Annotated in this window: 47 protein-coding genes and 1 pseudogene (1 of these 48 only partly in view); 21 read left to right on the top strand and 27 right to left on the bottom strand. The window is 58.2% G+C overall.

What is annotated here, in order from left to right; all coding sequences use genetic code 11:
• Positions 1-641: 641 nt before the first annotated feature.
• From NO347_RS09600 to NO347_RS09570, 7 genes are all read right to left on the bottom strand, one after another.
• The gene (locus tag NO347_RS09600; protein ID WP_256289386.1) at positions 642-1,652 is read right to left on the bottom strand and encodes a metal ABC transporter permease; all 1,011 of its coding nucleotides are present in this window, start codon (positions 1,650-1,652) and stop codon (positions 642-644) included.
• The gene (locus NO347_RS09595; RefSeq protein ID WP_256289385.1) at positions 1,649-2,437 is read right to left on the bottom strand and encodes a metal ABC transporter ATP-binding protein; all 789 of its coding nucleotides are present in this window, start codon (positions 2,435-2,437) and stop codon (positions 1,649-1,651) included. The genes NO347_RS09600 and NO347_RS09595 overlap by 4 nt, the downstream gene beginning before the upstream one ends.
• Before the next feature lie 7 nt (positions 2,438-2,444).
• A complete protein-coding gene (locus NO347_RS09590; protein ID WP_256289384.1) occupies positions 2,445-3,539 on the bottom strand; it encodes a metal ABC transporter substrate-binding protein in 1,095 nt (364 codons plus the stop codon).
• 326 nt (positions 3,540-3,865) lie between these two features.
• Positions 3,866-5,113 carry an inorganic phosphate transporter gene (locus NO347_RS09585; protein WP_256289383.1) on the bottom strand — a complete coding sequence of 416 codons (1,248 nt, stop codon included), beginning with the start codon at positions 5,111-5,113 and terminating at the stop codon, positions 3,866-3,868.
• 303 nt (positions 5,114-5,416) lie between these two features.
• Positions 5,417-5,617 (bottom strand): hypothetical protein, encoded by a 201-nt coding sequence (locus NO347_RS09580; protein WP_256289382.1) that lies wholly within the window; start codon positions 5,615-5,617, stop codon positions 5,417-5,419.
• Between the two features lie 443 nt (positions 5,618-6,060).
• Positions 6,061-7,287, bottom strand: coding sequence for a Tm-1-like ATP-binding domain-containing protein (locus NO347_RS09575; RefSeq protein WP_256289381.1), 1,227 nt, complete (start codon positions 7,285-7,287; stop codon positions 6,061-6,063).
• Between the two features lies 1 nt (position 7,288).
• The gene (locus tag NO347_RS09570) at positions 7,289-8,122 is read right to left on the bottom strand and encodes a phosphoenolpyruvate hydrolase family protein (RefSeq protein ID WP_256289380.1); all 834 of its coding nucleotides are present in this window, start codon (positions 8,120-8,122) and stop codon (positions 7,289-7,291) included.
• A 209-nt stretch (positions 8,123-8,331) separates the two neighbouring features.
• Between NO347_RS09570 and NO347_RS09565 the strand changes: the two genes are divergently transcribed.
• Complete coding sequence (locus NO347_RS09565; protein ID WP_256289379.1) at positions 8,332-8,745, top strand: cupin domain-containing protein; 414 nt, start codon at positions 8,332-8,334, stop codon at positions 8,743-8,745.
• 670 nt (positions 8,746-9,415) lie between these two features.
• Here the strand turns inward: NO347_RS09565 and NO347_RS09560 are convergent.
• Positions 9,416-9,643 (bottom strand): hypothetical protein, encoded by a 228-nt coding sequence (locus NO347_RS09560; RefSeq protein ID WP_256289378.1) that lies wholly within the window; start codon positions 9,641-9,643, stop codon positions 9,416-9,418.
• Between the two features lie 622 nt (positions 9,644-10,265).
• Here NO347_RS09560 and NO347_RS09555 point away from each other — a divergent pair.
• Positions 10,266-11,390 carry a PAS domain-containing response regulator gene (locus tag NO347_RS09555; protein ID WP_256289377.1) on the top strand — a complete coding sequence of 375 codons (1,125 nt, stop codon included), beginning with the start codon at positions 10,266-10,268 and terminating at the stop codon, positions 11,388-11,390.
• 120 nt (positions 11,391-11,510) lie between these two features.
• Here the strand turns inward: NO347_RS09555 and NO347_RS09550 are convergent, their stop codons facing one another.
• On the bottom strand, positions 11,511-11,759 hold the full coding sequence (locus tag NO347_RS09550; RefSeq protein ID WP_256289376.1) for a PRC-barrel domain-containing protein: 249 nt from the start codon (positions 11,757-11,759) through the stop codon (positions 11,511-11,513).
• Between the two features lie 293 nt (positions 11,760-12,052).
• On the opposite strand from NO347_RS09550, the gene NO347_RS09545 reads away from it, so the two are divergent.
• The 3 genes from NO347_RS09545 to NO347_RS09535 all read left to right on the top strand — a co-directional run bounded on the left by NO347_RS09545 (position 12,053) and on the right by NO347_RS09535 (position 15,327).
• A complete protein-coding gene (locus NO347_RS09545; protein WP_256289375.1) occupies positions 12,053-13,084 on the top strand; it encodes a methyl-accepting chemotaxis protein in 1,032 nt (343 codons plus the stop codon).
• Between the two features lie 664 nt (positions 13,085-13,748).
• Complete coding sequence (locus NO347_RS09540) at positions 13,749-14,867, top strand: MFS transporter (protein WP_256289504.1); 1,119 nt, start codon at positions 13,749-13,751, stop codon at positions 14,865-14,867.
• A gap of 70 nt (positions 14,868-14,937) precedes the next feature.
• Positions 14,938-15,327, top strand: a complete 390-nt coding sequence (locus NO347_RS09535; RefSeq protein WP_256289374.1) for a CopG family ribbon-helix-helix protein — start codon at positions 14,938-14,940, stop codon at positions 15,325-15,327.
• A 112-nt stretch (positions 15,328-15,439) separates the two neighbouring features.
• On the opposite strand, the gene NO347_RS09530 is transcribed toward NO347_RS09535, so the two are convergent.
• On the bottom strand, positions 15,440-15,826 hold the full coding sequence (locus NO347_RS09530; RefSeq protein ID WP_256289373.1) for a DUF7475 family protein: 387 nt from the start codon (positions 15,824-15,826) through the stop codon (positions 15,440-15,442).
• Positions 15,827-16,001: 175 nt separating this feature from the next.
• On the opposite strand from NO347_RS09530, the gene NO347_RS09525 reads away from it, so the two are divergent.
• The 4 genes from NO347_RS09525 to NO347_RS09510 all read left to right on the top strand — a co-directional run bounded on the left by NO347_RS09525 (position 16,002) and on the right by NO347_RS09510 (position 23,221).
• Complete coding sequence (locus NO347_RS09525) at positions 16,002-18,590, top strand: PD-(D/E)XK nuclease family protein (RefSeq protein WP_256289372.1); 2,589 nt, start codon at positions 16,002-16,004, stop codon at positions 18,588-18,590.
• Positions 18,587-21,445, top strand: a complete 2,859-nt coding sequence (locus NO347_RS09520; protein WP_256289371.1) for a UvrD-helicase domain-containing protein — start codon at positions 18,587-18,589, stop codon at positions 21,443-21,445. The genes NO347_RS09525 and NO347_RS09520 overlap by 4 nt, the downstream gene beginning before the upstream one ends.
• Before the next feature lie 553 nt (positions 21,446-21,998).
• Entirely contained in the window at positions 21,999-22,817 is an 819-nt protein-coding gene (locus NO347_RS09515) for a ParA family protein (protein ID WP_256289370.1), read from the top strand.
• Entirely contained in the window at positions 22,814-23,221 is a 408-nt protein-coding gene (locus NO347_RS09510; protein ID WP_256289369.1) for a DUF8160 family protein, read from the top strand. Before NO347_RS09515 ends, NO347_RS09510 begins: the two co-directional genes overlap by 4 nt.
• A gap of 606 nt (positions 23,222-23,827) precedes the next feature.
• Here NO347_RS09510 and NO347_RS09505 read toward each other — a convergent pair.
• The 4 genes from NO347_RS09505 to NO347_RS09490 all read right to left on the bottom strand — a co-directional run bounded on the left by NO347_RS09505 (position 23,828) and on the right by NO347_RS09490 (position 31,378).
• The gene (locus NO347_RS09505) at positions 23,828-25,603 is read right to left on the bottom strand and encodes a sensor histidine kinase (RefSeq protein WP_256289368.1); all 1,776 of its coding nucleotides are present in this window, start codon (positions 25,601-25,603) and stop codon (positions 23,828-23,830) included.
• Positions 25,604-25,611: 8 nt separating this feature from the next.
• Positions 25,612-27,096 (bottom strand): ATPase domain-containing protein, encoded by a 1,485-nt coding sequence (locus tag NO347_RS09500; protein WP_256289367.1) that lies wholly within the window; start codon positions 27,094-27,096, stop codon positions 25,612-25,614.
• Positions 27,097-27,370: 274 nt separating this feature from the next.
• Positions 27,371-29,548 (bottom strand): hybrid sensor histidine kinase/response regulator, encoded by a 2,178-nt coding sequence (locus NO347_RS09495; protein WP_256289366.1) that lies wholly within the window; start codon positions 29,546-29,548, stop codon positions 27,371-27,373.
• Positions 29,549-30,121: 573 nt separating this feature from the next.
• Entirely contained in the window at positions 30,122-31,378 is a 1,257-nt protein-coding gene (locus tag NO347_RS09490) for an RNA-guided endonuclease InsQ/TnpB family protein (RefSeq protein WP_256289365.1), read from the bottom strand.
• Between the two features lie 253 nt (positions 31,379-31,631).
• On the opposite strand from NO347_RS09490, the gene NO347_RS09485 reads away from it, so the two are divergent.
• Both NO347_RS09485 and NO347_RS09480 read left to right on the top strand, forming a co-directional pair.
• On the top strand, positions 31,632-33,035 hold the full coding sequence (locus NO347_RS09485; RefSeq protein ID WP_256289364.1) for a selenium-binding family protein: 1,404 nt from the start codon (positions 31,632-31,634) through the stop codon (positions 33,033-33,035).
• Positions 33,036-33,353, top strand: a complete 318-nt coding sequence (locus tag NO347_RS09480; RefSeq protein WP_256289363.1) for a 2Fe-2S iron-sulfur cluster-binding protein — start codon at positions 33,036-33,038, stop codon at positions 33,351-33,353.
• Between the two features lie 275 nt (positions 33,354-33,628).
• On the opposite strand, the gene NO347_RS17260 is transcribed toward NO347_RS09480, so the two are convergent.
• Positions 33,629-34,273 carry a helix-turn-helix domain-containing protein gene (locus tag NO347_RS17260; RefSeq protein WP_256289362.1) on the bottom strand — a complete coding sequence of 215 codons (645 nt, stop codon included), beginning with the start codon at positions 34,271-34,273 and terminating at the stop codon, positions 33,629-33,631.
• Between the two features lie 171 nt (positions 34,274-34,444).
• Between NO347_RS17260 and NO347_RS09470 the strand changes: the two genes are divergently transcribed.
• Positions 34,445-34,990 (top strand): DUF4188 domain-containing protein, encoded by a 546-nt coding sequence (locus NO347_RS09470; protein ID WP_256289361.1) that lies wholly within the window; start codon positions 34,445-34,447, stop codon positions 34,988-34,990.
• Positions 34,991-35,119: 129 nt separating this feature from the next.
• On the opposite strand, the gene NO347_RS09465 is transcribed toward NO347_RS09470, so the two are convergent.
• Positions 35,120-35,356, bottom strand: coding sequence for a HalOD1 output domain-containing protein (locus tag NO347_RS09465; RefSeq protein WP_256289360.1), 237 nt, complete (start codon positions 35,354-35,356; stop codon positions 35,120-35,122).
• Between the two features lie 207 nt (positions 35,357-35,563).
• Positions 35,564-35,716: pseudogene (locus tag NO347_RS09460) on the bottom strand (RNA-guided endonuclease InsQ/TnpB family protein); the annotation flags it as partial.
• A 197-nt stretch (positions 35,717-35,913) separates the two neighbouring features.
• Between NO347_RS09460 and NO347_RS09455 the strand changes: the two are divergent.
• Both NO347_RS09455 and NO347_RS09450 read left to right on the top strand, forming a co-directional pair.
• Positions 35,914-37,236, top strand: coding sequence for a methyl-accepting chemotaxis protein (locus tag NO347_RS09455; protein ID WP_256289359.1), 1,323 nt, complete (start codon positions 35,914-35,916; stop codon positions 37,234-37,236).
• Between the two features lie 479 nt (positions 37,237-37,715).
• Positions 37,716-40,358 carry a PKD domain-containing protein gene (locus NO347_RS09450; RefSeq protein ID WP_256289358.1) on the top strand — a complete coding sequence of 881 codons (2,643 nt, stop codon included), beginning with the start codon at positions 37,716-37,718 and terminating at the stop codon, positions 40,356-40,358.
• A 42-nt stretch (positions 40,359-40,400) separates the two neighbouring features.
• Here NO347_RS09450 and NO347_RS09445 read toward each other — a convergent pair whose 3' ends face one another.
• Together NO347_RS09445 and NO347_RS09440 are read right to left on the bottom strand one after the other, a co-directional pair.
• The gene (locus NO347_RS09445; protein ID WP_256289357.1) at positions 40,401-40,763 is read right to left on the bottom strand and encodes a hypothetical protein; all 363 of its coding nucleotides are present in this window, start codon (positions 40,761-40,763) and stop codon (positions 40,401-40,403) included.
• A gap of 364 nt (positions 40,764-41,127) precedes the next feature.
• The gene (locus NO347_RS09440) at positions 41,128-41,880 is read right to left on the bottom strand and encodes a PKD domain-containing protein (RefSeq protein ID WP_256289356.1); all 753 of its coding nucleotides are present in this window, start codon (positions 41,878-41,880) and stop codon (positions 41,128-41,130) included.
• Positions 41,881-42,087: 207 nt separating this feature from the next.
• On the opposite strand from NO347_RS09440, the gene NO347_RS09435 reads away from it, so the two are divergent.
• The 6 genes from NO347_RS09435 (at position 42,088) to NO347_RS09410 (ending at position 47,117) form a co-directional block, all read left to right on the top strand.
• Positions 42,088-42,804: a hypothetical protein gene (locus NO347_RS09435; RefSeq protein ID WP_256289355.1), complete on the top strand. Its 717-nt coding sequence runs from the start codon at positions 42,088-42,090 to the stop codon at positions 42,802-42,804.
• Positions 42,805-42,928: 124 nt separating this feature from the next.
• Positions 42,929-43,771 carry a Mov34/MPN/PAD-1 family protein gene (locus NO347_RS09430; protein WP_256289354.1) on the top strand — a complete coding sequence of 281 codons (843 nt, stop codon included), beginning with the start codon at positions 42,929-42,931 and terminating at the stop codon, positions 43,769-43,771.
• A complete protein-coding gene (locus NO347_RS09425) occupies positions 43,764-44,318 on the top strand; it encodes a hypothetical protein (protein WP_256289353.1) in 555 nt (184 codons plus the stop codon). The genes NO347_RS09430 and NO347_RS09425 overlap by 8 nt, the downstream gene beginning before the upstream one ends.
• 1 nt (position 44,319) lies before the next feature.
• A complete protein-coding gene (locus tag NO347_RS09420; RefSeq protein ID WP_256289352.1) occupies positions 44,320-44,823 on the top strand; it encodes a hypothetical protein in 504 nt (167 codons plus the stop codon).
• 99 nt (positions 44,824-44,922) lie between these two features.
• Positions 44,923-46,626, top strand: a complete 1,704-nt coding sequence (locus NO347_RS09415; RefSeq protein WP_256289351.1) for an outer membrane protein assembly factor BamB family protein — start codon at positions 44,923-44,925, stop codon at positions 46,624-46,626.
• A complete protein-coding gene (locus NO347_RS09410; RefSeq protein WP_256289350.1) occupies positions 46,608-47,117 on the top strand; it encodes a hypothetical protein in 510 nt (169 codons plus the stop codon). The genes NO347_RS09415 and NO347_RS09410 overlap by 19 nt, the downstream gene beginning before the upstream one ends.
• A 428-nt stretch (positions 47,118-47,545) precedes the next feature.
• Here the strand turns inward: NO347_RS09410 and NO347_RS09405 are convergent, their stop codons facing one another.
• The 6 genes from NO347_RS09405 to gcvT all read right to left on the bottom strand — a co-directional run bounded on the left by NO347_RS09405 (position 47,546) and on the right by gcvT (position 55,180).
• A complete protein-coding gene (locus NO347_RS09405; protein WP_256289349.1) occupies positions 47,546-48,805 on the bottom strand; it encodes a tyrosine-type recombinase/integrase in 1,260 nt (419 codons plus the stop codon).
• Positions 48,806-49,430: 625 nt separating this feature from the next.
• Positions 49,431-50,840, bottom strand: coding sequence for a dihydrolipoyl dehydrogenase (gene lpdA, locus NO347_RS09400; protein WP_256289348.1), 1,410 nt, complete (start codon positions 50,838-50,840; stop codon positions 49,431-49,433).
• Complete coding sequence (gene gcvPB, locus NO347_RS09395) at positions 50,833-52,278, bottom strand: aminomethyl-transferring glycine dehydrogenase subunit GcvPB (RefSeq protein ID WP_256289347.1); 1,446 nt, start codon at positions 52,276-52,278, stop codon at positions 50,833-50,835. Before gcvPB ends, lpdA begins: the two co-directional genes overlap by 8 nt.
• Positions 52,275-53,642, bottom strand: a complete 1,368-nt coding sequence (gcvPA, locus tag NO347_RS09390) for an aminomethyl-transferring glycine dehydrogenase subunit GcvPA (RefSeq protein WP_256289346.1) — start codon at positions 53,640-53,642, stop codon at positions 52,275-52,277. Before gcvPA ends, gcvPB begins: the two co-directional genes overlap by 4 nt.
• Before the next feature lie 5 nt (positions 53,643-53,647).
• Positions 53,648-54,022, bottom strand: a complete 375-nt coding sequence (gene gcvH / locus NO347_RS09385) for a glycine cleavage system protein GcvH (protein ID WP_256289345.1) — start codon at positions 54,020-54,022, stop codon at positions 53,648-53,650.
• 63 nt (positions 54,023-54,085) lie between these two features.
• Positions 54,086-55,180 (bottom strand): glycine cleavage system aminomethyltransferase GcvT, encoded by a 1,095-nt coding sequence (gene gcvT, locus NO347_RS09380; protein ID WP_256289344.1) that lies wholly within the window; start codon positions 55,178-55,180, stop codon positions 54,086-54,088.
• Between the two features lie 470 nt (positions 55,181-55,650).
• Between gcvT and NO347_RS09375 the strand changes: the two genes are divergently transcribed.
• A complete protein-coding gene (locus NO347_RS09375; protein WP_256289343.1) occupies positions 55,651-56,397 on the top strand; it encodes an IclR family transcriptional regulator in 747 nt (248 codons plus the stop codon).
• A gap of 405 nt (positions 56,398-56,802) precedes the next feature.
• Here NO347_RS09375 and NO347_RS09370 read toward each other — a convergent pair whose 3' ends face one another.
• Together NO347_RS09370 and NO347_RS09365 are read right to left on the bottom strand one after the other, a co-directional pair.
• Entirely contained in the window at positions 56,803-57,444 is a 642-nt protein-coding gene (locus NO347_RS09370; RefSeq protein ID WP_256289342.1) for a helix-turn-helix domain-containing protein, read from the bottom strand.
• Positions 57,445-57,578: 134 nt separating this feature from the next.
• On the bottom strand, positions 57,579-57,671 hold the end of the coding sequence (locus NO347_RS09365) for a hypothetical protein (RefSeq protein ID WP_256289341.1). The gene runs 261 nt beyond the window's last position; the window shows 93 of its 354 coding nt (coding positions 262-354); the start codon falls outside the window, past its right edge — the gene reads right to left on this strand; its stop codon occupies positions 57,579-57,581.

Here is a 57,671-nt window from a genome sequence, read left to right as displayed (position 1 = left end):
ACAACCAACGGAGCAGCATCCACTTGTGGTCGCCGCAGAAACTATCTCATCTCGGAAGTCTGAAGCGACGTCGTGATTTGCTGTTGTGTGTCGAGTCCGGCTTGGAAACGATTGATGATCTCGGATTGGTGTTCTGGACAGGCGAGGATACTCACAGCGCCAGTGCCGACCGGAATAACGGGGTGGTGTAGATTATAAGGCGCGAGGTGGCAACTCGGGCAGCTGACACCCCCTGCAGGTCGATGAGCGATGAGCTCTGCAGTGTCGTCCGTCGTATACCCACACGTGCTCGCGAACTGTTCTAGGTGCTCCTCGCATCCGGCGACAGGAATCGTGAACTGATCGAGCAACAAAAACGAGAGGTACTGCTGTGCCGGCGACTGCAGTGCCGCCTCGCAAGCAGCACAGGGTACTGGCGGCGTGCCAGGAGGCTCCTCTCCTCGAGGAGGGCCAGGTTCTCTAGAGTCCATACTGAACTTCTGAATACGGCTTCGTTCTCAAGGCTGGTAAGTCGTCGGGACTCCAGATGCAGAGTACTACACGGAGGAAACCACCTGTGTTGTGTGTTCTCTTGGATGCCGCGGCCGTGTTTCGAGCGGTTTAGTTCGCGAGTCACCGCACAGGTTCGTTGTGGAAGGTCGTCAGTCGTCACTTGGTTTGGCGTCGCTTACGTCGATGCTGCCCATCTCAGGGGTGTCTTCCTCACCGGAGGCCGCCTGTAGTTTTCCGAGCACGACGGCGGCCACGTAGATCGCGACTGCGAGCAGGACGATCACGCCCCCAGCAGTCGCCTCGGCATAGTAGGAGACACCGATGCCGAGGATAACGGCCAGTTCGGCGAGGACGACCGACACGAGTATCGATTCGTTGAAGCTCCGAGAGACCTGTGACGCGCCAGCGACGGGCACGACGAGCATCGCGGCCACGAGGATGACTCCCATAATCTGCATTGCGCCGACCACGACCATCGCTGTCAACAACACCATAATGCGGTTGTACCAACTGACCGAGAGGCCAGACACAGCTGCTGCCGTCTCGTCGAAGGTGACGTACAGTAATTGGTTGCGCGTCAGCCCGACTACGCCGATGACGATGACGAATAACAGCAGGAGTATCGCTGCACTGTCCTGCGAGACCGTCGCGAGGTTCCCGAAGAGGAACTGATTCACGCCGACGGCGAGCCCACCGGCGTTGATGCTGATCAGGACCGTCCCCAACGCGAAGCCCGTCGAGAGCACAATTGCCATCGAAACGTCATTGTAAGCGTCTGTCGCCTCCGAAATGAGTTCGATGAACAGGGCCGCGATCATCGAAACGACGACTGCAGTCAGATATGGCGAGACACCGAGCTCGAGGACCGCGTTGAGGAATAATCCCACAGCGACACCAGCAAAGCCAGTGTGGGCGAGTGCGTCACCGATCAGCGCCAGCTGCCGGTGAACGAGGAACGTCCCGATCAGGGGTGCCATCACCCCGATACAGAGACCGACCAAGATTGCCCGGTGCATAAAGCCGTACTGGAGTATTTCGAGGCCTGTCTGGCCGGCAACCCACGACATAACCTCCGACCAGTAATTCAGGAACCAGTAAAATGGACCGAACACACCGTCCAACAGCCCCGCTTGAAGCGGAACAGCAGATAGGTAAGTCATCGAGAGCCACCCAGCAGATCCGCTGTGGTGCCAAATGCGCGAGCCAGGGCGTCACTCTCGACGAACTCGTTGGCTGATCCGTCGAAGTAGATCTCCCGGTTGAGACAGATGACGCGGTCGGTGTGTTCGGTAACTGCGCCCAAGTCGTGTTCGATGAGCAGGACCGTGATACCGTCGCTGTTCAGTGAACCCAAGAGATTGTAGAACGCCTCAACTGATTCCATATCGACCCCGACAGTCGGCTCGTCGAGGACGAGCAGGTCGGCCTCGCTGGCGAGCGCACGGGCGATGAATGCCCGCTGGCGCTGACCGCCCGACAACTGTGTCACACGACGATTGGAAAACGCCGCCATACCGACCGTATCAAGCGCCCGGTCTACGATATCCCAGTCCTCACTGGAGAGGCGACCAAAGCCGACATGCGGAAACCGACCCATCTTTACGACTTCGCGGACGGTGATCGGCATCTCTTTCGAGGCGCTGGCATGCTGGGCGACGTAGCCGATCCGCTCGCCGTCGTCGAACTGATGCGCGGATTCGCCAAAGAGCCGAGCAACTCCCTCGTCCGGTCGGAGCAACCCTAACATCAACTGCATCAGCGTCGATTTCCCCGACCCGTTCGGACCGACGACCGCAACGTACTCGCCGGGGTCGATCCGAAGCGAGATCTCCTCGACGACCGGGGAAGATGTGTATCCGAAGTCGACATCGGATAGTTCGATGGCCGACTCGGTGCTGCTTGCCGTTCCCGAACTCGTGGGACTCGCAGAGGTTTGTGTGCGCATTAGAGGTTCACTCGAAGTTCATCCACTCGTCTGCCCAGCCATCGGGACCGGCTTCCTCGGGCTGTTTGTTGCCGAGCACAACCTCGAACGTGGGCATATTGATGTTGTAGGCGATTTCCTTGTACCCCCAGTTGTTCTCGACCCAGTCCTCTCGGACCCCCGCGTACGGGGTAACAGGAAGGTACCCCTCAACCTGTGTTTCATCGAGTAGTTGCTTCGCTGGCTTCCGCGACTCGAAGACACCGTTGGCGATGTACTGGATATCGTTCTCCTTGATGACTTCCTTCGCACCGGCGATGTCCGAGGGCTTGACGTCGCCACTGGCTGCGAGGTTCGTCACAAGTGGAACCATCTGTACGTCGTACGTGACGCCGATGTACTGGAAGGCGTTGTGCGCCGCCAGTTGCACCACATCTCGGTCTGCCGCGTCGAAGATGGACTGGTAGTCCTGATCAATTTGTTCGAGGACGTCGGATTTGTACGTCTCGGCGTTCGCTTGGAGCGACCGTTCATGGTCGGGAGCGAGTCTGGCGAATCCATCGGCGATGTTGTCGACCGATTCCGTCGCCCGGTCGGGATCAAGCCAGAAGTGCGGATCTTTACCCTGTTGCTTCCCGACGCCTTCCTCCTCGGGGTCCAGAGTCGCCGCGAGATCGACCAGTTCGACGCCCTCGCGGACGTTGATCAATTGCGTGTCGACGTCGTCGTCTTTGAGCGTCTGAATCGCACGGTCGGCCCACGGCTGGAATCCCGGACCCACGTGGAGGAACGCATCCGCTTCGATGATGTCTTTCGTGACGCTCGCGTTCGGCTCCCACCCGTGACCGTGCAGTCCGGTCGGAACGAGATTGTTCACTTGGATGGGCGTCCCGTCGACGATATTCCGAGCAAAGTCGTAGAAACTGAAAAAGGACGCAACTGCGACGGCAGGGCCGTCGCCATTCGCGCCATCGTTTCCTGAGCCGTTCGTAGGTTCGGTATCGTTGCTGCTGGACCTACCAGTACATCCGGCGAGGCTAGCGGCGAGAAGTCCTGTACCCCCAGTAATGGCTCTTCTGCGTGAGACGCTGTACTTCGGTTGCGACTGTCCCGTGTCATTCATTGTCGGCTAGTCGGTGTGCGGCAAAATATATAGTAGTTTGCATCAAAAATAGAGATTAGATGAATCTAATTTTGTGGTCGTCGGATCTCGCGTCGAAACCCTGCTGCTAGCAATATTGTTGGTGTCGTAAGAGAAACAGAGCTCACAACGATAGCCACGGATCTATTCTCGAAGGGACCTCGACTGCTGGACCTCGTTGAATGGAAGTGCTGCGTTCCCGTGCGAGCCTTCGGAATGAAGACGTGCAAGTAGTACTATCGTCTCAACTACTAGCAATATGGGTTCTGAGCGGTAACTGCTTCACGAAGAGATCCTAGCGAGTCACACTACAAGAGCAGAAACACGGGATAGGAGGCGCCCACCGCCAGCGAGGGCGTCAAGACCCACATCGAAACGATGCGTTTGGCCGCCGCCGGGTCGAAGAGGCTCTTTTGATCGAGGTCGACCGACCCCTTTTCGCCAACCTCTGGCACCTCCGGTATCTCCGCTGGCTTCTCCGCCGGCGCTTCGTGTCGAGCGATATCCCCGATCGTTGGACTAGCGGGTACCTCCTCGTCCCGTGACGTGGCCAACGCCCCCGTGGCGATCTCGACGTCCTCCGCCGCAGGCCTGGGTTTCGGCGTCGCTAGCTCCGCCAGTGTCGCCGCCCGACTCGCTCGCCCCCAGCCGAGTCCGATGATCGTCGAGGTCGTACTCACTGCGAGACTCGCAGGGATGCCGAGGTAGGACAGCATCGTGATGACCGTCGCGCCCACCACGGAGACAATGAGTGATGCGAGGATCGGGAGTTCGGTAATGTCGTCGCCCACCGTCTCCAGCGTGCGGCGAGCGATGGTGAAACTGCCCACCCCGAAAGCCGCCACCGCGAGTAGGATTCCCTGATCAACCGTGAGCGACCCGCCCGAGCCAACAAGCGGGGCGACAGCGTTCGCCGCATTCGAGGCGCCCGCAGAAAAGGCCATATAGCAGGCAATGAGAATTACCGAGAGCGACCCGACGATGTCCTGCAGGGTGGCATTGTTGTTCAAGTACGGGCGTGGAATCATCCCCGAGCGATCGAGTTGGATGAAGTGAAGATCGAACTCCGTGAATGCGACGTAGCGATCGAGATACGGATAGATGTACCGTCCGGTCACGAGTCCTACAACGAAACTCAACAGCGGTGCGACAATCCACGCCGAGACGATGACGAACATCAGCGCCTGGTTGAGCGTCCCCGATGCAAGGCCCAGTCCGACGATAGCTCCGACGGCCGTCATCGACGTCGAGGCCGGAACACCGTACAGATTCGACACGAGCAACGAAAGTCCAGTGAAGAACAGGACGACGACGCTCGCGACGGGCGTGAACTGGACCGCTGGAACGATACTGCTGCTCATAGTCGTGATGACATTTCGACCGACGGTCCACGCACCGAGGAATGAGAACCCGACGAACAGCGCCGCGGCAGTCGCTTTCCGAGTGAGACGCGAACCGACCGCGGGCCCGAATGCTACGCCTGTCGATGAACCGCCGATATTGAACCCCACGAACACTGCTACGGCGATTCCAGCGATCAGCAACAGTGAGACCATTCAGCCTATCGAACGACGCCGTTCGGATATAATGTGCGGTATCATACTCAAGTTATCCCAACCGAACTATGTTACAGCCAGGTCATCTCTCCGCCCAGAGCCTTCCGACCGTTTCTCGTGGTACAGCGGTTCTGATTGCTGCACGTACCCGCAATGTCTTGCAGGCGGACCCCGATCTGATTCGGATAGATTTGACCTGTACTGGGTGAGATCCTGCTGTGGACCAGAATCAGGTCAGAAGCGCCACTCGGGAAGATCGTCGACGAGTCCACCTCAACAGAAAGCGCTCACCAGTATATTATTTTACACGTCGAATCCGTTCCGCCTGAGTGCCTCTGCCAGTTCACTGTCAGGGTCGACGGTAAACTCAACTAACGATGACTCTGGTCTGGTCGTCGTATATAGTTCAGAGTCAATATTGTCCGGGATCTCGTTCGCGTGTGTCTTATCAACGACTGCAACTGATATTTTTGGCCCCGCGTCCGTGTCTTTTGACTCGCTCATAACTGTTTGTAGGGGGGAGCGACGTTTGTCCTTTGGGATTCGAGTATACAATTAGGGCTTTCGAGAAGGGCTCTTGACGAAGGTGAGAGACTCCATATCTGGCATATACACGAGGTCAAGGAGAAAGTCACCGACTTTACTCGTGGGAGAAGTCACAAGGGCCCGAGCCAACGAGATGGCCACCTCGGTGCGTCGCAACCTGTTGCACAACGCTGTCCGACACAGCGACAAGAAGACGACAGACGGTCCGTCTCAGCTGATACTGTCGGACAGAAGTTCGTGAATCATTTTGGCACCCACGGGGTGCTGATAATTTTCACATCGTTCTGTCCGACAGTATGAAGAACGAGACGATGACGACAACAGGTCCGAATGCGCAGTCTTCGTCGTGGAGCTATCGATAGTGACCGAGTCGGACGTGATCGCGGCCATTCAGGCCGATTTCACGCCTCGGGACCGAGACCCGCCGCGCGCATATACCCATCCAGTGTCTCCACGAGCATCTCCGCGAATGCCTCGTCGTTGATGTCGGTGTCCATCTCGACGAGTTCGACGTCCGAGTCGAGGTTCGCGCGCAGGGCGTCGAACAGCGCTGCGTCGGCTTCGGGATCGTAGAAGTCCTCGCCCTCGACGTCGATCATCGAAATGCCCGCCATCGGCAGGACGAGCGCGGTCGGACCGGTCGCAGCGTTGAGTTTCTCGGCGATGATCTCGCCGAGTTCGGCGTTTTCCTCGGGCGTCGTCCGCATAAGTGTCACCTGCGGGTTGTGGACGTGGAACTGCCGCCCCTCGAACTCCTCGGGTACGGACTCACGCGGCCCGAAGTTCACCATATCGAGTGCCCCGGTCGAGACCACCTGCGGGATACCCGCCTTGCCCGCGGCATCAAGTCGCTCAGGGCCGGCACTGAGAACACCGCCGACAAGTTCGTCGGCCCACTCCGTGGTGGTGACGTCCAGCACGCCGTCGATGATGCCCTCCTCAATCAGCGACTCCATCGCCTTGCCACCGGTTCCAGTTGCGTGGAAGACGATGGTCTCGTAGCCCTTCGCTTCGAGGATCTCGCGGGCCGCCTGGACGCAGGGCGTCGTGACGCCGAACATCGTCATTCCGATGGTCGGCCGGTCCTCGACCTCGACGTCCGGTTCGTTGGCAACCATCCCGACTACCCCCAGTGCGGCGTTGGCGATGACCTGTCGGGATAGTTGGTTCAGTCCCTCGATGTCGGCGACCGAGTACATCATCGCGATGTCGCGGGACCCGACGTAGGGTTCGGTGTCGCCCGAAGCCATCGTCGAGACCATCAGTTTGGGCACGCCGACGGGTAGCGCCCGCATAGCTGTCGTCGCGATGGAGGTGTTACCCGACCCGCCGAGGCCGAGGACGCCGTCGAGGACGCCCTCATCGTGGAGTCGTTCGGCGACAGCAGCTGCACCGTCGCCCATCGCTTCCATCGCTTCGCCGCGGTCTGCATTGTCCCGGAGGTGATCCAGCGTCGTGCCGGCGGCTTCAGCCACCTCGCTCGCTGACGTGTCCGGCTCGAATGCGGGATCTCCCATCACGCCGACGTCGACGATGTGAACGTCGACGCCTTGCGCTTTGATCACGTCGCGGGCGAAGCCGAGCTCCCCGCTCTTTGTGTCCAGCGTGCCGATGATAACGACGGCCATACTAGAACTCGATCTCCTTGAACTCGCGGGCCTGGTTCTGGATGGCCTCTTCGGTGGGGAGGCGTTCGAGACTGGACGCGCCGAAGAAACCGACCACACCCTCGGTGTTGTTGAGGACGTACTCGGCGTCCTCGGGCCAGGCGATCGGGCCGCCGTGGCAGATGACCATCACGTCGTCGTTTACGTCTTTGGCGGCATCGTGGTGGGCCTGCACGCGCTCGGCCGCCGTTTCGAGATCGAGCGCTGTCTCCGCGCCGATGTCGCCGGAAGTGGTCAGACCCATATGCGAGACGATGACGTCCGCGCCAGCCTCGGCCATCTCGCGGGCCTGCGCCTCGCTGAAGACGTACGGACAGGTCAGCATATCCTGCTCGGCGGCCTCCTGGATCATATCGACCTCCTTGTCGTAGCCCATACCCGTCTCCTCGATGTTCTGGCGGAACTGGCTGTCTTCGTCGATGAGGCCGACTGTCGGGAAGTTCTGGACGCCCGAGAAGCCCCGCCGCTTGAGGTCCTCGATGAACACGTCCATCTCGCGGAACGGATCTGTCCCGTTGACGCCCGCCAGAACAGGTGTATCCTCGACGACCGGGATGACCTCGTGGCCCATATCGACGACGATCTCGTTGGCGTCACCGTAGGGTAGGAGACCGGCCAGCGATCCGCGACCGTTCATCCGGTAACGGCCGCTGTTGTAGATGATGAGCAAGTCGACACCGCCGCGCTCGGCAAACTTCGCAGAGATGCCCGTCCCCGCCCCCGCACCGATGATCGGTTCGCCACTCGATACCGTTGCTTCGAGTCGTGTGAGCGACTCCTCACGTGTGAACTTCATAGCCAATTGATACCAACCGACGGGCAGATATTGAATATTGTGGTGAAAAAGCAAGATTGAGTTATCTCGATGGAATGAGTTATGACTTTGACTAATATATCTCGTTACCTATCGCTCGTAACTAGACTCACACTGGTCAAAAATCCGGAGCAGGCCCGTAACCGTCGGTACAATTATACTTCACTGGCAACACATAGCATTTCGTAGTAATGCCAGAAGAGAACTTCATCAGTAGCGGAGACGTCTCGACACAGTTGTTCGACTGGGGGACCCTGAAGTGGATGGCGACCCCGGACGTGAACGGATCGGAACGACTCAGTGCCGGCGTGGTAAACCTCGAACCCGGCAAGGGTCACGATATCCACACTCACCCCGACAGCGACGAGATCCTCTACTTCATCAGCGGCGAAGGCGAGCAGACCGTCGCCGGTGAAACGAAGGAGGTTGGGCCCGGCGAGATGATCTACATTCCGGCGGGCGTCGAGCACGGAACCACAAACACCGGCTGGGAGACGCTGCAACTGCTTGCGGTGTACGCCCCGCCAGGCCCCGAAGACGTGCTGGCCGACCTACCCGAATGTGAAGTCGTGCCGGCCGGTGAGATTCCCACCCGAAACCACTGAGCCGTCGCCGAACTAGTTTTTCTGTCGGCTTATCAGCTATATGTCAGTCGTGTAGATTAACTCATAACTTTGGATGCTCCGGAATAGTGATTGGAAGAAACCCTCGCTCAACCTAGGTGCCTTCAGATCGATCGAACAAGACCTCTCTGGAGAAAGCTCAATTATTTCGCATCTGTGAGCGGCGCCGTGAGCACGGCATCCGGGTGAGCAGCCTCAACGAGGCACTCCGCACGGTCGGGTACGCCCCTATCAACGGCCTCCACCTGCCTTGAGCAAGATACCTACAAGCACCTCCACGGAGCGGTCACTCACACCAACTCCGGAACCGCGTGACACGGCTACCTCACCACGGGCTGCAGACAAAGAGTGCTGTACGCTGGTTGTTCAACTACCAACAGTTGACGAGAACTCACACTAGAGGGGTAACAGTCACGGAAAGACGGGTGGGTGGTGAATGAGGCGGGTGACGGGATACCTCAGGCACTCCGCATCAATCTAGAGGTAGTGAGGATTGAAAACGAAACGGGCACCAGCAGTATCCGTGCGAATTCACCGGCTAGCGTGCGATAGGCTGCAAACGCTGCTATAATTCACTTGAGAGGCGCTGTCGGCCCCTATTAACCGATACTTCTCCTATTGAGTGGCCCGTTAGGTAGCTCCTGTCTCTGTATCACTCACGCTGCCAGACGTACACTGCAAACGCGAGTAACCCGCCGAAGAACGTCGTTAGCGTGAGTCCACCGACGGCGAGTGCCCATAGTGCAGCGTTCTTAATACCACGTCTCTCCGCATCGTTGTATACCCAGTAGGCTAAGGCAAATCCGAGTACAATTGGGATGAGGAACAGTATGAGGACAAACCCAATACCTAGTGGGATTGCGAATTGGAGGGGCACCATAGACGATTGTCAATGCAAAATCGTATTAAAATATTTGGAACGCCTGATAGTAGTGTAACTACAGGATAACTTTCGGTCTACCTGTAGAAGACGAACGATGATTATATATCAAAATGTTGGCGAACGCTGGTTATAGAGATTCGAGGAAAATGCTGGTGGCTTGAGTGATCACTGAAACAACTGAATATGCAGCGACGTGTGGTGCAGACCCCTCGCTCCGAGTGAAACACCTCTATTCGTTCACTGGGTCTCTCACTCGTTTCAGTGCTATATTCAACTCTTACGCATATCACTCCAGCCACCAGATGAATCCGACGATTTAAGTCACAAACCACGTACTACGCACTGTGCGTGGAGAACTGGCAGTTGACTCGGTGTTTGCCACGGTTCGTAGCCGAAATCAAAAGGTAAGCCGCCCACGCCGACAGTCGTTACACAATCAGGTAGCTCGAAGCCCTTTACAGGGTACGAGTAACGGCTTCGTGGCAAAGCCACTGCTGACTGTCCAGCAAACCTTAGACTCCCAACCTTCAGGATTGACCTGCCCGGCCAACACCGGGTGGGAGGCCCGCGTCTTTAGGCGCGGGAGGATGTCACGGATGCTCAGATTCACGTGTTACACGTGGATGACAACCTAGATCTGGCGACCCTCGCAGCCGATTTTCTTGAACGAGAACGCGAGCGTCTCAGTGTCGACGCCGTCGCGAAACCAACAGCGGGACTGCAAAAACTTGGAGAGACGGCATACGACTGCATCATCTCCGACTATGAGATGCCGGGACAGAATGGCATTGAATTCCTCAAAGCCGTCCGTGAAGAGTATCCTGCCCTCCCATTTATTCTGTTCACTGGCAAGGGGTCTGAGGAAATTGCCAGCGAGGCCATCTCCGCTGGCGTCTCGGATTACCTCCAGAAAGAGACCGGTACGGAGCAGTACGAGATCCTAGCCAATCGGATCGTGAACAACGTCGAACGGACCCGTGCCCAACGGCAGCTCGAAGAACAGAATTCTCACTTCCGGCAGGCACAATCGATGGCGCATCTCGGGAGTTGGGAGAAAGACATCCACGCCGACGAAATATACTGGTCGGACGCCGTCTTCGATATATTCGGCCTTGATGCGGATGTCACCTCCATCGATCACAACCAGTTTATGGAGTTTGTCCATCCAGCAGACAAGGCGCACGTTGAGGAGGAATGGCGTGCAGCCCTCACCGGGGATGAGTACGATGTCGAACACCGTATTGTGACAACGGATGGTGAGACGCGGTGGGTGCGTGAACGGGCAGAGATCACCTTCGACAAGACCGGCGCACCAGCGAAAGCACTGGGCGTCGTCCAGGACATTACCGAACGGAAAGAGCAGGCAGACCGACTGCAGAAAACATCAGCTCGCCTCAGGGCACTCTTTGAGCGCTCGCCAGATATGATCAACCTCCACGACATCGAGGGACAGATTATCAAGCCTAACCCGCAGCTCTGCGAGCGGACCGGCTACAGTGAAGCAGAACTGACTGATATGTCCGTGTGGGATCTTGACACGGAACTTGAACCGGACGAAGCGACATTACTCTGGAAGCAAATGCGGCCCGGAGAAAGCAAACGAGTGGACAGCACCTACCGATGTCGTGATGGATCGACGTTCCCCGTAGAGATCAATATCAGGCGTCTCGGTCAGGGGCACACTGACCACTTCGTTGTCATCAGTCGTGACGTGGAACAGTTAGGTGCTGATCATCCTGAATAGGCTCGCTAACTGGCGATCGACGATCAGAACACCGCCCACTTTCCAGCGATAGCGACATCTAGAACCCACTCTCGCGCCTGACTGCGATCTCCTGAGAAGGCAAATTTGGACTGACTGCTTCTACTCTGATCGTGGTGGAGCAATGAGCAGGTAATCTTGTTTTGCTTCGATTCGATCAGCCGGAATGAGGAGCTGTCCCTCGTCGTTTCGCTTGAAGCCGCGAGTCTGCTGACCGTCCGGATCAAGACGGAGGTGCTCAAGATCTCCTGTCTTGACGTTGACTGTGATGTTCTCTACGGTACCGAGTTCGACACCGTCAGTCGTCATCACACTACAACCAGCTACGGAGGAGGCGAGCGCTGAATCCATATTGGACAGTGCTCATATCAATATCTTAATTGTGAACAAAACTGAAATGACCACTTCAGTCACCTTTCCTCGGCCGACCCCCATCGGATTATAACCTCCAGGCTGGGCGCATCCCTGACCCGGACTAGATAAGTTACTCCGCGGGTTGCGCGAGGCCGACTTTGAGACAGCTACAGCCAAACGGCAGATTTGAGAGATAGCAGCTTAATTTGAGATCACTGGTAGATAGAATTTTCAGATCTGATTCTCGCAGGGGTAGGATTATCAGTGAGACATCCTTTACACCTATGATTATGTCGAATGACGGGAGCCCTTCGGCAGCACTCGACCAGCAGATTTCCGACGACATCGGGGACGATCTCGATACAGAGATCGACGACATTGAGGAAGGCATCGACGCAGAAGAAGGATACGATCACGAGGGTGCGAGCGAAGTCCAAACCTCTCTGGCAGAATTACACGAGTCATCTGTCGAAATTGCTAGGCGTATCGGTGAAATTCGGGAGGGGACCGCCGAGCAGTACGAAGGAATGGAAGAGGTTGCCGAGGAGGTCTCCAACCTCTCGGCTGCCGTCGAAGAAATCGCCTCCTCTTCGGAAGAGGTTTCAGCAGCCAGTCAACAGGCGAAAGAGCTCGCTGACGACGGGCAGGACGCCGCCTCGGAAGTCAAAACATCGATGGCCGAAATACAGCAAGCCGCCACTGACGTCTCTGACGACGTTGGACAGATCCAGAATAGTGTTGTCGAAATTGACGAGATTGTAGAGGTAATCAACGATATCGCAGACCAAACGAATATATTGGCATTGAACGCCTCCATTGAGGCCGCGCGAGCCGGCGACGCAGGCGAGGGGTTCGCAGTCGTCGCGAACGAGGTCAAAGAACTCGCTGAAGAATCACAGGAGCACGCCAGCGAGATCGAAGAAATGGTTTACGACGTGCAGGAGAACACCCAGAGCGCAGTGAAGTCACTCGAAGAAAACAACGCCCGCATTGAGGATGGAATCGCAACGGTTGACGAAGCCGTCGAAATTCTTGACGAAATCCACGGGGCCGTGTCGGAGGTCAGCGAGGGCATCACTGAAGTTGCCAATGCAACTGATCAGCAAGCGGCATCGACGGAGGAAGTTGCCAGTATGGTCGACCAGACGACGGCCGCAGCCGATCAAATCGCATCATCCACTGCAGAAATCGCAGACACTATCGACGACCAAACCGACCAAATTGCAGATATCGACGACGCTGTCGATGCACTAGTCGAGGACCTCGCTCGAAATACCGACGCCGAGACCACAGAGACTGCCGAGTCCGCAGCTGACGATTGATACTGTCGGACAGAAGTTCGTGAATCATATTGGCACCCACGGGGTGGCGATACTTTTCACATCGTTCTGTCCGACAGTATGAGCGATCGTGGGCCCGTCTTCATATATTTTTGAGTACTCATCCAGCTGAAGATCGTGATAAGGTGGTGGTTCATATCGCCCACTGTTTTGCTGTCACTGATCCTCGCTCAGGTGGTTCGTCGAGTCGTAGTGAGTGCAGAAGTATTCAGACTATCGGTGATGTCACTGCTCCGACCCTCCGGGGTCTGGCAAGGTGATAACAGGACGAGTGGCCTCGCTAATCAGTTTGAGCGAACGGTCGCCAGCGAGTGACCGATCGCAGCGTCTTCGAACTCCACTGCTGCCCCGATGTCGGCCTCATTGCATACACGGTCCAACACGCCCCCACTATGCTGTGTAGGAAGCATCGGTATCGCGGAGTGTGTCAGACCAGGAATAGCGGATAATGAATCCCGACTCTACTCACTCGATGGAGCCGTATTACGAAATTTCAGATCAATCATAACACAACACCCATTTCTTCAGAATATCCATCACCAGTATGGCTGTTCTATTCTGGGGTGCATCTGATCTTCCTCCGGCGAGCGTTCTGAAGTACTATCTCTACAAATCGACGAAGGCCGTCGAGTTTTATCGGCCAATTATGTATCTCTTCTTTCTCGCTCAGGGGCTCAATTTTACGCAGATCGCCATCCTCGAAGCGATATACAATCTGACGACGCTGCTAGGTGAAATTCCGACTGGCTACATCGGTGACCGGGTCGGTCGGCGCAACAGCCTCCTGACCGGAACCGCGCTCATCTCGGTCACATTGCTCGGAATCGGACTGTCCAGTTCGTTCTGGGCGCTCGCGGCTCTGTACGTCTGTTGGTCGATGGGCTACAACTTCCGCTCGGGAAGTGAAGACGCGTGGCTGTACGATACGCTCACCGACGACCTCTCCGAGGACGAGTTCGCGCACGTCCGTGGCCGCGGCGAATCCGTCGCCCTAGCGATCGGCGCTGGAGCGGCGATCGTCGGGGGCTACCTGGGCAGTATCGACCTGTCGTATCCATGGTTCGTCGCTGCCGGGGTCACGGCAACTGGCGTGGGTGTCCTCCTGACGATAGACGAGCCCGCGACCTACGAACGAACGGACTCCACGAAACTGAGCTTTCGTCGTACGCTCTCGATCATCCGACGGACCATCTCACAACGGAATATACGGGCGTTCGTGCTGTATTATTACGTCCTCTACGCGGCAGTGACGTATCTGGTGTTCGTGTTTCTTCAACCGATCTTCGAGACGATTGTCCTCGACTTCGGCGTCTCGCAGTCGCGAGTGAGGTCACTGCTCGGGTGGTTCTACGCGGCGTACAGTCTCTTCGGCGCAGGGCTGAGCTACTACACTGGTGCGATTCGTGCGCGCCTCGGGCTCCGAACGTGGTTTCTGTGGCTGCCCTTCGTCGTCGGCGGCGCACTGGTGGGGATGTACTTCGTGCCGGTACTCGCGCTGCCGACGTTCCTGCTGATCCGCGGGCTTTCGGACGTGACGCGGTCGTTCGCTGGCCAGTACATCAACGACCGCATCGAGACGATGGGCCGGGCGACCGTGCTCAGTGCGATGGCGATGGTCAGTGGCCTCGCCGTCGTCCCGTTCCAACTCGGGAGTGGCGTCATCTCCGACGTTGTCTCGCCTCTGTTCGCACTCGCTGTGGCCGGTATCGTGCTGATCGTCGGCTCGGTTGGAATCTTGCTCTGGGAGGCACCCATCGAGAGATAGCGGCTATGACTGTCGACTCACAGAGAGAGCATACTCGGGACTCTTGTACGGGTAGTCCGAAAAGCACCCGATGCGAACGAGTTTCAATATCCCGGATGCGATCCTCGAGGAGTTCGATCGGGTCTGGCAAGACGAGGGACTGGATAATCGGTCCCGAGCAGTTCGCGAGGCGATGCAGGAGTACATCGAATCGCATTCTCGACTCGAAGACCTCAGCGGAGACGTTATCGCGCTCGTCGCCTTCGACTACCGCCATCACGAGGTGATCGGAGAACTCCACGCGGTCCAACACGAGTATCAAGATGAGATTCTCAACACGAGTCACACACACCAGGGCGAGTGGTGTCTCGAATCCTTATTCTGCCAGGGGGCCGGCGACCGCGTTCGGGAGTTGACCTACCGCCTCCGTGACTTCGACGGCGTGAACCGAGTGAAGATAATGGTGATTCGAGATAACTGAGCGCGGCAGACGCCCCGGAAATTCGCTCGCTCATACTGTCGGACAGAACGATGTGAAAAGTATCGGCACCCCGTGGGTGCCAATATGATTCACGAATTGCTGTCCGACAGTATCAGTCCACCGTCGTTGCCGTGTTCCCGGTCGACTCGGACCGCGTGGTCAGATAGAGGTAGATCAACACGAGGATCAAGACGACCTGGACCGCCTTGTCAACGTAGTCGATCATCCCGTACTCTGACTTGGCCACGATCCAGAGGGGGAACTGCACGGCCGTATACGGAATCCCGATCAGGTAGAGCATTCGCCGGCGGTAGTCGAGGAAAAAGAGCACAAGTGCACCAGCGTAGCCGACGCCTGCGAGTGCAACAGGAGCCCGGCCCTCGACGATACCAGCATACACGTGGAGGACGCCAGTAATGACGACTAACACAACTGCTAGCCACTGGATCTGGGTAAGAGGTCCGATCCGACCTGTCGATTGATTTTGTTTATTTCTCACAATACTACAGAGTGATTAGCGAGGGATAAAGACTGTTATTATCCGACTCCAGATTGCGTAATACGGTTCTACTCGAGACCTCTACGTCGTGGCCAACGTGTTGATGAGCGCGTGATGCACCCATCCGAGCAGTCTTGACGACACATTTTTGAAACCCACCTGAGTCCGATAGTCCGTGTCAATTACGCGAGCGAAGTCTATCGATTCGCTCTACGAGGAGTGCAAGGAGTTCGACCTCGTGCTCGTGCCGGATGCGCCGATGGCAAGCGCCCTGAACCGGCGTCTCGACCACCCCCACTTCGGAGCTTTCGCGATCACACCACGTCGACTCGCTGCCAGACGGCGAGAAGAGGCCGAGGACCGGCTCGCGTTTCTCGAAGTCATCAAGGCGACCGATCTCGACTGGAAGGAGGCGTCCTACGCGGTCGGGAACATCCTCCAGTGCTGGGAGTACCAGGGGACGGCCGAAGCCGTTCTCGACTACGAGCAGTTCGCGACGGACCCGACGCACACTGCGGTCGACTGCATCGCGGAGATGGATACGACGTCCAAACGGCTTACCGAGTACACGATAGACGCCGACACGTCGGTCGCTGTCGTCGGATTAAAGCAACTCACCGAACTCGAACGCTCGATTCTTCCCCCAACCTACGAGACGATCGACCCGTTCTCTGAGGACCCGTTCGATCAGCCACCGTTCCGAATCCTCGATTCGCCGGCCGCAATTGTCGATACTGTCCTCGATACCGTAACGCAGGAGAACGCCGACGACGTGGCCGTCGTCCTCGATGCTGCCAGTCAGTATTCCCCGCTCATCGAGTCGGCGCTGGACGCAGCCGACATCCCCTACTACGGCGGCCCGGGGTTCAGCGACGATACTCGCCACCGCGCATTTCTGCAACTCCTCCGAAGTGCACGCGCTGGCCGAGATACGCGAGTTGGCGACGTTCGACCACTCCTCACCCAACTCGGGATGCCAATCGACATCGAGCACGACGAGAAGCGGCTCGTCGACCTCGACCACTCGGGAATCGAGTGGTTCCACGAGTTCCGTGAGGAGGTCCGTTCCTGCACCTTCGCGGACGCCACCGACGCATTCGAGGCCGTCATCGATGCCGATGTCGACGCCTTCAGAGACGAACTTTCGACGCTCGGCCTCCTCGACGATCCCGTCACCGAACCGGCGGTTGACCGACTCGAATTCTATCTACAGTCCTACGACGTCCCGGTCGATCGCGAAAACGAGGGCGTTCTGCTGGCCGATGCGAAATCAGCCGGGCACGTCGACCGCACCGTCGTGTTCTATCTCGGGCTCGACGAGGGATGGACGCATTCGTCCCCCCGCCGCCCGTGGGTCGATAACGATCAAGAGTTCGAGCGGAACATCCGGCAGTTCCAACGACTCCTACAGAACGGTGTCGAGCAGTACTACCTCGTGCAGGACACCGCCGGTGGAACGCCCGTCACTCCGTGTCTGTACTTCGAGGAACTGTTCGATGCTGAGTTCGACCGATTCAGTGACCTGGACTCACTGCGACATTCACGAACATCGCGACCGACGCAAGATGGGTTCGAGAAAGAACCGCTCGATGTCTCTCCCGAAGACGTCACCGCACTCAGCCAGTCCAGTCTGAATACGTACGTCAACTCCCCCCGCGATTACTTCTTCAGTCGACTCCTCGACAACCCGGACAAAGACCACTTCAGGGAGGGCAATCTGTTCCACGACTTCGCAGAGTTCTACGTCTCGCATCCAGGCGTCGTCACACCCGAGACACTTGAGGAGGTCGCGACACTCATTCTCGACGAAGTCGACCCGTTCCTCCGCGGCGTCGACCGAGAGGTCCGACGCACCAAATACCGCGTCGGGCTCCAGACGATCGCCGAATACCTCGATACGAACCCGCCGCAGGGCGATGGGTTGGCGACGCCCGACAGTGGCCGGAGCGAGAACTTCTTCGCCGAATACTACGACCGCCCCATCGAGTCCTCCCACACCGAACGCTGGTTCGAGAACACCGACCTCGGACTGAAGGGAAAAATCGACCTCGTTCACAGTCCCACCAGACTCCTCGATTACAAGAGCGGCTCGAAGAAGTCGACATACTCTGTCGTCAAGCATTCGGCGGTCGATCCCCCGAGCGACAAACCGAACTTTCAAGCACTCCTCTATCTCGCCCACCAGCGGACTGAGCACCCAGATGAGGAACTGCAGTTCACGTTCTTCCACTTCCTGGAGACGCTCGACGACGTCGTGACAGGGGAGAACGCTCTGGAGGACTGCCTCACGACGGTGACCTACTATCCCGTCACCTACGAGGTGTACATCGCGAGCCCCGCTGTCTTCACCGAGCTGCAGGAAGACGCCGCGAACGACTGTAACAAGACCTTCTCGAAATCGAGGTACGAGGTGTATCGGTCTGTGTTGGACGGCCAGGAGTTCCCAGACACCCGCGACAGCGACGAACTCATCGAATCGGAGTTCGCCGACGCACTCACTGCGCGATTGATTGCTGACGTTGGAGACTACAAGTACGTGAAAAACGGCTGTAAGCAGGCACTGAGACACTTGCTTCGAATTCGCAACCAGAACTACTTCACCGGCGACGTGGACGCGTTCGAACAGTTCGTCCAAGAACGCCTTGCAGAATTGAATACCCGCCGTGCCGGCGAGGAGCGCTTCCCGGTACAGGGGCTCTCCGGCGACCCGAACTACCGGTACGTGGACAACCGGGACTGTATCCTGGAGGATGGATCGCGATGACCTCGCCGAACGATCGTCAGCAAGACCTCATCGACAGCAAACAGGGAATCCACGTCGTCGACGCCGGTGCCGGGACCGGAAAGACGTTCACGGTCACCCGCCGCTACGCCGAAATCGTCGACCAAGACGACGTCGAGCCCGAGGACGTCCTCCTCGTGACGTTCACCAACAACGCGGCCGCGGAGATGAAAGACCGAATCGTCGCCCACTGTGACTACGGGATGCGTGAACTCTCTGACGCGCCGATACAGACGTTCCACAGCCTCTGTCACGACATCCTGATGGAGCACGGCTTCGAGGCACCGGCGCTTCTCGGCATCGACGACCGCATCACCGGATCGACGCGAGTCCTCGAAGACGAGAACGTCGAGAAGGCGCAGTTCCGCGAGTTCGTCCGGCGCTTCAGCGACGATCACCCCGAGTACGACGACTTCTTCCGCGCTATCGAGGAACCAGTCGAACTCCTCGGGTTAATCAATCAGCTTGCGGCGAAAGGTGTCTTCCCGACGGCCGAGGGCTGGTATCGCAACGGCGAGCGATATCTGGATGGTAACTTCGAGTCGTTCCGAGAGGTCTTCGACGAGCAGAACCAACCTAGAAACGACGGGAGCAAGCAGTCCAAGCTGCGCTCGAAGCTCGGCGACTACGGGAAGGGTAAGTGTTATCTCCCGGACGCACCCGAGAAAGAGGCGATCCGCGGCGGATGGGGAGAAAAGCAGGTGCCTGCTGCCGTCGCTCAGCTCGCGTTCGAGGAACAGCGAGAGGATCTCAAGAACTTTGTCCACGACGTCTACCACGAGTACGTAGAGTTCGCGCTCAGCCGCAATTACCTCAATTTCGGCTTCCTCCAACTGTTCGCGTTCGTCGTACTCTGTGAGGATCACCGACTCCACGACGACGTCGCCTTCGAGTACGTGATGATCGACGAGTTCCAGGACTCTAGTGAGATCCAGTTCAAACTCGCACTCTTGCTCGCGGATACGAACAACGTCTGTGTCGTCGGCGACTGGAAACAGAGCATCTACTCGTTCCAGTATGCTGCCGTCGAGAACATCACTGAGTTCGAATCCCGGCTGGATCGGTTCGTCGACGAACTCAATGAGGACCACGAGCGAGTGTCGTGGGCGACCCGCCCGATCACCGATATCGAACTCGTCGAGAACTATCGGTCGACGCAGGACATCCTCGACTTCTCCGAACACAGTCTGGTGACACCCGCGGGGAGCACGGACGACGTCGACGAGGCCGCCGTCCGAGACCGCATCGTGTCGCTCTCTTCGAATACTGCGCACGAGAACTCCCACATAGAGGCGGTCCAACACGAAGACGAACACGAGACCGTCCTGACCAAGATTCAGGAGATCGTCGGGAACGACGCGTATCAGATCGAGGAGGACGGCGACCTTCGCTGCCCGGAGTACGGTGACATCGCGGTCCTCACCCGGACTCGTGACTTCGGCCGAGAACTCCTCTCTGTTGCCGAGGAGTATGGGTTGCCGATGGCGTACGAGGGTGGCATCGAGTTGTTCCGTTCCGATCCGGCAAAGATCCTCTTGGCGTGGCTGCGGATCCTCGAATCCGATTTCGAGCGAGGCTGGGCGGTCGTACTCGAGGAAGCCGGGTACACGCTCGACGAGGTCAAACACGTCCTCCAGAGCGAGAAGTACCCCGACAATATGCAGGCGTTCGAGTCGGAGCTCGCGTCACTGGAGACCGTCGGTGGCGTTGCCCAGCGCGTGTTCTCTCAGTACGACTACGACGGGGCCTACGCCGACGTGTTGCTGACGACGATACAGTCTGTCCACAACGCGACGACGTTGACCCGAGGAGACCTCATTCGGTTCATCGAACGCGGCATCGATGATGGAAGCACCCACGAGGTCCACGCGAGCGCTGGTCTGAACTCGGTGACCGTCCAGACCATCCACGCGGCGAAGGGGCTCGAACACCCCATCGTCATGCTCGCGAATATGAACGCTCGTCGCTTCCCACCGTCGGGTGGGAACAGTAACGCGATCACGTTCGACGATCCGATCGGGTTACGCCAGCGGAAGCTCTACGCCGACGACCACGGGTATCCCCACATTCACGACAACTGGCGGGCCGACGTCTTGCAGAAGTGCCTGCCGCGTGGGTACGACGAGGAACGCCGCTTGCTCTACGTCGCGATGACCCGGGCAGAGAGCCATCTCGTGTTTGCAGCAGGTGAGTCTCCGAACACGTTCATCGAGGAACTCCCGGTCGACCTCGAGGAACTGGAACCCGACGTTCGGGCAGACGACGTCAGCGAGACGACGCAGTCACACTTACAGATTTCCGTGCCGACGCCAGAAGGTCCAGTCGGACACTCGCCACACACGCTGATGCGCGACGACGTGTTCGAGGACGTCGACGACGGGAGAGGGACCGCGTTCGGGACGGAGACCCACGAGTTCGCTGAACGCTACGTGTTGGAAGAAGGCGTCGAGCCCTCGAACGAGGACGAGCGTCATATCAAATCGTTCCTGGACTCGCTTGGCGGAGAACTACGGGTCGAGGAGGACGCGTATCTCCCACTCACCATCGATGGGGAGCAGGTCACCATCTCAGGAGTCGTCGACCTCGTGCACATTCGTCCCGATACCGTGGAGATCATCGACTTCAAGACCGACCTCGGACGGCACGCCGCGGATGAGTACCGGAAGCAACTCAGCGTGTACTACCACGTCCTGAAAGAGTGGTTCCCTGACCAGGACGTGACTGCAGGGGTCTTCTATACTGCTGACGGGTCCCGCGTCGATGTCGATCCGATGTCGGAAGCGGAGATCGCGGATCTTGTTCGGAGTGTTCTCGACCGCTCTGAAAGAACGGCATAAGTGGTCTGCACACGTTCTAATTCTCATCGAACTGGGCAGCCTTACTCTTCGATGGGCTTCATCGCGGAGGAATCAACTCAGGGGGGCTGCATCAGCGGTGCTGCACGGCGCAGCGCAATCGACTTCGAGAAAGAGTCGGACAATCCCCACCGCTATCAGCCGAGATGCCCGAGAATGTAGAAACGAACGTAACGAATAGAATGAGGAGAACGAATGAAACTAAAACACCGAATAAAACGAGAACAGTGACCGGAACGAATGTATTTACGGCAATGAACTCCCGTCGACGTATCGAATAGGAAAGAGTCGTTGAGAAAAACGAAGGTAACGAAGGGGACGAGAAAGGTGAACGAAGGGGGGGGTCGATTAAAAACGAATGAAATGAGAGTAACGAACTCAACGAATAAGTTCGATTCAACGAGTACAACGAACGGATGGTTTTAACATCGTCGTCATCATCTCACCAAGTGAAAATCCCTCACTGAATGCACCGAACTAAACGAGCATAATGAAAGAAACGAATCAAACGAACTGATTGAGAGGAACAAGAAGAATGAGCGAAACTAACACGGCACGAATCACGGTGGCGAATCAGAAAGGTGGTGCGGGAAAGACAACCGACGTCATTCACACTGGTGGTGCACTCGCAGCACGCGGCTACGACGTCCTCCTCGTCGACATCGACTATCACGGCGGTCTCACGTGCTCTCTCGGCTACAGTGGTCTGTACTACGACACCGATCGGACCACGCTCTTCGACGTCCTCGACTTCGATCAGATGGAGTCGGTGAACGACATCATCGTCGAACACGAGGAGTTCGACATCCTACCAGCCAGTGAGAAGCTCGCGAACAACAAAAACATCCAGACGCTACTCGAAGCTCCGAAGAGTCGTGAGCGGCTGGGAATGGCACTCGACGAACTCGACAAGAACTACGACTACATCATCGTCGATACGCCACCCTCGCTGAACGTCCTCACCGATAACGCCCTCGTCGCGACCAGCAACGTCGTCATCCCCGTCATCCCCGAGAAACTCAACGCCAACAGTCTTCAGATATTCGCGAAGCAGTTGGGTTCGCTTGAACCAGCGTACGGTGACATCAACCGACTTGCAATCGTGTGTAACCGTGTTGAGCAAAACTCCGAACACCGGAACACAATCGAGGAGATCAAATCGGCGTACTCGCTCCCAGTCTTCGAGATCCCAAAGCGCACCGACCTCTCGCAATCGATCGGTGACGGCGTGTCCGTCTTCGGCTTCGGGAAAGAGAACAAGCGGGTCGAAGACGCGCGGGACCTGTTCAACGAGATCGCCGACCTGTTCGACGAGACGTTCGAGAAGACGGCACCTGCGGAGGTAGACGTATGACTGACGGCTGGGGTGATGCCTCCGGTATCGAGGGCAACTACGACGACGAGGACGGCGAAGCCGATGCAAGCGAAACGAGTGAAGTGAACGAAACGAGTGAAACGAGTTCCTCGGCTGGATCATCGGACTCGAACGAAACGAACGAAACGAGTGAAACGAGTGAGACGAAAACGAACATCAAGGACGAGTGGAACGGGCGAACCATCTACATTCCGGACAACATTCTTGATGAGATGGAGGACACCTATCTCGAATCACAGCTGACGCTTCGAAAAGCGGGTCAAGACGAGTTCAAAAAGAACCGGCACTTCTACCCGCTCCTCGTGCAGTTCGGCGTAGAAGCCCTTTCGAAGGCGGATGCTGATGAAATCCAGGCTCGACTTTCGACTCTGGAAGACGATTGAGGTAGATCAACTCATCGATCCGGAGTTACACGTCGAGATCGAGACAGTTGCAATTATCCCGGGGTGACGTCCGCAACCGCCACTTATCGGGGTCCTTCGGGTGTTGGAGCTCTCCTGCGTCCCCCACCAGAAACAGTTACTCGCCTGTCTCCGCGCGTGGAGTTGCTTTTCGACTTCGTCACTGCCGGTCGCATCCACGGCTACCGCAACGAGGTCGTCGTGATGCTGTTCGATAACATCCGTTAGCTGGCGTGCGGTTCTGAGTTTGTATCGGACTTCTGGATCGTCGACTTCCGCTGTCGCGTCCGCCAGGAGAGTGTCGATTGCACCGACGGGTGTGTCCGCCATATCAGGGCCTAGGATTCTCCGTAAAATAGTATTGGGAAACCGCGCTCGTTCGTGGGTGGGCACGCACAGTGCTGCAGTCCAGTTCGACGTCAGTTACTGAGTGCACGCCTTCGCTCACGTGACCGCACGCCGTCGGGCGATCACGTGCACGATCAGTTGGAAACGGCTATAGATCTGCTAGACGGCATCCCCTCGGCCGGAGCGCTGGCCTATCTTTGAGCAGCGAGAGAATCCCGCCGTTTACGGCGGGCGAGGATGTCACCGGACGGGGATGGTCATCGCGACGATGGTCCCGATGTCGCTCGTTCGGATGTCGATGTCTCCGCCGACGTAACTGACGAGCCAGTAGGCGAACCACAGTCCCAATCCCGATCCGTGTTCGAGCGGTTCTTCGGTTCCGGCCTCGATGACGCGCTGCTCTTGTTCGGGAATCCCGGAGCCGTTATCGACGACCGAAATCGTACTCGTCGTCTCGTCGACCGAGGCGGCGATTTCGACCTGTGGCGAGGAGGCATCCGAGTGTTTGACGCCATTCTCGACAAACTCGCGAATGCCCGGCAGCACACGCGAGTCGATTTCGACAGTCTCCGGAGGCAGTTCCTGGATGACGACATTCCCCTCCGTGTACTGTGACTCCACACGGTCACGGATCCGCTCGAGACCGGCTTCTAGCCCGCAAACGGAGTCGGCTTCCTCGATGTTGTCTGCGAAGATCTGTCTGGCGTGGTGTGCTTTCTCGCTGATATCCAGCAGGGAGTCGATGTTGTCCTGGATCGTACGCAGGTGTTCGACCGACTGCTCATCACTGAGCGTCTGCTCCAGAATGTCGGCGTATCCTTGGATTGCAGTCCCCTTATTGCGGAGGTTGTGTCTGAGCACCCGATCGAAGACGACGAGTTGTTGTTCCCGCAGTCGGTGGTCAGTGATGTCGTCTTGGATAGCAACGAATCCCTGAATTTCGTCATCGCCGTTCTGGATCGGAGCGATGGTCTGGTTAAGGATGATCCGCTCGCCCGACTTGCGTTCGTTGACCGTTTCGCTCGTCCAGACTTCGCCCTCGAGGATGGTCTCCCAGAGGTCGCGGTAGAACGCCTCGTCGTGATCGCCCGATTTGAGGATGCGCGGGGTTTCACCGATCGCCTCCGCGGCCGTGTAGCCCGACATCTCCTCGAACGCCGGGTTGACGTACTCGATCGTGCCGTTGGTGTCAGTCATCATAATCGCGTGGCCGGCGTGGGAGACAGCGTTTTTGAACTGCCGGAGATCCCGTTCGCGCTCCTTTTGTGCGGTGATATCCCGAAAGAGAGCCAACACCGCCGGCTCGCCGTCGTACGTGATCCGTGACGCTCGCAGCCCGATGTCTTTTTGCTCGCCCCGGGGCGTTACGACGGCGATTTCGTACTGGCTTGGCGGAGATTCTCCCCTCGTTCGTTGCTGGTGACGTCTGCGAACGAGCCGTTGATACTCCGGTGCGATGACTGACTCGAGGGTCATTCCCTCCAGAGCCTCACAGTCTCGTTCGACGATCGTCGCCATCTGCTCGTTGACGAACACGAACTCGCCGTCCTGTGCGACGGCGATCCCGTGTTCACTCTGTTCGACGAGCGTCTGATACTTCCGCCGTTCCTCGCGGAGCTGTTCGTTCTGCTCTTTGAGGTCCATAGCGAGCTCTTTCGTCTGTGCCCGCCGGACGAGGAGATTCGAGATCGTCCGGAAGAGCGCCTGCTTGCCGACCGGCGCCGTCACCACGTCGTTGACAACGAGAGGACGGTCGCTGGACTCGATATCGGGAAGCGTGACCGAGACCGGCGACTTCTCACGGCGAATCAGGACCACCGGACAAAACACCGGCTCTTTTCGGCGCTTATACGATTCCAGTTCGTCGCGGTACTGCGGAAACGACGACTCGTCGACTAGGTGGAGGTCGGCCTCCTGGACCTCCTCGGCGGTGACAGGCGTGTGGTGTTCGGATACGAGTGACGCCAGCGCCTGTCGATTTCCCGCTCCGGCGAGTAACAGCTGAATCTGGGCCATCTTCGTGATCAGCGTGAACGGTCCGTAGTTTCGCTCGTGCGCTCCGGAACCCCGTTGAGTACGCCGTGGATGCCCGTCACCGGTTCGCCTATCTGCAAGCCATCGGCAGTGATCGTATACCGGCGAGGAACCGTCTCGAAGCCGCCCACACGCTTTTTGAGAACCCCGGCGATACGCTGGAGTTCCCCTTCGAGTTCGATGTAGTTCTGGAAGACGATGTTATCGGCGATATAACTGACGTGTTCGCTCGTCGCTTCCGGGAGCCCCGTCACGGTCGTTCGTTGGTCGATCAGAATAACGGAGACGTTCATATCCACTAGGTGCTGTGTGAGTGCGTGGAGCCGACGCCGCAACTCGACGGCCTCGCCTGCGCCTTTGATTGCCGTTTTGTACCCTTCGATCCCGTCGATTACGACGAGTTCAACGGCGTTATCCTGGACCTCTGTCACTACTCGGTCGGCGAACTCTTCCGGCGACTGGGTGAGCGAGTCAATCTCGTTAACGAAGAGCGATCCCTCCTCGCGCAACCGCGTGATCGGATGCCCGAAAGCCTCTGATCGGTAGGTAAACGTCTCGATTGACTCCTCGAACAGATACGTGAGCGCCCGCTCGCCGTTTGCCGCGGCTGTCGCGAGGAACTCGGTGGCTGTCGTCGTTTTGCCGACACCGGAGGGACCAGTGATGATCGTCACCGTCCCCCGTTCGAGCCCGCCACCGATGAGGGAATCGAGTTCGGAAATGTCGGACGTGAACTGGTCCGGCTCGAAGGTCCGTGCGTGCCGTTCACGTTGCAGCGCTGGATATACCTGCAGGCCGCCCCCCCGAATTTCTAGCCCGTGCCTGCCGTCCCGCTGGCCGACGCCACGGTGCTTGGGGACGTGGATCCGACGGCCTTCTTTTTCGTCCTCGTATTCGAGCACGATGACGCCGTCGCTGAGCGATCTGAGTTGCATATCCATCTGCGCGTGCGGCGTCTTGGTGGCGAGGACGGTCGTCCCCCGGTTCTTCAGGTATCGTGCGAACGAGATGATACGCTTGCGGAACTGATACTCGCTCGGTTCGAGATACTGGAACTGCGTAATCGGGTCGATCAGTACACGACCCGGATCCAGTTCCTCGATCGCATCGCGGACTTCGGCTATCAGGTTCCCGTCTTCGATGTCCTGGGGATCGACGACGTCGTAGGACTGCGCCCGCTTGAAAAAGTCCGATTCCGGCCCGACATCGAGGAAGTTAGCGCCGCGGATGTCGATTCCGAGTTCGGCCGCGTTCGCGCGGAGGTCGTCGGCAGATTCTTCGCCGTGGATGAACAGCACTGTCTCACCGGCCGAGAGACCTTCGCAGAGGAACTCCGTCCCAAGCAACGTCTTGCCCGTGCCAGGAACCCCCAAAACTAGATATAGACGGCCGTCTACGAACCCACCTTCGAGAAGCGAATCCAGTCCCGGGATTCCGCTCGAACTCCGGGTAAAGGATTGTTCAGGGGTATGCATATTCGTCCTTCCTCACAGAGAGTGGATAAACATCACTATCGGTTATCGGGGCTGATAACCTGATTCCCGGCTGATGCCGGTTGTGCGGGACTTCGAGTTCGGCTAGCAGGGCGTCGACGGGATCTCCTCCCTGCTCGAGTGTGAAAGTGCCTTGTCGGGTCCCGCGCCAGTGGATCAGATCGTCTTGCGGGCTCATACTGTCGGACAGAAGTTCGTGAATCATTCTAGCACCAACGGGGAGCCGATGGTTTTCACATCGTTCTGTCCGACGGTATCACTCCCTATCGGAGGCGCAGTCGACTCCCCGGAACTCGAAGCGGGCCCCACCGTCGGACCCTGCGGTCACGTCGACCTGCCAGTTGTGGGCGTCGGCGATCTGACAGACGATGGCAAGACCGAACCCTGTCCCGTCCTCGGAGGTCGTAAAGCCCGAATCGAAGACGCTATCTCGATCTGACGGCGGGATTCCGGGACCATCGTCTTCGAGATAGAATCCCCCATCTATCGTTCCCAGTTGCACGGTCACGTCGTCGCCAGCGTGTTCCCGCGCGTTCCGAAAGAGGTTCTCAAAGAGTTGTGTCACTCGGGAGTCGTCCATCAGACACTCAGCGTCGTCGACGATTCGGAGTTCCATCTCGTTGGTGTTGACGTTCTCCCACGCAGCCGTTGCGACCGACTCCAGCGACGCCAGTTCCGGGTCGAGGACGGTCTTTCCCTGCTCAGCCAGCGCCAGTAGCTCTTCGATGAGTGCCGCCATCCGATCGGTGCACCGCTGGATCTCGTCGTGTGCCTCTTTCGGATCGTCCTCGAGGCGGGCTATGTCGAGGTAGCCCTCGATGACGTTGAGCGGATTGCGAAGGTCGTGGGCGACAGTGCGGCCGAACTTCTCCAATCGATCGTTCTGTCGCTCTAATTCGAGCCGTTGCTGTTTGAGTTCTGTGATGTCGCGGTTGATGGCCACGAACCCGGTGACCTCTCCGTCGTCTGTGAGCGGCGAGATAGTCTGATCGATGATATACCTCTTGCCGTCCTTGCGCTCGTTGGTGATCTCTCCCGTCCAGACCTCGCCATTGAGGATCGTCTCCCAGAGATCACGGTAGAAGTCGTCGCTCTGCTCCCCGGATTTGAGGATCGCTGGCGTCTGGCCGATGGCTTCTTCGCGGGCGTAACCGGTCATCTCCTCGAACGCGGGGTTGACGTACTCGATCGTCCCGTCACTGTCAGCGATCACGACTGCGTGTCCGGCCTGTTCGACGGCCTCACGGAAGACCCGGAGCTGACGCTCGCGCTCTTTCCGCTCTGTGATGTCTTGTGCTGTTCCGATGTGGTATTCGTCGCCCTCGATAGTGACGTGGGTTGTCACGGTCTCGACCGGGACCGTCGAACCGGTGTCGAACCGCTCGTGGAGTGTTTCTCGACGTCGTGACTCTCCGTTCTCGAAGGAGTTCCAGTAGCTCTCAAACCGAGTGACGTCGAACCGGGGGTTCGCGGTCGCCATATGCCGGCCGTTGAGGTCCTCGGATGTTGTCCCGAGAATGTCAGCGTACGCCTGGTTCGCATACAGGATGGTCCCCGTTTCGTCGTAGGCTGCGATTCCAGTTCCCACCTGTTCGATCGCTTGCTCGAAGAACTGGAGGTTCCGCTCGCGCTGTTTCCGCGCGGTGATATCTCGGTTGATGGCGACGAAGCCAGTGATCTCACCTTCCTCTGTGATCGGCGAGATGGTTTGATCGATGACGTACTCTTGGCCATCTTTGCGCTGGTTCACGATTTCGCCTGTCCAGACCTCGCCGTCGAGGATGATCTCCCAGAGGTCCTCGTAGAATTCCTCGTCCTGCTTTTCGGAACCGAGGACGGCGGGCGTTTGCCCGCGGAGCTCCGCTAGACTGTAGCCTGAAATGCTCTCCATCGTGGGATTGGCGTACGTGATCGTCCCATCCGCGTCAGTGACGAGAATCGCGTGACCGGCGTGCTCCATCGCCGTGTAGAGGTCCTGCAACTTCTGCTGCTGGCGGGCGATCGTCACACAGCTATTGATCCGGGTGGCCAGCAGTTCGTATCTGGTCTCGCCGGTGTCTTTTTCTAGGTAGTCGTCGGCCCCGAGTTGGATTGCGCGGCTGGCAACCTCCTCGGACCCTTGCCCGGCGAACATCACGAAGGGAAGGTCGGGATACCGACCCTTCACCGCCTCCAGAAACTCCAATCCGTCCATCTCCGGCATCGCGTAGTCGCTGACGACACAGCTTATCTTGGATTCTCTGTCGAGCCGGCCGAGAGCGTCTTTCGCGCTCGTTTCGGTGTACACCTCGAACCCGAACTCCCGCTCGAGATAGGTCGCGACGATGTCGGCGAACGCGTCGTCGTCCTCAACGAACAGCACCGTAATTGTCGTCTCGGTCGACCCAATATCGACAGACTGTACATCGGCTTCGAGCTGGGTCCGTTGTGACATCATTGTTCTAAGAGTACAAACAAATCTGACCGCCCGGAAGACGCCCCCCACAGCGCCGCGGACGTTTCTTGGTTACGATAGGCATACCTGCCGATCCGTCCGCCTTATTATTTTTGAAAAGTTATTAGATTTGATACTGGTAGTGTCGTTGCCATCTCCCGCCTCTAAGCGCCCGCTCTACCGACGCTAATAGCGTGATCGGGGCCTCAAGTAGAGGGCGTTTCCACGTCTGCGTTGCCCAAGGCTACCCCTACGGACCGAGGCGCGTTAGCGCTGATGGAGTAGTTTACCGAGCGTCGTGTTCCCAGATCGCTGCTACAGGTAAGCAAGGCGAGTGCCTCGGGGTCATACGGAAATATTCGATTTCCGTGATGACGAGAATCGGAGATTCTCGAACCACTTGACCCCGAGGCGGTTCAACGTGCGAGGTGCTGCGGCAGTGTCGGAATTTGCACGTACTAGAAATCGGGACAGAACAGGCCGAGTTGGACCTGTAAACTACCCCTCCCTACCCCCTCGGCGCATACGCGCCTCGGTCCTTGAGGGAGGGGCTTTGATGTGGACTCCCGGCGATCAACTGTCGGCGGTTGGCCGATAGCCGTCGCCATTCAGCATCCCACCATTTACACGCACGTCTACTGGTGCGTCTGCGCTCCCCGATGTGGGCGAGGAACGCAGTCTGTGTTGTCGCTTCCGTATATACCGCAGTCCGACGTTTTTCGCGCCATTGTAGTCCGCGTTGATTTCGTACCCGCATTTGAGACACCGGAACTGCTCGCCGTCACGGTTGTCTTCGTGGGTAAACCCACAGTCGGTGTGAGAACACCGCTGGCTGGTGTGGTCGGGTTCAACCTGCTCAACAGCCACACCACGTTCTGGTGCTTTGTATTCAACGTACTCGACAAGACGGCGAAATGCCCAGATGTGATGCCACTCAGCGTGGGGCAGCCGCTCTCGAATGTCGGTCAAATTCTCAAACACGATCACGTCGCAGTCGTGGGCAACCGCTTCCTCAACGATTTCGTTGGCGACTGTGTGGATGTACTGTTTGCGCCATGATCGCTCTCGCTTTCCAAGTCGAAGCAAGGCGTTATGGGCAGCTTGGGTCCCACGCTGTTGCATCTCTGCTCGGCGCTTCTCGAACTCTTGAATCCAGTGGTCGTACTCGTCACCGCTCCAGAACGTGCCTGTTGACGAAACGGCGAGACTGGTCACGCCGAGGTCGATCCCGAGGACTGTCTGGTGCCCGGTATCGTCCGAATCCTCAACTTCGATACCCTCGCCTTCGTCGTCTATCTTCCGTGTTTTGACGTGGAAGTAGAACTCGTCGGTTGCTTGGTCGTACTGGAGTGTACTCGTCCGGAACCCGTAGTCGTCCGAAAGGACGTACTCCTCGTATGGTGTTGGACTGTCTGCCGGCAACTCAAACTCACACTCGATGCGTCCGTTCACCGTCGAAAGCGAGATTTTGTTGCGGTAGAACGACGCACTGCGTTTGTCGTAGACCACACTCCACGAGGTGAACTCTGGTTTGTTCGTCCGCTTGCCCTTCTTCCAGCGGTCAACACCACTCTCAACGGCGTGGACGGCACGCCGGATGGCTTCTTGGACGAGATTCGCCGTCAGGTCAGTTTCGTCACGGAGTCGGTCGTACAACGCATCTCTGGCTGTCACGTTGGAAGTGACGCAGTCCTCGTAGTCGGTGTTGTCCCAACAGTAGTCACTGGCTTCGTTCGCGCAGTAGAGGAACTGGTCGGCAGTTTCGTGGAGGTCGTCGTGATACTCGTCGGGGACGACAAGTTTGACCGGCGCGGTACGCCTGACCTCCATATTTCAGATGTTGTTCCAACGTTCCTTAATAATACGGGAGTCAGACAGCGACACTCCCGTCATTTGTGTCGGGATGTGTCGGCTTCCTCCCCGGCCTACTCGCTTCGCGCTTCCGACTGGTCGGAAGCTCTCGCTCCTTGAGGCCGGGGGCTCCGCCTCGAAACTGCTGAATCGGGAGCCGAAGCAATTCGACTCACAGCAAAAATAAAGTTAACTATTATTTATCATTGTTGTCTATGTATTAGTGTTCGCTATGAGCACCGATGAACCAAGTCATTCGACGGAAGAGCCCGGTCACGATCACCACGAGGTAGCAGGTCCGGGGTACCCGACACCGGCGGCGATGCGGACGGAGTCCGAACGAGAGAAGACGGCGTTCGTTATGGCGCCTCGCGTCGGTATGGACGTCGACGCGCCCGACTTCGTCGGCGTTGTCGACGTCGATCCAGATTCAGAGACGTACAGTGAGCTGATCGACACCATCGAGATGCCGAACAAAGGCGACGAACTCCACCACTTCGGCTGGAACGCCTGTTCGTCGTCGTGTCACGCTGAAGGACTCGCCCGCGATCACCTGATCGTCCCAGGCCAGCGCTCCTCTCGAATCCACATTCTCGACGCCACAGATCCACGTGATCCGAGCATCGAGAAGGTAATCGAACCCGAGGAAGTGTTCGAGCACGACCTCTCGGCACCTCATACCGTCCACTGTGTTCCGGGCGGTAAAGTCGTCATCAGTATGCTTGGCGACGCAAACGGTGACCTTCCCGGTGGATTTCTCCAACTCGATCAGGACGACTTCTCTATCGACGGTCACTGGGAGGCCGACCGCGGCGAGATGGAGATGAACTACGACTACTGGTATCAGCCCCGCCACAACGTGATGATCTCGACAGAGTGGGCAGCCCCGAGGACCTACTATCCCGGCTTCGACCTCGACGACGTCGAGGCGGGACAATACGGCGACAGCATCCACATCTGGGACTGGGAGACCAAAGAGCACCAACAGACGCTGACGTTCGGCGAGGAGGGGCTGATCCCCCTCGAGATTCGAATGCCGCACGACCCTGAGGAGACGCAGGGCTACGTGGGTGCTGCGCTCTCTTCGAACATTCTCCGCTTCTGGGAGGGCCGTGACGGCGTCTGGGAGTGGGAGACGGTCATCGACGTCGAAGACCGCGAACATCCCGACTGGGATATGCCCGTCCCCGGCCTCGTGACAGACATCGTCCTCTCGCTGGACGACCAGTATCTGTTCTTCTCGAACTGGCTCCACGGTGATATGCGGATGTACGACGTGAGCGACTTCGGCAATCCGCGGCTGGTCGACCGCATCTGGGCCGGCGGCAACTTCGGCGACCGCCAGGAGGTGCAGGGCACCGAGATCCGCGGCGCACCCCAGATGCTACAGCTCTCTCGGGACGGCAAGCGCGTCTACTGGACGACGTCGCTGTTCTCCTCGTGGGACAACCAGTTCTACCCCGACATTGGATCAGAGGGGTCGGTGATGCTGAAGGCGGACGTCTACCCCGACGAGGGGCGGATGGAACTCGACGAGGACTTCCTCGTCGACTTCGGCGACGCTCCGGGTGGCCCGGCCCGCGCTCACGAGATCCGATGGCCCGGTGGCGACTGCACCAGCGACGTCTGGCAGTAGATGCCCCACGAGGTCACGCTACGGTGGCGCGACGGCCGCGAAGCGACGATCGACGTCGCCGACGGAGAGACGGTCATCGATGCGACAGAGCGGGCAGGACTCGGCGTTCCCTTCGGGTGTCTCTACGGCGCTTGTGGTACCTGCACCGGCCGACTCCTGTCGGGCGATCTAGTCCACATCGAACGCACCCGCGGGCTGAAACCTCGTCACCGCCGTGACGGGTACGTCCTGCTGTGTGTGGCCGAACCTCGATCCGACTGCCGGATCGAAGTCGGCGCGGAGATCCAGGCGGATCTCGTCCCGAATCCGTGGCAGTAGCGTTTGAGGCGAGTTCGTCGGACTTCCGTTTCGCGAACCAGAGCGGACGCTGTACCCTGATCTACTGCCGTTGAGGTGTCGCAGTAGGAGAAGACGTATTCACACCGCGCACTCGAGTTTCCTTTGACGTCGGGTCCCCCGTTTTTCTGAATATACGCGGACGCCCTTGAGCCGCTTATCACGGAGAATTGTAACGAGTGCTTCACGTCCACACGATGGACACGCGACATTTGTCCTCAAGAATCAGTTGTTAACGTTCCTAGAATCTGCACTGTTCAGCCGTGCCGGTCCGCAGTCCGGTCGAGGATGAACTGGTCGACAAGACGGCCCGTGCCGCGTCGGATCGTCTCACTCGCGCTCGATTTGTCCACTCCGAGCGTGTCCGCTAGCTCGGCGAGCGAACACTCTCGAGGCACGTCGAAGTAGCCGAGACGGTGTGCAGCGGTCAAGCATTCCCGCTGGCGGTCGGTCAGCACCGAGTCCCGTTCGTCGGTGTGGCTGAGCGTCAGGAGATCGTACCGGCGACCGGTCTCGTCGAGTGTCGAGCCGAACGCCTCGAACTGTTCCTGTGTCGCCGTCAGGTCGAACTCCATCTCACCGTCCTCGACGACGATCGGGAACTCCGGCGGGAGCGAGGACCCCCAGAGAAATTCGTACAGGCTCTTCTCGTCGGCTTCGTACTGCCCGATGGCGCGGTCGGTGTCGCCGTACAACTGTTGGTACCCGACGATATCGGGATGCCCCCGAATCGCATCGGTAACAGCTGCGGGATCCGCTGCCCGCACCTCGCCGAGTTCGAGCGCGCGGTCGCGCTTTGGGACGCCCGTGAGTAGTCGCAGCGTCGCGTCCGGAAACGAGGTCGACACCTCGGTAATCCAGATGTCCTCGGGAAGTACGAGGCGGAAGCGTGCACGGATCACTGTGACGGCTCTCGGCGTGGATCTCGTCTCTGTGGCACGGTCGGTGGGTGTTCGCCCTGTGCCGAGAAAAATATCCCTGCAGATGGAGATTCTATCGTCGCGCTTGCGAGTCTCGCTCCCCCCAAGATGTTGGGCTACCACTCAACCCGCTCCCGACTGTGCTTCATAGCGATGACAGAAGGCCGCCAGCGGACGGACGAACCGATCGAACAGCGGGTCGCTGCCGAGCGCGACGAGACGTTCGTGGTGTTCCACATCGGACTTCGAATCAACGCGTTCTGGAAACTGCACCGGTGGATCCCGCTCTTTTTGGTCGCGCCACGGATGGTCCGCGAACTCCTCGCCGATCCCGATTCGGGCTTGCTCGAAAGTCGGACCGTGGTCGGCCCCGGTATTCGGAACGTGGGATTCGTCCAGTACTGGGACTCCTTCGAGGCCCTGCGTGCGTATGCGCGTGATAGCGACCGCCTGCACTTCCCCGCGTGGCAGGAGTACTACGACACCGGGACGAAGGACGATGCCGCAGTTGGTATCTGGCACGAGACGTACGTCGTCGACCCCGACAAGTACGAGACAGTGTACAACAATATGCCGCCCCACGGACTCGCGGCGGGCGAGGGTACGGATATCGTCCCCGCCTCGGAGCAGCAGCACACGGCGGCGGGTCGAATGGGTCGGACCGACGGGACCGATTCGCCACTCCAGTCGACAGAGTGACGCGAGCGAACGGGGACGCTCTTTCGGGGCTGTGAGACGCGACGGGAGTGATGGCAAGCGTGTCTGCTCGGGCGAATCCGTCCTGTGTTCCGAGTAAGATCAAGCGCGAAGTAGTCTGCCGACAGGATTTCACACCTCGGGGCGTTCTCTGAGCAGGACGTCGCCTCCGGCCGTCACGCGGACTCTGTACCCCAAGTACTCGAAGTCAACCATACCTGCGTCTCGGTCGGGGCCTCCCTCTCCGGACTCGAATATCGCATCGAGCGCGTCCGGATCGACCACCTCGAACAGCGGCTCGTCGATTTCCGCTGGGTCTTTCCCTTCGACCTTCGCGACCCGTTCCAAGACCTTATTTGAAATTGACATCTACGATACTGTGACGCGCCGGCTAAGTGTACTTGTGTCGTTATACCATTCTCAAAATTTGAGAACTATACCGGTTCGTATATCACACTCCCCGGATCTGGCTCGTCAAGTAACGGGTGCGGACGCTGTATCCCGGCGACCCCTGGCTGCCTCGGGTGAGCACCTGACCGTTCAATAGAATAAACTGTTCTGCCTCTCATCTATCCTTCTGGAATGTGTGAACTCGGCGAGGTTGTGGGTTAACCCCCGCCCGCGGAAGAAGTAAGCGGTCCTTGTGACGGCGAGATTTTCGACCCCGAGGACCGTCCCGTCCTCGGCAGTGTTCCGCTCGGCATCGGTCTCGGGTTGGCGGAAGCCGACGCAGTCCGTGGATTCAATAGAGTCATACAAACAAAACCGCTCGCTAGTTCGCCGCTGTCATCGAACAACATCACAGCGATCTCGTTGCGGTCGCTGTGGATGCAACCAGTGGGGAAGAAATCAAACAGCAGTCGGTTTTTTCGCCGAAATCGGTATCAGAGATTATATATCAGTGGTGACAGATAGTAGGGGGTACAATGGCAACTGCAGAGGCCGGTACGACCGCAGACAAAGATTTCTCACAAGAGATTGTCAACGGAAAGGCTCTCCCTGAAGACGAACTCTGGGATGTCCTCACCAGTAATTTGCGTCAGGTAATGGAATCAACGGGTGCTGCAATGCGGATTGTGGACCTCGATTTCAACGTCGTCGTCGAAAACCAGCTGATGAAAGACCTAGGCGGAGTCGAGGCTGAATCGAGTGAGACGCTCAAATGCTTCGATCAGTTCTGCAATCCAGAGGTATGTGGAACGGGTAACTGTACGCTGAAACAGGTCGTCGACGAGGGCCAAGACGAGATTCGCGTCGAGGTCGAAAAGGAAAGCTACGACGGACAGATTATCCCGACCGAACTCGTCGTACGTCCTATCTATGATTCTGCCGGCGACATCGTCGCAATCAGTGAGACGTTCCGTGATATCTCTGACCGTAAGTCGGCAACCCGAAGCATCAAATCAGCTGTCGACGAGGTCAAAGTCTCCTCAGAGGAGATTGCTGAAAACTCTCAGGATATTAGTGATCAGGCGATGCAACAACTGGAGTCGATCACGAACGTCTCCCAGGAGGTGTCATCGCTTAGCGCCACAGTCGAGGAAATCGCAGCGACAGCTGACGAAGTCGAATCGATCAGCGAGCAGGCCCGTACTCAGGCCGAAGCGGGTGAGGAAAAGGCTGAAGAAACGGTCGAGATGATGGACGACATCGAGACTGCAGCCGATGAAGTGACGAGCGACATTCGGGCGCTCAACGAGAGTATCCAAGAAATCGACGAGCTCGTCGACGTCATTAACGATATCGCTGATCAGACGAACCTGCTGGCGTTGAACGCCTCAATCGAAGCAGCCCGCGCTGGCGAGGCTGGCGATGGCTTTGCGGTTGTCGCCGATGAGGTCAAAAGCCTCGCGAACGATTCACAGGAACGCGCTGCCGAGATCGAAGCCATCGTCGCCGATGTGCGAGCTCAGACGTCTGAGGCAGTTGACAACCTCGAAGCGACGAACGACGTCGTGCAGGACGGCGCTGCGAAGGTACAACGCTCCAGTGAGACGTTCAAAAGCATCGCCAACGTGGTCGAGGAAGCCTCAGACGGGATCACCGAAGTGGCGGACGCCACGGATGATCAGGCGATCAGCACCGAGCAGATCGCCAGTCTGGTAGATGAGACTGCCGAAGACTTCGAACGGGTGACCGATGAGGCCGAGTCGATTGCCGCGGCGAACGAAGAACTGACTTCGCGAATTCAAGAGGTGAGCCGGGAAGTAGACGATCTGAACTCTCTGGACGTCCAGAGTCAGCTGTGACGATTCACTCTTCCGTGCGACGCGCTCAGGAGTGAGATCAAACAGCTGGAGTCGCCTCTGCCTATTATTCCTATATATTTGAATAATTGTAATGCATATACAATATTCAATATCGCAGTTAGAATCAGATAGGCCAATAATTTGAAATTAGGATCAAGCAATAGACTTGTGAAAGAAGGTAAATATTGTATTCTGTAGGCACATCATACTATAGCCAGCGAAGAACAAGTTCAATAACGTAGACAGATTAGTTGCTTGTAATGGTGGGGCCAGATGTTAGACAACGGTTACTCGTGGTGCTCGTTCTCGTCTGCGTCTGTGGGCTCTCTCTGGCGTCCCCTGTCTCGGCCGGGGAGCAGCCGAGAGGAAACGAGAGTCTCAAAACGGGTGTCGGGCTTGCACAGACCGGGTCGGCAGAGTTCACTGTCCAAGCCGTTTCCAAAGCGGACGTGGTGCAAGGGGACACGTTCGATGCGAGGATGAAAGTCACCAATACGGGCGATGAAACGGACACGCGAACGTTGACCTTCGACGTGGGATCGATCCACCGCGAGACGGAGATGAGGCTGTCGCCGGGTGAGACAGACACGTGGTATCTGACGGTTGACAGCGATCCGCTCTCGGCGGGTGAATATACGCAGTATTTCCGGACGCCATCGGACACTGACGATCTGCCATTGACCGTCAAGGCAGGTGAGCCAAACTTTCTCGTCGGTAACCTCCGGGTTGAGCAAAACGGCGAGACAGTCTCGCGGATAGACAAGGGAGAGTCGGCGGAAATCAAGTACGCACTCTACAATGACGGCGAGGGGAGGGACGGACAGTTCGCGAACTGCTATCTCGCAAGCTCACACGTCGGCGACCAGTTCATCGAACTGGAGCCGTCAGAGTCCGAGACTGATCTGTCTTGTTCGTTCGATACCGACGATTTGTCTCCCGGACGGTACGAATACGGCGTTGAGTCGGACGACGACTCGTGGTACAAGGACCTCTATATCGACAAGCCGCCACAACCGCCGACGATCACGTCTGCGTACCCCTCCGGAGACGTCAAACTCAATCACGAGACGGGTGACTCCGAAACATTCAGCGTCGACGTTTCCGATCCCGACTCGGATTACGATGCCATCTCGACCGAGTGGTCTGTCGACGGTGTCGGCCGCGGGACTGCTGACGAACTCACCGTCTCCGCTGATGACCTCTCGCCGGGGGTGCACACGGTGAGAGCGACCGTTGACGACAACCAAGCCGAAACCGAGAGTGTGAGCCGCGAGTGGTCCGTTCGCGTCGTCGTGCCACCGAAAATAGATGGAAAAGCACCGCAACAGCCCTCAGTGAATGTCGCTCCGGGCGAGTCGGCCTCATTCGACGTCGAGGTCGACGATGCTGATACGCCTGACTCGAACATCGACGTGTGGTGGGAAGTCGATGGCGACCGATCTGGGTCCGGGCAGTCATTCGAGATAGACAGGAGCGCACTTGGATCCGGCAAGCACACGGTGAGCGTAACCGTTTCCGATGGGACAAGCCTCACGGACAACGCACGGGCTGAATGGACGATTAAAGGCCTCTCGAAGCCACAGATCCACAGCATCTCGCCGTCACGTTCGTCAGTGGCACCCGGCGAACCGGTCTCGTTCTCAGTCGATGCGAGTGATCCGAACGGGAAGGGTATCGCGACCGTACAATGGGAACTCGCCGACCAACAGTTCTCTGGGACGACGGTAGAACACACGTTCCAGCAAGTCGGTACTGTCGACGTGGAGGTGAGCGTGACAAACGAAGCTGGGATCACCACAACCAAATCCAGAGAAGTGTCGATCGAGGCAACACCACCGAACGTACAGGGTGCGGGCCCGACACAGTCGGTCGTCGCAGTGGGGGAATCGCTCCAGGTCAGTGCTAACGCGACCGATCCGAAGGGGCGGTCGCTCTCCTTTGATTACCGGTGGGAGTTGGGCACCGAAGAAGTCAGCGAGCAGCAATCGACGACGGTGAGCTTCGACGAGGTCGGGCAACATAAGCTCACGCTGACAGTCACGAACTCCTATGGGGCGAAGACAACCCGGATGTACACGGTTCGCGTCCGCAATGACCGACCATCGGTCGACCGTCAGCAGCCGACTGACAAATCCATATCCGTCCTGTCACAGAACCCCGTCCGGTTCGCCGCCCAGGTTACGAACCTCGACACCTCGACGACGACCGTGGCGTTCCAAATTGGTGAGTCCACAGTCGAGACACGTAATGTCGACAGCGACAGACAGCGCGTCGCGTTCCAGCACACGTTCGACACGCCCGGCGAGAAGACCGTCACGCTCGTCGCTCGTGACCAACACGGGGCCGAGAACGAAGTCACGTGGGACGTGAACATCAAAAGCCGACCACCGCGCTTCGTCGACACATCGCCGAGTCAGCAGCGGCTCTCGCTGATGTCTGGGTCGACCGCCTCATTTTCGGTGGACGCGCGTGATCCCGAACAGGAAGGAGTGACCTATCAGTGGTCGCAAAACGGGAGTACAGTCGGTACTGGACCGTCACTCGAGCGGACGTTCGACGAGGCTGGGACGTACAATGTCACCGTTGAAGCGGCAGATCCGCGGGAGAGTGCGAGCACTCGATCGTGGTCCGTCGACGTCGATAGCTTCAGTGAACCGCCGACGCAGAGCCTGCACCTGACGAACATCAAGATCGATCCACAGAGTGAGCGGACTACCAAGACGTTCCTCACAGTCTCGATGGAGAATCCCAGCTCGAACGACCGCACTGTCGTCGTCGACTTCATCATCGACACGCCGGACGGCCTCGACGTCGTCCGAATGCGAGGCGTCGATGCGGCAAACAAGGCGCAGATCACGGGGAAGGGTCGTATTGACCCTGGGTCGCAGCGCTCGATGCGCGTCGGCCTTCGGATCGCAGATGAATCGCTGATCGGCTCCGACGTCCCTATCGATGTCACGATCCGATACTACCCCGCCGGTCATCCAGAGGACCTGACCTACATCCGACAGTCCAACGAGACGATCAGCATCCGTGGGCCGGGTTTCATTGAACAGCTTTCATCGTGGTTCGATGGCGTTCTTGGCGGTGTTTTCGGGTCTGTGACCGTACCCGACGCGTAACGAGAGGGAGCCAAGAACCACTGGACCGGACTTTTTCCGCCCTTACCGGAAGACGAGGACGAGAAGCGCACCGACAATGAGCCCACCGAGTGAGTATAGAATCGTCCGGTTGTCGTCAGGTTCCGAGGTCGGTGTCTCACCGAGTGGTCCCGGATTCGGGGTTTCGGTGTCGATCTCGATCGAGAACCCACTCAACCGATTGCTCTCTTCTGGGTACCCAACCGGGAAGTACTCGAAATCGACGATGAGGACTTCTGAGCCGACGTCCCGAGAGAAGACGTTCGCCGACATCGTTACCGCCTCACCTGGTGAGACCCGAAACGACGACGTAAGTTGTCCCTGACCACCGCTGTTGACGTTATCCGTTCCTGAGACGTACATCCCCGATGGAAGCGTCAGTACCATCTGCACAACGAGTGGACAGGGGTTTGAACGTGGAGCGGTCGCCTGCCCTGAGATTTCGGCAGGCGTATCGGTGGTGATGGTCTCATCTGTCGCCTTAATTTGGACGTGACTAATCCCCGTCGAAGCCGCATCTGATTGGGTACACGGTGTATCCGTCGTCGCCCCGAATGGCGTTGCATCATCGCTCAGTGATGCCTGTACGCTGCCCGCAGCGCTCGTGAGTACGAGTACGCCCACCGCAAGCAACACAATGGCCGTTCGCCAGCGTCTCGAAGTTGATCCCCTACTCATCGTTCCTGGTTCGCAGTGCTGATTACCATCGGTTTGAACGGTCTCGTGAGTTGTCGTGTGTGCGGCATCCGGACTAGCTATCCGTGACGATGATCGGAATGGTCCCTTGTCGCGTCTGTTCGTCCCCCTCGTCGAAGGAGTAGTTGGCGATTCCCTCAATTTCGAAGTGTCCCGTGCGCGTGGCCGCGAGTCGAATACTCGTCCCTGCGCTCTCACCGGGTGGAAGGTTGAATGTCGCCGCATACTGGCCGGTGCCGCTCTCAGCCAACGACGTGCCGCGGAGGCTCATCCCGCTGGGAACTTTCAACACCAACCGAATGGAGAGGCGCTCGTCAGGATTGAGGTTGACAGCGCTGAACTGAAGCACGGCTGTTTCGTCCGTGCTGATCCGCGTGGCTACGCCGCGGAGATGGAGCGAAATTCGGTCTGTCGACGTTGAAATCGGGTTCTCTATGTCTTGACTAGATGCCTCTGGCTCTTCGACGTAGACCGTTTTCGTCGTCCGGTCCATATTCAGCCCTGGGATGATTCCGAACGGCGCTGTCGTCCGGAGCGTTACGGTGTGTGCGCCACTCTCTTCGAACGCGTGTGTGACTTGCGCTCCTTCGGCATCGAAGTTCACGAGCCCCGGTGACTTATCGAAGAACCATTCCCACTTTGATGCGGTCGACTCACTCGCGTCGAACACGATCTTCTCACCGACCACCGGACTCGGTGGCGTATAGGTGAACGCTGCCTCTGCCTGGAGTGGGTTAGACGAGAGACACCCAGAAAGTGTCGTGAGAGCAGCGACAGCCCCACCACGGAGGAGATCTCGGCGCTTCACACGCTACAATAAGTAACAGTCCCAATGAAACTTTCTCGTCTTCCAGAACGCGGTCTGTCTCTTTCGCTGAGACAGGCGGACGGATTGGTTGCAGTTTCTGGGACCCAATAACCCTAACTCGTACCGGTTACGAGTAATGGATACCAGTAAATATAAGTAACTGGTAAATAACAGGTTAGAGTGTAGCCAATGAACACGAAATTCCGTATGGTCACTGTGCTGGTGCTCTCGCTCGTGCTCGTGGGGAGCACGATCGGGTTCCCACTAGCAGCCGGAGTTGCGAGCGCACAGGAGACGAACACCACTGCGACCGCGACGCCGACGTCAACGCCGACTGCATCGGATACCACGACCGCAGCCGCCTGTGAGGATCCGAGCCTTCCGCAGATGGACGCTGCCCGGCTCTACGCGCCTGTCCAACAGATCGAGGCCGGACAGCCCGGCCGCATCGAGGGTGGTTTCGACCTCGACAATCAGGCAGAGTGTCCTGTCGTGGTCGAGGTGCGACTGATGGTCCAGTCCGGGATGAGTATCAGTGGCGGTAGTGACTGGGGTTCGACCGCGGCCGGGATGGTCTCTACCGAGTTCACGATCACGCCGGACGGCTCTGACACTGAAGACATCGCCGCGAACGTCTACAGCCGAAACACCGGCGAAGCCCGTGTCGACGCCGAAATCGAATACTGGCCGGAGGGACACCCCGAGATGAGCCAGAACCTCGACAGCCAGCGGTTCTACTTCGATGTCACCGAACCGGCCACGGAGACGACCACTGGCGGTACCGGCGGCGGGAGCGATGGCAGCAGCATCCTGTCGGGTCTCTCGAATCTCGATTCGGAGATTCTGCTGTTCTTCCTCGCCGCACTCGCCATCGTGGGGATGATGTATATCGCTCCCAAGCTCGGCTTCGATATCAGCAAATAACCATCGGTCTCTCGCCCCAGCCATCCAGGGCCACTATCGACGCGCTCTTGGGGGAGTGACAGCGGGTCTCGCCGACGGAGATACGAAACGCAGCGACGTACAACCCAACCAACGGCAACACACAATGTTCGACAACATTTTTGGCGGCTCAGACGACGAAGACGACGACAAGAACGACGTCCAGCGAAACGGTGCCGATAGCGAATGGGACATCGAAGTAACGGGACACACCGGCTTTAGGAGCTCAAGTAGCAACGATAGCAGCTCCAGTAGTGGATGGTTTCGGACACACACCATCTCCCTCGATTTGGACTCAAGTGAGGGGACGGCGTCGACGGACACGCAGTCGCCGTCGCAGCCGGCCGTACCCGACGAGCCCACGACAGGACCATCGCCCGGATCCGGTTCGTACGACCGTGGGACGTTCGTGTTCCCCGATAGCCGCGACTTTATGCAGAAGGTCGAGGCACGCGGTCTCAACGGGGCACACAACCGCGTCGAAACAGTGTACGTCCTCGCAGGCAATTCTTATACGACGCCAACAGATCTGTTCCGACTCGACAATCCGTCGTACTACAAGTCAGCGACGCGTCGGAGCGTCGTCTCTTACAGTCGGAAGATGGCCAACAAAGTTGCTGCGCTCTATCCCAACGGCAAGGCGCCCAAACTGTTAGTCCGGTTCCACACGCACCCGGGCGGCTCGACCCGACCGAGTGACGCCGACAGACAGAGTGCTGCGCAGGTCAGAGACAACTTCGCCGACGCCTTCGGGACGGGCGACTTCGAGTTCTTCCAAGGGATCCACGCGTACAAGGACCACGGCAGTAACCCGTCGCCCTCGGAACGGCACTCGCCGACGGCCCGCAGCAATTCGGTCTCCTGGCGGGGCGAGCAGTATCGACACGAACTGGCCCTCTTCGGACCGAAGTTCCAGAACCCGCGGAAAGCAGTGGTGAGCGATGACTAAAAATAGCGAGAAGCTCCCAGCGGCGCTTCAGCAGCTGGACGCCGAGACTGCTGAGGGCCTTCGAGACCTCGCGGAGAATAACCCCGAGTTACTCCGAGAGACGCTCAGTGACCTCGGATATCTCCCGACTGTCAATCAAGAGTCGCAGGCGGCGGAGAAAGCAGCTAAGCTGCCAGACGCTCAGCGTCGCCTTGTGGACGCACTGCAGGAGATGGGGAGCCCCCGTACTGCCGAAGAGGTCGTCGATCTCATACAGCACGAATTCCCCGAGATCGTAGACGAGTTCCAGTCGGCAAAACACCGCCCATGGATGTCGACGCAGTTGAACGAACTCGTCGAGCGTGGTCTCATCGGTCGGTTCCGCGACGGACGAACGGTCAGATACACGTTCAAACCAACCGAGGCAGTTCGTCACTGGGCGCTGCACAACAACCGATTCGTCGAAGATCTCGAACGCGGGGCCGCCCGCGACATCGCCGACGATACCGGAATGCCCGTCCGTACGGTCCGCGAAGCCATCGACGAAATTACAGCGGAGAGTGACTGAAATGTCCGACCCAACGCAGGAACCCGAGCGCGATCCGAAAAACAGCACAGAGAACGAGCACTCCGATGCAGATTCCGTCGAAGATGGGGAGCCGTCGTCGGATGACGATGATGTCCGGCCGAATAACGTACGTACTGACCCAAGCGTGACTGTTCAGACAGTCACGGAACTTCACCGCCGGCTCCTCGACGTGGACAGCACAGTTGGTGACCTCGAAACGACGCTGACAGTCATCACCGAACTACTTGCGGCTGACGAGAACACAGCCGGTGAGGAACTACAGGGAGAGGTTACCGACGTTGTCGAGCAGATCGATGCGGCAAACGCACAACTTGACGAGATCGCAAGTGCTGCTCGTCGGTTGAAAAATCTGGTTGACGAACAGTCTAGCGACACATCGGGTGGAAGTGATGCCGAACCCAGTGGACGAGAGGGAACATCGGTCTTCGACGATGCCGATGAGTACGTCAGAAATACGGCCGCAACAACTCCCGACGATCAGTAGTACTTGCTGTTCACACTACATCTCACTAAATTAATAATTTAGAAGTGCATATTTTGTGGCACCCGAAAAAATATAAAATTCAATAGGTAAATAGTCCGTATGACCTTTCTGGATCCAACTCGTCGACGATTACTTCAATATGTCCCTGTAGTTCTTGGAGCTGGAAGTCAAATAGATGTCGCTCAAGCGACTGAAAATTTGAGTGCAGAGGGCTGGCCAATGGCCCAACATGATAAAAAACGAACGAGCAGTTCAGATGTTCTAGAAGCACCTGGTCCCCAATTAGAAACAGAGTGGTCTCGTAATTTGGGTGATCCTATCGGAGATATTATGGTCGTGGATGGAACAGTATTTGCGACGACATTAGGATCTACCAACGGATTAGCATTAAATGCGGAGACTGGAGAGGGAATCTGGAGTGGCCCAATAGAGACGTACCACAATGGATACATATATGGCCAAAATTCGTACTATGGTGACACTATTCACCAAATCGATCCCAGCAATGGTGAAATACGGTGGTCAAAGACTATCGAGACAGGAAACTCAGAGTACGTGAGCAGACTGATAGGGAATCGTGATTCGATAATTGTTGCTGTGAAAGAAGACGGATCCCAGCGAACCGGGAGTCTTCATTCAATTTCAATCGATGATCAACGGCAACAATGGGTACACGACCGAGTCTCGGTGGGGGGGATGGCAATTGCTGATGGGTCCGTATATTTCGCGGACTATGCAGGCCCTATTTCGCTCCACAGTATTGACCTGAATGATGGGACCTCCAACTGGGACATTGAAGTCAACAGTTTCGACGTTGGAACACCCACAGTCCAGGGAAATACGATCTACCTTCCAAATTCTGATGCTGATTTGATGGCCTTCGGTGCAAATCTGGGCACCAAAAAGTGGGAGTTCAACACCCCCGACGACAACTTCGGTTCGCCTGCTGTTACTGATGAATATGTAGTCAGTCCGCTTGGTGAAGGTGTCTTTTGCCTGTCAAAGGATATGGGAATAAACTGGGAGTTCCAAGTCGAAGAGGACTGGGCGCCGGTTGGTGGAGTGGCAGTCGTACGGGATAAAGTGTATTTCGGAGCGCGCGACGGCAATTTTTATGTGTTAGATTTGCATACGGGTGAAGAATTAAACCGGTTTGAGACGGACAGCGAGATCGTTGGATCGCCGGCAATCGCGTATAATAAAGTGTACTTTGGGACAGAGGATGGGACAGTATACGCTTTGACTGATCAGCCGAATAAACGACCTGACCCCGATTTCAGTTATTCACCTAGAAATCCCCGTGTTGATACCGAGGTGACATTCGATGCAAGTGAATCGACTGATGACCGGTCGATCGTGGAGTATGATTGGACGTTCGGGAATTCAAATCTTGGTCCCGGTACTGGTGAAATTGTATCAAAAGTATTCGAGACGCCAGGCAGGAAAGATGTCGAATTAACAGTAACCGATGATCAGGATGCTTCTGCAACAATTTCAAAAAGCGTAGACGTCGTTCGAGCGAATCAGGTCCCAGAGGCAATTATCTCACATTCACCAAATGAACCAGAAGTTGGTGATTCAGTGACCTTTGAGGGAACCGCGTCATCTGACCCGGATGGAATGATTGAAAAATATGAGTGGGATATCGACCAGGATCCCAACTCAGGATATCATATTGACGGGGACGTTGTCGAATACTCCTTTGAGAGCCCGGTGATAAAAACGTCAAATTGCGAGTCACCGACGATGACGGACTCGAAGCCAGTACTGAAAAGCAAGTTACGGTGGTTCAACAGCAAGTGAATTTTGAATTCACGGGGACGCAAACAGAAATCACACTTGATGAGGATGCTATCATTACACTTAGCATCGTGAACTATCTTTCAAACAAAGAAGTAACTGTACAGTTAGTGATCAATACCCCGAGTGGCATATCTGTGTCCAGTGTGGCAGGTGCTGATTCAGGGTCAAATCAGTACAATGCAGTAGAAACTATCGACCCGGCAAGCCAATCGAGCATTAGTATTCGCTTGGCGGCGAATGAGCCAGGCGAATTCGATGTGGGTGGGATCGCAATATGGTATCGTGGTGACGATGAGGATGACGTCAATCGGTACACAGACAGTGTGACAATACAAGCTCAGTCAGAAGGCGGGTCCGCTGATGGAAGCGACCAGAACGGTGATCCGACATCCAGTGAAGCCCCCGGTTTTGGTATCGGCACGGCACTCGGGGGTGTCGCTGGTAGTTCCGCTCTCATCAAATGGCTCCACGACAGACGCCCGCGGGACTAGTTCCCGACAGATAGCCGAAGGGATGAAAGAGGTGTTGAACGCTCGATCCTCGTTGGCGGCGAAGGGCCCCCAGAACCTGAGCCGAAAATCAAAAGATCCGCGAAAGCCGTAGGCCTCAAGAAGAGCAGTCCCACTAGGGGACAGTGAAACTGTATATAGCGGTAAGTGGTTCACGCGAAGCCTGGATCTGTCCAGATCGGCTTCACGAGACAATCGCTACGCTCGGCCTACGGAATGTATTGAGATGCAGGCTATGGACCTCATTGAGCCGTGCCAACACGGGACGCGAGCACTATAGTAGCGTTTGCAAGTCTTCACGCACGTAATCCCACGCAGTCGTGCGGTTGGCTGTGTAATCAGTTGCAACGTTACTATAGAAGACTCGATGCTGATTTGAGGTGCACACTTACACTCGGCACCAGCCGAAGCTACAGATACTCGTCGAAGATGTCCGCAAACTCGTCTTGCACGAGATCTCGCATTGCATCTGCACGGGCCTGTCGACGGGTGCGTTCGTCGAGATAGTTTCGTTCAGAAACGGACGCATCCCGACTGCCTTGAGAAGCAGCGACAGCCGCAGTCCCCGCTTCGATACTGGGGCGTTGCTGGCGGTACAGGCGGTACCAGGTTCGGCGTCCCATCTTTGGGAGCGGATGAGTACCGTCAATGTCCACGTCAGCTCGTTCGCCGAGATCGCGGAACCACCGCCGCGCTGTCTGTGTCGACATCGGCCGCGTGATCGATTGACCCGGGAGGAGATAGCCAGTCCACTCGTCGTTGTCTGCGAGGGTATCGATCCGATCAGAAACAGCCTCAACGCCGACGAGGAGTTCGACGGTGTTCCGGGTCCGGCGGGCGTTCTTCCGTTGGCCAGCCTCGAATTCGATGTAGGGGACGTCGCCTTCCTCCGGGTCGAGAACGAGTTGATCGACGTGGAGTTCACACGCCTCGATCGGACGGAGCCCCCAGCCAGCAAGCGCGAGGAGGAGAAACCGTTCGTCAGCATTGCCAGCTTCGAGGAGTGCAGAGAGGTCGCTCCGAGAAAGTGCAGGATGATCGTAGATCGGGTCTTCGTCCCATCCAAACCGGTTCAGGAGGTTCTCAGCCGGGTTGTAGAGGCTGCGTCCCATCTCTTCGAGAAACGTGTACCAGTTCTTCACCGCGGAGACGTACTTTTTCTTCGAGGCGAGTGTCCCCAGATCGTCGTCGAGCACGCGGAACGTGTCGCGCACGCGCGCTATTTCGTCGGGTTTCGTGGTTTCATCGAGGAGTGGCGAGAGCAAGTCGTCCGTTTCGTTGACCTCATAGTAGGTCGTGACGTACGTCCGCAACCGAGAGCGGCGCGGTCCCACGGTCGTCGGGGCGCGCCCGCGGTCCCGTTCGAGTTCTTCGAGGTAGTCTTCGAGCCCGCGGATCGTTGGCACGTGGTCGATACCCCATTCGTCGTCGGCATCATCAGAGTTCGGTGGGAGGCCGACGGCGTCGTAGAACTCACCGGGTGAGAGGTCGTGCTCACGGCGTAGTCGCTCGACGAATCCGGAGTAGTTACGCTTCAGCCACGCGTACGTGGGCGTTTCACCTTCGGGATCGATGTCGACATCTGCGTCAGCGCGAAGTGTAGGTGCGATTTCCTCACGGTAGAACTGGGCGAAGTCGTCGAGGCCGTCGAAGCGTGCGTAGTTTGGCATCGTTAGATCGTACCTGCAGGGAGAAGCCGACTCGCTTCCCGGGAGTGTGATTCTAAGGACACGGTTTTGAGCACGTAGAGAGATACAGTCGAATTTCTTAGTATTTGTGGTGTAGTGTTGTCGGGGTGCGACAACAAAACAACACAGCTAACCAGAGATTATCCACCACGTTTTGATATACTACATATCGCTATACAAAATCGAGGATCGGGCCTCTCTATCGAATGCGGGGAGAGCAACTCAACCATACTCCAGAGCTTCAATAGCGTTCGCAATTCCCGACTCCGCCGAACGCACGCGGCCGTTCGATCAGCTGTGTACCGTTGCAAACACAACTAAAGAGACAGTTGTTTTCAACACCGGTGAGCTGACACTCCCGCACAGTTATCCTCCGACACCCACCCAATAACATACGTACTTCTGTTATTCTGTTGCCCAGCAAAACACAGTTACTTACTACGAGGTCACACCATCTTGACCTATTAATCCGCAGCAAGCATTCGCCCATCAAGCACTGACGACACCGCTCCCGAAGCGCATTCGACAACCGACGAACTTCTGGGCGGCGTCAGCGGCCCTATTGCAGACCTTCTGGACGAGAGAGCTAGTAGACGCTGCCAGCGTATCAACGGTTGAGCGTGTGAATAGCCAGTCCCCGTTCGTTGGCGGCGGCTTCGTAGGTCGCCTCCGACAGCGTCGGGTGAGAGTGTACCACTTCGGCGAGTTCGCTCGTCGTCAGTCCCTCCTCGACTGCGAGCGTGATTTCGGCGATCAACTCGGAGGCCTCCGGACCGACGACTTGCCCGCCGAGGACGACGCCGTCGTCGCCGCTCACGAGACGGACAAACCCCTCTGCGTGCCCGGTCGTGAGCGCGCGGCCGCTGGCACGCATCGGAAACTCCCCGACTGACACCGTGTGCCCGGTCTGTTCGGCTTCCGCTTCGGTCATTCCAACGGTTGCGATCTCTGGCGACGTGAACGCGACGGCGGGCGTCGCCCGGTCTTTCGACGCGGGATCCCGGCCGGCAATCTCGGCGGCGGCGATCTCGCCCTCCGTCGAACCGGCGTGCGCGAGCATCGGTTCACCCGCCACGTCGCCGACGGCGAACACGTGGTCGACGTCCGTGCGTCCGTACTTGTCCGTCCGAATGAATCCGTCCTCGTCGGGGTCGAGACCGATCTGGTCGAGATCCACCGTATCGGTAACTGGATTCCGACCGACCGCGACGAGCACCGCCTCGGCCTCGTATTCGTGACGAGCGTCGCCGTCGACAGATTCCGTACACACCACGACACCCTGATCGGTGGATCGACACTCCGAGGCGAGTTCGCCGTAGTTCGTTTCGATGCCGAGTTCCGACGCTGCCGAGGAAACGGGGGCGACCAGATCGGACGAGAACGCGGGCATCATCGTATCGAGCGCCTCTAAGACCGTGATGTCGACGCCGAGCTTCGCGAACAGCATCGAGAGTTCCATCCCGATGTAGCCCGCGCCGACGACGACGAGGCTCTCCGGAAGCTCATCGAGCTCGAGCGCACCCTTGGCGTTAAGCACGCCGGATTGGTCGAACTCGAACCCTGGCAGTTCGATTGGGCGGCTTCCCGTGGCTAACACGGCGTGCTCGAAGGTGAGTCGGTCCGACCCACCGTCCGACTGCTCAATGTGAACCGTGTGTTCGTCCGCGAACGTCGCGCGTCCTTCCACGAACGAGACACGGTTGGCTTTACAGAGCTTCTCGACGCTCCGGTTCATATTTCGAACGACATCGTCTTTCCACTCGACCATCTGCTGGAAGTCGACGTCGATCTCGGCCGTGATCCCCATCGCCGACCCATTTCGGGCCTCGTGGACGACGTTTGCCGCAGATATCAGCGCCTTCGAGGGGATACAGCCGCGGTTGAGACAGGTCCCGCCCAGGGCGTCCATCTCGACGAGCGTCACGTCGAGGTCGTACTGCGCCGCTCGGATGGCGGTGACGTACCCGGCTGGACCGCCGCCAACGACGAGGACCTCCGTATCGAAGTCGTCACTCATCGTTTTCCCCCACGTCCTGCCACGAGAGCCGCGGATTCCGTGCAGCACTCGTCTGGTCGATGCGCGCCGCAGCAGTCGTCGTCGGTGCATCGGCGAGTTCGTCGGACGTCTTGCGATTCGTCGCGGTGAACGCCGCTGCCAACACGTCGAGTTGCTCCTTACTCAACGCCTCGGTGGGCTCGGTCATCAGCGCCTCGTCGACGATCTCCGGCCACTTCGTTGTCGGCGGGTGGACGCCCTCGTCGAGCATTCCCTTGGCGAACTCAGCAGCGTCGACGTCGCCGGCGCTGGCGACGAACTCGTGGTGGAACGGCCCGTACGTGATGTCCAGATCGATCTGGGAGGCCAGATAATTCGCGTTCAGGACGGCCATCGCCGAGGTGTCTTTCAGGCCGCCGTCACCGAGCCGAGAGATATACGCGTAGGTCTTCAAAAGCACCAGCCAGTTGCCGTAGAAGCCGTGGACCTTCCCGATGCTTTCGGCGGGTTCGTAGAGCTCGAACGACCCGTCCTCGGTCTCGCGGACGTGTGGATCGGGGAGGAACTCGGTGAGTTCGTCGACGACGCCGATCGGACCGGCTCCCGGGCCACCGCCGCCGTGCGGCGACGCGAACGTCTTGTGGACGTTGTAGTGCATAATGTCGAAGCCCATATCGCCGGGGCGGGCTCGACCGAGCAGCGCGTTGAGATTCGCGCCGTCGTAGTAGAGCAGTCCGCCCGCGTCGTGGACGATGTCAGCGATATCGGCGATGTCGCGTTCGAAGAGCCCGAGCGTGTTCGGGTTCGTCAGCATCAGTGCGGCCGTCGAATCACCAACCGCCTCTTCGAGCGCGTCAACGGGGACTCGTCCGTCCTCGTCGCTCGGAAGTTCCACGACGTCGTAGCCGGCCATCGCCGCGCTCGCGAAGTTCGTGCCGTGGGCCGACGCGGGCACGATCACTTCGCGGCGCTGGTCGTCTTCGTCGTTCGATTGGTGGTAGGCGCGGGCCACGAGGAGACCGGTGAACTCGCCTGCTGCTCCAGCGGGCGGTTGGAGGGTGGCGGTCTCCATTCCGCCGATTTCCGCGAGATACTCCTGGAGTCCGTGGAGGATCCCGAGGGTCCCCTGGGCGTACTCGTCGGGACGGTCGGGATGGATCGCACCGTCCTCCAGCGCGGCCACGTCCTCGATGAATTTCGGGTTGTACTTCATCGTACAACTCCCCAGCGGGTAGGGGCCGTGTTCGACGGAGTAGTTCATCTGTGAGAGCCGCGTGTAGTGCCTCGCGACCTCAGGTTCGGCCGGTTCCGGGAGCGTCAGTTCGTCGCGCACCAACTCGTCCGGGAGGTCGACGTCGTCGTAGGTGACCGTCTGCGTGCGCTTTTCGGACAGGAGCGGTTCGTTGACCGGTTCGCCGGTGTCGGTTTCGCGCGTCCACGTGGCTTGTTGGTAGTTCATTCGAGTACCTCCTGGACGGCCGCGACAAGGCCATCCACGTCGTCGCTGTTGGTTTCGGTCACGCAGATCTGGACCTCGAACTCCCCGACTTCGTGGACGAGGAACCCACGGTCCGCCAGTTCTGAGGCAACCTCGCTTGCGGGGCGCTCCGTGCGCGCGACGAACTCGCGGAAGTGGTGCCGGTCGTCCACCGGGGCCGTGACGCCCTCGACGGCGTCGAGTCGAGCAGCGGCCTCAGACGCCGTCGCCACGCAGTCCTCGGCGAGCGCCGCCAGCCCCGAGGCTCCGAGCGTGGCAATGTGGATCGCCGTTCGGAGCGCGACCCACGCCTGGTTCGTACAGATGTTCGACGTAGCTCGCTCCTTCCGGATGTGTTGTTCTCGGGTCTGGAGGGTCAGGGTGTACGCACGCCTACCCTCGGCTGTCTCACTCGTTCCCACGAGTCGCCCAGGGACCTGCCGCAGATACCCGTCTTTGACGGCGAACAGACCGAGTCCCATCCCGTGGCTGGCCGAGAGGCCAAGGACGCTCGCGTCGCCGATGACGATGTCAGCGCCCACGGCGGCCGGCTCTTTCAGAAGCGCGAGCGCGACAGGGTCAGATCCCAGGCAGAACGCCGCCTCGTGGTCGTCTGCGAGGGTTGCGACCGCCGACAGTCGCTCCTCGATCGCCCCGCGGGCCGTCGGAGATTCGGCGTACACCATCACGACGTCCTCGTCGATCAACTCCGAAAGCGCGCCGACGTCGGTGTTCCCCTCGGCAAGGGGGTACGTCTCTACCGTCAGCTCCGCGCCGTCAGCGTAGTTTTCCAACACGCTGTGTCGCTCCGAGCGGATCGTCTCGGGGACGAGCACGCGCGATCCGCTGGTCTCTCGAACGCGTGCGGCAAGCAGCGCTGCCTCACCGAGTGCGGTCGCGGCGTCGTACATCGAACAGTTGGCGACGTCGAGCCCAGTCAGTTCGACGATCATCGACTGAAACTCGAAGAGCGCCTGGAGGAACCCCTGCGACGTCTCCGGTTGGTACTGCGTGTAGGAGGTCAGAAACTCAGAGCGCAACGAGAGGTAGTCGACGACCGATGGCACGTAGTGGTCGTAGTGTCCGCGACCGAGGAACTCCGTCCGGTCGGCATTCTGCCCGAGGAGCTCTTCGATTTCGGTCACGACCTCGTACTCGGATTTCGCTTCGATATCGAAGTCCCCGTGGAACGCGACTGCCTCCGGGACGTCGAACAGCTCTTCGACGCTGTCGGCGCTGATCGCCGAGAGCATCGCATCCACTTCCTGTGGCGTCTGGGGCGCGAAGGGGCTCGATTCGTCCAGTTCGTGTGGGTGGTCCGTTCCGTCGTGCTGTATGCGTTGCATTGTCGTTATTCGATCTGCTCGCAGTAGTCGTCTGCGTCGAGTGCGTCGTCGGGTACCTGTCCGTCGATCTCGAAGAGCCAGCCGTCGCCGTACGGGTCGGTGTTGAGCAGTTCCGGCTGATCGAGAATCGCCTCGTTCGTCGCGGTCACCGTCCCCGAAACCGGAGTGTAGATGTCCGAAACCGCTTTGATGCTTTCGACGACGGCACAAGCTGCACCACTCTCCAGGGAGTCACCCTCGGACGGGAGTTCGACGAACACGACGTCGCCGAGTTCGTCCTGTGCGAAGTCGGTGATCCCGATTCGAAGGGTGTCCTCGCGGTCGTCGATCCACTCGTGTGAGTCGGTGTACAGTAAGTCGTCCGGTGTCTCGTGCGTCATCGGTGCTGGGGTTCCTGTAATGCGTCGTTCGTCATCGTCTCTGTGTCGAGCGTTCGGTGCGGATTATTCGCCACACGATTCGAGGAAGGGCGTCTCTACGACCGTCGCCTCGACGGACCGATCGCGGATCGATACGGTGAGTTCGGTGCCGGGCGAGGCGAGACTGGAGTCGACGTATCCAAGCGCGATCGGTATCCTGAGCGAGGGACTCATCGTCCCGCTCGTCACCCGTCCGACGGAGTCGCCGTCGGAGCGGATCTCGTGGCCGTGGCGGGCGATCGCTCGCTCCTCGATGCGCAGTCCGACGATCTGTTCGTCGGTCCCGTCTCGGGCCTGTTCTACGGCCGACCGACCGACGAAGTCCCCGCTATCGAGGTCGACGACGAATCCGATGCCGGCCTCGTAGGGAGTGTGCGGTTCGTCTTCGGGGTCGAAATCCTGTCCGGAGAGTAGCAGTCCGGCCTCGAGACGAAGGGTGTCTCTGGCGCCGAGCCCACATCGCTGGACATCGTCGAACAGAGTGTCGATCGCTGTCGCATCGTCACCGGGGAACAGGATCTCGACACCGTCTTCACCGGTGTATCCGGTCCGGGCGACGAGGCACTCGACGTCACCGATCGAGGTCTCCGTTACGGTGAACGGCTGCAACTCCTCGACTGAGTCGTCCGCTTCCGCCTCGACACGAGCCACCGCTTCGGGACCCTGCACCGCGATCATTCCTGTCTCGGCGGTCCGGTTCTCGACCGTCACGTCGAGGTCCCAGCGGTCGGCGTGCACGCGCAGCCGACCGTACAGAGGCTCGTCGTGGCCGGCGTTCGGTACGACGACGTATTCACTCTTGCTCGGGTGATCGTACACGACGATGTCGTCGAGTATGATGCCGTCGGACCGGAGGAAACACGAGTACTGTGCCGCGCCCGGTTCGAGGCTCCGAATGTCACTCGGGACGAGTCGGTGTAACAGCGTCTCCGCTTCGGGCCCGTCGACGACTAGCTGTCCCATATGGCTCACGTCGAACAGTCCGACACCGTCTCGAACGGCTCGATGCTCCTCCCGGATCGAGTCGAACGAGACCGGCATCTCCCACCCACCGAAGTCGGTGAAGTCAGCGCCAGCCTGACAGTGGGAGTCGTACAGCGGTGTTTGGTTGGATGACACAACGTACACTACACAACTGCAAGTATTTATGCGTTTTTTACTTAGATAACCACGTTTTTGTTGTATTTTGTCCCAATATATTTTGCGACACGTGAATGTCTGGGATGAGTCGACGTGATGATCGAATCCCGATATCACTCGTCACAGATTTGTCTACTTGATGGCTCGAACCCGTGTTAACGGCCGTACGGTAGTGTCTCAGCGGAGGAGGAATAGACCAGAGTCGAGCCATCGTTGGGCTATCTCGTGGTGCTTCCGGGACGGCCTTCGCTTCTGCGGGACAGTAGTATTGGACACTTCGAGTCTACTACCGCGAGAGGGTGTTGAATTTGAGATTTATTCGACGGTTGGTGGCTAAAAATAAGCTATAGATACCGACAACAATTCTCTCCCTCGGTTGTCACGCTCCAGTGAGCCCGTCAAATTCGGATTTCGTGAATATTTATAAACCGCCTCGACAACAGTCGACTGTGCCAAGAAATGGACGCGAACTAACCACGACCGCCACCTCGCTCCGCATCGTTGACGTGATCAGTCGGCTGGAGGGTGCCCAGATGAGCGAGATCGCTGCGGAACTGGAACTGGCCAACAGCACCGTCCACGCTCATCTGACGACGCTTCGCAACCACGAACTCGTCGTGAAGGAGGGCAACGAATTCCACCTCGGAATCAAGCTCTTTCACCTCGGCGAGCAGGCGCGGCACAGAAAGCCCGAGTACGAGATCGTGCGACAGCACGCGCACAGACTGAGCAATCGCCTCAACGAGGAGGTCGCGTTCGCCATCACCGAGCACGGCCGGTCAGTCATCATTTTCGACGAGAACAACGACCCCACGAAAGAGGGGTTCCAGGTGGGACGGTACTTCCATATGCACAACTCCGCGAGCGGGAAGTCGATGCTCGCAGAGTGGTCCCGCGAGCGCGTCGAGGAGGTGCTCGATCGGTGGGGACTCCCCAAGGAGACCGAGAACACGATACAGAGCAGGGCCGAACTCTACGAGGAATTAGAGCGGACTCGCGAACGGGGTTATTCGCTCAACGACCAGGAGGCGCTCGAGGGGTTGATGGCCGTCGGGATGGCCATCACGAACCCGGACGGGAGCGTGCTGGGCTCTCTCGACGTGTCGGGACCGCCGTACCGACTCTCCGAAGAACAGATCGCCCCGGAGTTGCGGGAGACCGTGACCCAGATCGAACGCGAAATCGCGTCTCGGTGATCGATTCTACCCTGCCCGTCTCCTTTGCGCGCTCTCCGAGGGCGGCGCTCCTGTCCCACGACACGCAGAGGTGATTCGTATGGACGCGCGTCGAGTCTCACCGGAAAGTCACTGAGCCATTGGGCGGTCGGAAACTCCCATACTGTTGACCGCGACCGATCGCGTCTCGACGATGGCTGCAGCACACAGGTCCTCGTAGCCGGGGTGATGGTATCAATTTCGTTGACCTCATTGATCAAAATTCGTTCGTTTTATTCATTTTGTTCGTTCTGTTCGTTTTATTCATTGACCAGTATGAGTTCAACGAGTGTGTTTGCAAATGGACCGCAGTGCTGGAGGTGGATGCCTACAGCTCGAGGGAGCTGAAAAATCAACAGACAGAGAACGAAAAACCAGCCCTGACCCTCACTCCAGACCTCGGTCCCCACTGCTGAGGAACTCTTTGACAACCTTCTCTTCCGCACGGTGGAGCTTCTCGCTCGTCGTCGACTTCGCGAGGCCCACAGCGTCGGCCAGTTCGGTGAGTGTACAGGTCCGCGGCGTGTCGTAATAGCCCCGCTCGATTGCTGTCTCGAGGAGATCATACTGTGCCTCGGTCAGGAGCGATTGGGTGTCAATCGACCGTGTGATCGACAGTAACTCGAACGGAATACCGAACTGGTCGAGTAGCGTGCCGAGTTCCGACAGTTTCTCTCGGGAGGCCGTCAGTTCGAGCGTCACCTCCCCGTCGACGATGGTGATCGGAAGCTCCAGCGGCACTCCCGCTTCGCTCAGTGAGCGGATCAAGAGCGGTTCCGTCGTCTCGAATTGCACGAGTGCGCGATCGGCCTGCGCTTCGAGAATCGTCACCGAAACGACGGAGTCGTACCCGTCGATCGTGGTCACTATCGGTTCGATGTCGTCTGCGGTAATCTCGACGAGTCCGACTCCGGTTTCCCCGGCGGGCATCGCAGCGAGCACCGTGAACTCGGCATCGGGGTACTGCTTCGAGAGCGTCGAGACCCACACCTGTTCGGGGAGTTCCAGACAGAGCGTCGCTCGGGGCATCGTCGATGTATCTGTGTCGGAGTGGAGGTGGAAAAATACGCACGAATATGTTCGTCTTCACATCGGGTCGAAACCAGCGAGCACCTCCTGTGACGGAAGACGAGGGTTTTCGCCTCGAACTTGAGAAAACGTCGCTATGCCCCGGGGATCCCGAACGCCCCGACGCCGAGTCGGAGAACCGAGTTCACGAGCAGGAGGATGATCAGAGCCGCAAGCCAAGCCACGAC

The organism is Halobellus inordinatus, assembly GCF_024464655.1.
Lineage (GTDB): Archaea > Halobacteriota > Halobacteria > Halobacteriales > Haloferacaceae > Haloquadratum > Haloquadratum inordinatus.
Note: the sequence above shows the minus strand (reverse complement) of the source record. Positions and strands in the feature narration are given on the sequence as shown.

Coding starts and splice junctions, on each gene's coding strand:
- NO347_RS09470 (WP_256289361.1), top strand. CDS start 34,445: ATGACAGAAGGCCGCCAGCGGACGGACGAACCGATCGAACAGCGGGTC.
- NO347_RS09415 (WP_256289351.1), top strand. CDS start 44,923: ATGACCTTTCTGGATCCAACTCGTCGACGATTACTTCAATATGTCCCT.
- NO347_RS09490 (WP_256289365.1), bottom strand. CDS start 31,378: ATGGAGGTCAGGCGTACCGCGCCGGTCAAACTTGTCGTCCCCGACGAG.
- NO347_RS09550 (WP_256289376.1), bottom strand. CDS start 11,759: ATGGATTCAGCGCTCGCCTCCTCCGTAGCTGGTTGTAGTGTGATGACG.
- NO347_RS09370 (WP_256289342.1), bottom strand. CDS start 57,444: ATGCCCCGAGCGACGCTCTGTCTGGAACTCCCCGAACAGGTGTGGGTC.
- NO347_RS09595 (WP_256289385.1), bottom strand. CDS start 2,437: ATGCGCACACAAACCTCTGCGAGTCCCACGAGTTCGGGAACGGCAAGC.
- NO347_RS09515 (WP_256289370.1), top strand. CDS start 21,999: ATGAGCGAAACTAACACGGCACGAATCACGGTGGCGAATCAGAAAGGT.
- NO347_RS09445 (WP_256289357.1), bottom strand. CDS start 40,763: ATGGTACTGACGCTTCCATCGGGGATGTACGTCTCAGGAACGGATAAC.
- NO347_RS09535 (WP_256289374.1), top strand. CDS start 14,938: ATGCGAACGAGTTTCAATATCCCGGATGCGATCCTCGAGGAGTTCGAT.
- NO347_RS09570 (WP_256289380.1), bottom strand. CDS start 8,122: ATGAAGTTCACACGTGAGGAGTCGCTCACACGACTCGAAGCAACGGTA.
- NO347_RS09405 (WP_256289349.1), bottom strand. CDS start 48,805: ATGCCAAACTACGCACGCTTCGACGGCCTCGACGACTTCGCCCAGTTC.
- NO347_RS09485 (WP_256289364.1), top strand. CDS start 31,632: ATGAGCACCGATGAACCAAGTCATTCGACGGAAGAGCCCGGTCACGAT.
- NO347_RS09430 (WP_256289354.1), top strand. CDS start 42,929: ATGTTCGACAACATTTTTGGCGGCTCAGACGACGAAGACGACGACAAG.
- NO347_RS09600 (WP_256289386.1), bottom strand. CDS start 1,652: ATGACTTACCTATCTGCTGTTCCGCTTCAAGCGGGGCTGTTGGACGGT.
- NO347_RS09505 (WP_256289368.1), bottom strand. CDS start 25,603: ATGGCCCAGATTCAGCTGTTACTCGCCGGAGCGGGAAATCGACAGGCG.
- NO347_RS09465 (WP_256289360.1), bottom strand. CDS start 35,356: ATGTCAATTTCAAATAAGGTCTTGGAACGGGTCGCGAAGGTCGAAGGG.
- NO347_RS09450 (WP_256289358.1), top strand. CDS start 37,716: ATGAAAGTCACCAATACGGGCGATGAAACGGACACGCGAACGTTGACC.
- NO347_RS09585 (WP_256289383.1), bottom strand. CDS start 5,113: ATGGTCTCACTGTTGCTGATCGCTGGAATCGCCGTAGCAGTGTTCGTG.
- NO347_RS09560 (WP_256289378.1), bottom strand. CDS start 9,643: ATGGTGCCCCTCCAATTCGCAATCCCACTAGGTATTGGGTTTGTCCTC.
- NO347_RS09580 (WP_256289382.1), bottom strand. CDS start 5,617: ATGAGCGAGTCAAAAGACACGGACGCGGGGCCAAAAATATCAGTTGCA.
- gcvPA (WP_256289346.1), bottom strand. CDS start 53,642: ATGCAACGCATACAGCACGACGGAACGGACCACCCACACGAACTGGAC.
- NO347_RS09545 (WP_256289375.1), top strand. CDS start 12,053: ATGTCGAATGACGGGAGCCCTTCGGCAGCACTCGACCAGCAGATTTCC.
- NO347_RS09425 (WP_256289353.1), top strand. CDS start 43,764: ATGACTAAAAATAGCGAGAAGCTCCCAGCGGCGCTTCAGCAGCTGGAC.
- NO347_RS09565 (WP_256289379.1), top strand. CDS start 8,332: ATGCCAGAAGAGAACTTCATCAGTAGCGGAGACGTCTCGACACAGTTG.
- gcvPB (WP_256289347.1), bottom strand. CDS start 52,278: ATGAACTACCAACAAGCCACGTGGACGCGCGAAACCGACACCGGCGAA.
- NO347_RS09520 (WP_256289371.1), top strand. CDS start 18,587: ATGACCTCGCCGAACGATCGTCAGCAAGACCTCATCGACAGCAAACAG.
- NO347_RS09455 (WP_256289359.1), top strand. CDS start 35,914: ATGGCAACTGCAGAGGCCGGTACGACCGCAGACAAAGATTTCTCACAA.
- NO347_RS09495 (WP_256289366.1), bottom strand. CDS start 29,548: ATGTCACAACGGACCCAGCTCGAAGCCGATGTACAGTCTGTCGATATT.
- NO347_RS09420 (WP_256289352.1), top strand. CDS start 44,320: ATGTCCGACCCAACGCAGGAACCCGAGCGCGATCCGAAAAACAGCACA.
- NO347_RS09510 (WP_256289369.1), top strand. CDS start 22,814: ATGACTGACGGCTGGGGTGATGCCTCCGGTATCGAGGGCAACTACGAC.
- NO347_RS09590 (WP_256289384.1), bottom strand. CDS start 3,539: ATGAATGACACGGGACAGTCGCAACCGAAGTACAGCGTCTCACGCAGA.
- NO347_RS09480 (WP_256289363.1), top strand. CDS start 33,036: ATGCCCCACGAGGTCACGCTACGGTGGCGCGACGGCCGCGAAGCGACG.
- NO347_RS09435 (WP_256289355.1), top strand. CDS start 42,088: ATGGTCACTGTGCTGGTGCTCTCGCTCGTGCTCGTGGGGAGCACGATC.
- NO347_RS09575 (WP_256289381.1), bottom strand. CDS start 7,287: ATGGCCGTCGTTATCATCGGCACGCTGGACACAAAGAGCGGGGAGCTC.
- NO347_RS09500 (WP_256289367.1), bottom strand. CDS start 27,096: ATGCATACCCCTGAACAATCCTTTACCCGGAGTTCGAGCGGAATCCCG.
- lpdA (WP_256289348.1), bottom strand. CDS start 50,840: ATGAGTGACGACTTCGATACGGAGGTCCTCGTCGTTGGCGGCGGTCCA.
- NO347_RS09540 (WP_256289504.1), top strand. CDS start 13,749: ATGTATCTCTTCTTTCTCGCTCAGGGGCTCAATTTTACGCAGATCGCC.
- gcvH (WP_256289345.1), bottom strand. CDS start 54,022: ATGACGCACGAGACACCGGACGACTTACTGTACACCGACTCACACGAG.